The 55,673-nt window shown below is 44.4% G+C and carries 46 protein-coding genes; 27 read left to right on the top strand and 19 right to left on the bottom strand.

The genetic code is table 11. The features are described from left to right. Nucleotides 1-328: 328 nt before the first annotated feature. The 3 genes from QUA97_RS18720 to QUA97_RS18710 all read right to left on the bottom strand — a co-directional run bounded on the left by QUA97_RS18720 (nucleotide 329) and on the right by QUA97_RS18710 (nucleotide 8,173). Nucleotides 329-2,356: an adenylate/guanylate cyclase domain-containing protein gene (locus QUA97_RS18720; RefSeq protein WP_194070383.1), complete on the bottom strand. Its 2,028-nt coding sequence runs from the start codon at nucleotides 2,354-2,356 to the stop codon at nucleotides 329-331. Next, on the bottom strand, nucleotides 2,322-7,031 hold the full coding sequence (locus tag QUA97_RS18715; RefSeq protein ID WP_333195544.1) for a PAS domain S-box protein: 4,710 nt from the start codon (nucleotides 7,029-7,031) through the stop codon (nucleotides 2,322-2,324). The genes QUA97_RS18720 and QUA97_RS18715 overlap by 35 nt, the downstream gene beginning before the upstream one ends. Before the next feature lie 608 nt (nucleotides 7,032-7,639). Further along, nucleotides 7,640-8,173, bottom strand: a complete 534-nt coding sequence (locus QUA97_RS18710) for a hypothetical protein (RefSeq protein WP_333195543.1) — start codon at nucleotides 8,171-8,173, stop codon at nucleotides 7,640-7,642. 142 nt (nucleotides 8,174-8,315) lie between these two features. Between QUA97_RS18710 and QUA97_RS18705 the strand changes: the two genes are divergently transcribed. The 4 genes from QUA97_RS18705 to QUA97_RS18690 all read left to right on the top strand — a co-directional run bounded on the left by QUA97_RS18705 (nucleotide 8,316) and on the right by QUA97_RS18690 (nucleotide 12,075). After that, nucleotides 8,316-9,233 carry a histone deacetylase family protein gene (locus QUA97_RS18705; protein ID WP_194070389.1) on the top strand — a complete coding sequence of 306 codons (918 nt, stop codon included), beginning with the start codon at nucleotides 8,316-8,318 and terminating at the stop codon, nucleotides 9,231-9,233. A 142-nt stretch (nucleotides 9,234-9,375) separates the two neighbouring features. After that, nucleotides 9,376-10,386, top strand: coding sequence for a glycosyltransferase family 2 protein (locus tag QUA97_RS18700; RefSeq protein ID WP_194070380.1), 1,011 nt, complete (start codon nucleotides 9,376-9,378; stop codon nucleotides 10,384-10,386). A 191-nt stretch (nucleotides 10,387-10,577) separates the two neighbouring features. Then, entirely contained in the window at nucleotides 10,578-11,159 is a 582-nt protein-coding gene (locus QUA97_RS18695) for a serine O-acetyltransferase (RefSeq protein ID WP_194070379.1), read from the top strand. A gap of 373 nt (nucleotides 11,160-11,532) precedes the next feature. Beyond that, nucleotides 11,533-12,075, top strand: coding sequence for a serine O-acetyltransferase (locus tag QUA97_RS18690; RefSeq protein WP_333195542.1), 543 nt, complete (start codon nucleotides 11,533-11,535; stop codon nucleotides 12,073-12,075). Nucleotides 12,076-12,211: 136 nt separating this feature from the next. Here the strand turns inward: QUA97_RS18690 and QUA97_RS18685 are convergent, their stop codons facing one another. Genes QUA97_RS18685 through QUA97_RS18670 form a run of 4 tightly spaced genes read right to left on the bottom strand, consistent with a single transcriptional unit; the run spans nucleotide 12,212 to nucleotide 13,738 of the window. After that, nucleotides 12,212-12,505, bottom strand: coding sequence for a glycosyltransferase (locus QUA97_RS18685; RefSeq protein ID WP_194070378.1), 294 nt, complete (start codon nucleotides 12,503-12,505; stop codon nucleotides 12,212-12,214). Nucleotides 12,506-12,554: 49 nt separating this feature from the next. Continuing rightward, nucleotides 12,555-12,923, bottom strand: coding sequence for an RNA-guided endonuclease TnpB family protein (locus tag QUA97_RS18680; RefSeq protein WP_333195541.1), 369 nt, complete (start codon nucleotides 12,921-12,923; stop codon nucleotides 12,555-12,557). After that, nucleotides 12,907-13,419, bottom strand: a complete 513-nt coding sequence (locus QUA97_RS18675; RefSeq protein ID WP_333195540.1) for an RNA-guided endonuclease InsQ/TnpB family protein — start codon at nucleotides 13,417-13,419, stop codon at nucleotides 12,907-12,909. The genes QUA97_RS18680 and QUA97_RS18675 overlap by 17 nt, the downstream gene beginning before the upstream one ends. Then, the gene (locus QUA97_RS18670; RefSeq protein WP_333195539.1) at nucleotides 13,382-13,738 is read right to left on the bottom strand and encodes an RNA-guided endonuclease InsQ/TnpB family protein; all 357 of its coding nucleotides are present in this window, start codon (nucleotides 13,736-13,738) and stop codon (nucleotides 13,382-13,384) included. Before QUA97_RS18670 ends, QUA97_RS18675 begins: the two co-directional genes overlap by 38 nt. Before the next feature lie 501 nt (nucleotides 13,739-14,239). Between QUA97_RS18670 and QUA97_RS18665 the strand changes: the two genes are divergently transcribed. The 3 genes from QUA97_RS18665 to epsE are packed head-to-tail and all read left to right on the top strand — an operon-like array spanning nucleotide 14,240 to nucleotide 17,883. Then, nucleotides 14,240-15,253: a glycosyltransferase family 2 protein gene (locus QUA97_RS18665; RefSeq protein WP_194067770.1), complete on the top strand. Its 1,014-nt coding sequence runs from the start codon at nucleotides 14,240-14,242 to the stop codon at nucleotides 15,251-15,253. 46 nt (nucleotides 15,254-15,299) lie between these two features. Further along, entirely contained in the window at nucleotides 15,300-16,595 is a 1,296-nt protein-coding gene (locus QUA97_RS18660) for a glycosyltransferase family 4 protein (protein WP_333195537.1), read from the top strand. 43 nt (nucleotides 16,596-16,638) lie between these two features. Beyond that, complete coding sequence (gene epsE, locus QUA97_RS18655) at nucleotides 16,639-17,883, top strand: exopolysaccharide biosynthesis GT4 family glycosyltransferase EpsE (RefSeq protein ID WP_333195536.1); 1,245 nt, start codon at nucleotides 16,639-16,641, stop codon at nucleotides 17,881-17,883. Between the two features lie 387 nt (nucleotides 17,884-18,270). On the opposite strand, the gene QUA97_RS18650 is transcribed toward epsE, so the two are convergent. The 5 genes from QUA97_RS18650 to QUA97_RS18630 form a co-directional block, all read right to left on the bottom strand. Continuing rightward, nucleotides 18,271-18,624, bottom strand: a complete 354-nt coding sequence (locus QUA97_RS18650; protein ID WP_096832348.1) for a DUF1257 domain-containing protein — start codon at nucleotides 18,622-18,624, stop codon at nucleotides 18,271-18,273. A 130-nt stretch (nucleotides 18,625-18,754) separates the two neighbouring features. Next, a complete protein-coding gene (gene ycf46 / locus QUA97_RS18645) occupies nucleotides 18,755-20,284 on the bottom strand; it encodes a stress-responsive protein Ycf46 (protein WP_194067774.1) in 1,530 nt (509 codons plus the stop codon). A 128-nt stretch (nucleotides 20,285-20,412) separates the two neighbouring features. Continuing rightward, nucleotides 20,413-20,763 carry a hypothetical protein gene (locus tag QUA97_RS18640; RefSeq protein ID WP_194008388.1) on the bottom strand — a complete coding sequence of 117 codons (351 nt, stop codon included), beginning with the start codon at nucleotides 20,761-20,763 and terminating at the stop codon, nucleotides 20,413-20,415. 336 nt (nucleotides 20,764-21,099) lie between these two features. After that, nucleotides 21,100-22,011 carry a UTP--glucose-1-phosphate uridylyltransferase gene (locus tag QUA97_RS18635; protein WP_333195535.1) on the bottom strand — a complete coding sequence of 304 codons (912 nt, stop codon included), beginning with the start codon at nucleotides 22,009-22,011 and terminating at the stop codon, nucleotides 21,100-21,102. Between the two features lie 56 nt (nucleotides 22,012-22,067). Then, nucleotides 22,068-23,108, bottom strand: a complete 1,041-nt coding sequence (locus QUA97_RS18630) for a mevalonate kinase family protein (protein ID WP_333195534.1) — start codon at nucleotides 23,106-23,108, stop codon at nucleotides 22,068-22,070. A 152-nt stretch (nucleotides 23,109-23,260) separates the two neighbouring features. Between QUA97_RS18630 and QUA97_RS18625 the strand changes: the two genes are divergently transcribed. From QUA97_RS18625 to QUA97_RS18600, 6 genes are all read left to right on the top strand, one after another. Continuing rightward, entirely contained in the window at nucleotides 23,261-23,800 is a 540-nt protein-coding gene (locus tag QUA97_RS18625; protein ID WP_333195533.1) for a Dps family protein, read from the top strand. A 477-nt stretch (nucleotides 23,801-24,277) separates the two neighbouring features. Further along, a complete protein-coding gene (gene dpdE, locus QUA97_RS18620) occupies nucleotides 24,278-27,622 on the top strand; it encodes a protein DpdE (protein WP_333195532.1) in 3,345 nt (1,114 codons plus the stop codon). Further along, on the top strand, nucleotides 27,622-30,168 hold the full coding sequence (dpdF, locus tag QUA97_RS18615) for a protein DpdF (protein ID WP_333195531.1): 2,547 nt from the start codon (nucleotides 27,622-27,624) through the stop codon (nucleotides 30,166-30,168). The genes dpdE and dpdF overlap by 1 nt, the downstream gene beginning before the upstream one ends. Beyond that, nucleotides 30,165-31,049, top strand: coding sequence for a protein DpdG (dpdG, locus tag QUA97_RS18610; protein WP_333195530.1), 885 nt, complete (start codon nucleotides 30,165-30,167; stop codon nucleotides 31,047-31,049). Before dpdF ends, dpdG begins: the two co-directional genes overlap by 4 nt. After that, nucleotides 31,046-34,144 carry a protein DpdH gene (gene dpdH, locus QUA97_RS18605; RefSeq protein WP_333195529.1) on the top strand — a complete coding sequence of 1,033 codons (3,099 nt, stop codon included), beginning with the start codon at nucleotides 31,046-31,048 and terminating at the stop codon, nucleotides 34,142-34,144. The genes dpdG and dpdH overlap by 4 nt, the downstream gene beginning before the upstream one ends. Before the next feature lie 5 nt (nucleotides 34,145-34,149). Beyond that, the gene (locus QUA97_RS18600; protein ID WP_333195528.1) at nucleotides 34,150-34,881 is read left to right on the top strand and encodes a hypothetical protein; all 732 of its coding nucleotides are present in this window, start codon (nucleotides 34,150-34,152) and stop codon (nucleotides 34,879-34,881) included. Nucleotides 34,882-35,048: 167 nt separating this feature from the next. Here the strand turns inward: QUA97_RS18600 and QUA97_RS18595 are convergent, their stop codons facing one another. Next, nucleotides 35,049-36,137 (bottom strand): glycosyltransferase family 2 protein, encoded by a 1,089-nt coding sequence (locus QUA97_RS18595; RefSeq protein WP_333195527.1) that lies wholly within the window; start codon nucleotides 36,135-36,137, stop codon nucleotides 35,049-35,051. A gap of 250 nt (nucleotides 36,138-36,387) precedes the next feature. Between QUA97_RS18595 and QUA97_RS18590 the strand changes: the two genes are divergently transcribed. The 3 genes from QUA97_RS18590 to QUA97_RS18580 all read left to right on the top strand — a co-directional run bounded on the left by QUA97_RS18590 (nucleotide 36,388) and on the right by QUA97_RS18580 (nucleotide 39,474). Then, the gene (locus QUA97_RS18590; protein WP_255515871.1) at nucleotides 36,388-36,519 is read left to right on the top strand and encodes a hypothetical protein; all 132 of its coding nucleotides are present in this window, start codon (nucleotides 36,388-36,390) and stop codon (nucleotides 36,517-36,519) included. 345 nt (nucleotides 36,520-36,864) lie between these two features. After that, entirely contained in the window at nucleotides 36,865-37,935 is a 1,071-nt protein-coding gene (locus QUA97_RS18585) for a glycosyltransferase family 2 protein (RefSeq protein ID WP_194067804.1), read from the top strand. 87 nt (nucleotides 37,936-38,022) lie between these two features. Further along, nucleotides 38,023-39,474: an NAD(P)/FAD-dependent oxidoreductase gene (locus QUA97_RS18580; RefSeq protein WP_333195526.1), complete on the top strand. Its 1,452-nt coding sequence runs from the start codon at nucleotides 38,023-38,025 to the stop codon at nucleotides 39,472-39,474. Nucleotides 39,475-39,816: 342 nt separating this feature from the next. Here the strand turns inward: QUA97_RS18580 and QUA97_RS18575 are convergent, their stop codons facing one another. The 6 genes from QUA97_RS18575 to QUA97_RS18550 form a co-directional block, all read right to left on the bottom strand. Continuing rightward, nucleotides 39,817-40,299 carry a transposase gene (locus QUA97_RS18575; RefSeq protein WP_333195524.1) on the bottom strand — a complete coding sequence of 161 codons (483 nt, stop codon included), beginning with the start codon at nucleotides 40,297-40,299 and terminating at the stop codon, nucleotides 39,817-39,819. Between the two features lie 119 nt (nucleotides 40,300-40,418). Further along, nucleotides 40,419-41,969 (bottom strand): GMC family oxidoreductase, encoded by a 1,551-nt coding sequence (locus QUA97_RS18570; protein WP_333195523.1) that lies wholly within the window; start codon nucleotides 41,967-41,969, stop codon nucleotides 40,419-40,421. Nucleotides 41,970-42,023: 54 nt separating this feature from the next. Then, on the bottom strand, nucleotides 42,024-42,401 hold the full coding sequence (locus QUA97_RS18565) for a hypothetical protein (protein ID WP_333195521.1): 378 nt from the start codon (nucleotides 42,399-42,401) through the stop codon (nucleotides 42,024-42,026). Nucleotides 42,402-42,438: 37 nt separating this feature from the next. After that, nucleotides 42,439-43,317 (bottom strand): RNA polymerase sigma-70 factor, encoded by an 879-nt coding sequence (locus QUA97_RS18560; RefSeq protein WP_194067790.1) that lies wholly within the window; start codon nucleotides 43,315-43,317, stop codon nucleotides 42,439-42,441. Continuing rightward, complete coding sequence (locus QUA97_RS18555) at nucleotides 43,314-43,724, bottom strand: hypothetical protein (protein ID WP_194067791.1); 411 nt, start codon at nucleotides 43,722-43,724, stop codon at nucleotides 43,314-43,316. The genes QUA97_RS18560 and QUA97_RS18555 overlap by 4 nt, the downstream gene beginning before the upstream one ends. A gap of 59 nt (nucleotides 43,725-43,783) precedes the next feature. Continuing rightward, nucleotides 43,784-44,731, bottom strand: a complete 948-nt coding sequence (locus QUA97_RS18550; RefSeq protein WP_333195519.1) for an NAD-dependent epimerase/dehydratase family protein — start codon at nucleotides 44,729-44,731, stop codon at nucleotides 43,784-43,786. A 164-nt stretch (nucleotides 44,732-44,895) separates the two neighbouring features. Between QUA97_RS18550 and QUA97_RS18545 the strand changes: the two genes are divergently transcribed. The 11 genes from QUA97_RS18545 (at nucleotide 44,896) to QUA97_RS18495 (ending at nucleotide 55,243) form a co-directional block, all read left to right on the top strand. Next, nucleotides 44,896-45,150, top strand: a complete 255-nt coding sequence (locus tag QUA97_RS18545) for a hypothetical protein (protein ID WP_194067793.1) — start codon at nucleotides 44,896-44,898, stop codon at nucleotides 45,148-45,150. Continuing rightward, nucleotides 45,143-45,499: a type II toxin-antitoxin system RelE family toxin gene (locus QUA97_RS18540; protein WP_333195517.1), complete on the top strand. Its 357-nt coding sequence runs from the start codon at nucleotides 45,143-45,145 to the stop codon at nucleotides 45,497-45,499. Before QUA97_RS18545 ends, QUA97_RS18540 begins: the two co-directional genes overlap by 8 nt. A gap of 309 nt (nucleotides 45,500-45,808) precedes the next feature. After that, nucleotides 45,809-47,158 carry a branched-chain amino acid ABC transporter substrate-binding protein gene (locus tag QUA97_RS18535; RefSeq protein WP_333195516.1) on the top strand — a complete coding sequence of 450 codons (1,350 nt, stop codon included), beginning with the start codon at nucleotides 45,809-45,811 and terminating at the stop codon, nucleotides 47,156-47,158. 275 nt (nucleotides 47,159-47,433) lie between these two features. After that, nucleotides 47,434-48,510: a branched-chain amino acid ABC transporter permease gene (locus QUA97_RS18530; protein ID WP_333195515.1), complete on the top strand. Its 1,077-nt coding sequence runs from the start codon at nucleotides 47,434-47,436 to the stop codon at nucleotides 48,508-48,510. Nucleotides 48,511-48,698: 188 nt separating this feature from the next. After that, nucleotides 48,699-49,163 carry a GNAT family N-acetyltransferase gene (locus QUA97_RS18525; protein WP_333195514.1) on the top strand — a complete coding sequence of 155 codons (465 nt, stop codon included), beginning with the start codon at nucleotides 48,699-48,701 and terminating at the stop codon, nucleotides 49,161-49,163. 101 nt (nucleotides 49,164-49,264) lie between these two features. Next, nucleotides 49,265-49,600 carry a XisI protein gene (locus tag QUA97_RS18520; RefSeq protein ID WP_333195513.1) on the top strand — a complete coding sequence of 112 codons (336 nt, stop codon included), beginning with the start codon at nucleotides 49,265-49,267 and terminating at the stop codon, nucleotides 49,598-49,600. Nucleotides 49,601-50,314: 714 nt separating this feature from the next. After that, on the top strand, nucleotides 50,315-51,880 hold the full coding sequence (locus QUA97_RS18515) for a branched-chain amino acid ABC transporter permease (protein ID WP_333195512.1): 1,566 nt from the start codon (nucleotides 50,315-50,317) through the stop codon (nucleotides 51,878-51,880). Between the two features lie 19 nt (nucleotides 51,881-51,899). Further along, nucleotides 51,900-52,730, top strand: coding sequence for a class I SAM-dependent methyltransferase (locus QUA97_RS18510; RefSeq protein WP_333195511.1), 831 nt, complete (start codon nucleotides 51,900-51,902; stop codon nucleotides 52,728-52,730). A 58-nt stretch (nucleotides 52,731-52,788) separates the two neighbouring features. Beyond that, entirely contained in the window at nucleotides 52,789-53,568 is a 780-nt protein-coding gene (locus QUA97_RS18505) for an ABC transporter ATP-binding protein (RefSeq protein WP_194067800.1), read from the top strand. Between the two features lie 175 nt (nucleotides 53,569-53,743). Then, on the top strand, nucleotides 53,744-54,451 hold the full coding sequence (locus QUA97_RS18500) for an ABC transporter ATP-binding protein (protein WP_194067801.1): 708 nt from the start codon (nucleotides 53,744-53,746) through the stop codon (nucleotides 54,449-54,451). 171 nt (nucleotides 54,452-54,622) lie between these two features. Next, nucleotides 54,623-55,243, top strand: coding sequence for a hypothetical protein (locus QUA97_RS18495; protein ID WP_333195510.1), 621 nt, complete (start codon nucleotides 54,623-54,625; stop codon nucleotides 55,241-55,243). The last annotated feature ends 430 nt before the right edge of the window (nucleotides 55,244-55,673 follow it).

The raw sequence follows: 55,673 nt of genomic DNA, 5'->3' as shown, positions 1-55,673 counted from the left end.
TTAGTCATTAGTCATTAGTCATTAGTCATTAGTCATTAGTCATTAGTCATTAGTCATTAGTCATTAGTCATTAGTTAATTGTTAGTTGTTAGTTGTTATTGGAAATTGAGAATTGAGAATTGAGAATTGGAATTGATAATGGGAAATTGGGGATTCGCAACCAATAACAACTAACAACTAACCAATAACCAATAACCAATAACAACTAACCAACAATAACTAACCAATAACAACTAACCAATAACAACTAACCAATAACAACTAACCAATGACTAATGACTAATGACTACTGACTACTGACTACTGACTAATGACTAATGACTAATGACTACCTTTTTTCCAACAACCAATAAGTCCTCATATTCCCCTTACCTTTCACCGGAATTACGCCTCGCATCTCCAACAAATACTTATCTTTTAAAAGCTCGTAAGTAACATCAGTAACTTGAATTCTGCCCGCAAAACCCGTACCCTCCATCCTCGACGCCACATTCACCGTATCTCCCCACAAATCATAGGTAAACTTGCTCACACCAATCACTCCCGCCACCACCGGCCCGGAATTGATGCCGATGCGAATTGCCAGTTTTTCTCCTGTCTCGGCCGACAATTTGGCTATTTTTGCCTGCATTCCCAAGGCCATTTGGGCGATCGCCTCCGCGTGGTCATGTCTCGGCGTAGGCAATCCCCCCACTACCATGTAAGCATCACCAATAGTCTTGATTTTCTCCACACCGTACATTTCAGCTAACTGGTCGAAGTGAGAAAAAATCACATTCAATCGCTTTACCAACTCCGTCGGAGACATTCTCGCCGACAGTTCAGTAAAGCCAACAATATCAGCAAATAAAACACTTACATCGGCAAAACTGTCGGCGATCGTGCTTTGCTGGGCCTTCAAACGTTCTGCTATTGGTTTGGGCAGAATATTTAACAACAATTTCTCGCTTTGTTCCTGTTGAATTTTGAGTTCTTCTTGCGCTAATTTTCGCTCTGTAATATCAGAAACAGTACCCTCATAGTACATCATAACGCCTTTTGAATCCCGAACGGCGCGGACATTTTCTGATACCCAAATCTGGCTTCCGTCCTTGCGGCATACCATAGATTCAAACCCCGAAACCGCATTTTCTGCATCCATAGCCGCCACGAATTCCAGGCGGCGTTCAGGGTCAACGTACAGTTGTTTGGCGATATTTTTAATGCTAGACATCAGTTCTGCTGGCGAGTCGTAACCGTACAATTTTGCCAAAGCTGGATTAGCGCTGAGATAGCCTCCAGAAGGAGTGCTTTGAAAAATGCCTTCCATCGCATTTTCTACAATGCTGTGATATCTTTCTTCAGCAATTCGCAGCAATTCTTCGGCTTGTTTGCGCTGAATCAAACCACCTAATTGAGTGCCAACCGCATTGAAAATGTCTATAAAGCGCGCGTTTTTCGGAGAAGGCAAAATTTGAAAAAAAACTAGCACCGCCAATACTTCATCGCCTACCAAAATCGGCACGCCAAAACCTGCTTTAAATCCGAGTTCTCGTGCTACTTCACTTCGTAAAAAATCTGGGTAGCCCTGGGAAATATCTTCTACCCATTCCGGTTCCTTGGATGCCCAAACTCGTCCTGGCAGCCCGATATTCATGGCAAATGTCAGTTGTTCGCTTTGGGTGCGGAAGGGTTCCATGCTGGCGTTACTCGCATACCAGCCCCTGGCAGATTGCAGCGCAGTTCCTTCTGCATTGGGAATCCAAGCTTCTCCTACATCCCATCCGATTGTTTCGCCAAGTTGGTGCAGAATTGCTTCTAAAGCTGAATGAAAGTCCGCAGCTTCGCCGATCGCCTGCGTCGTTTCCAGCAAAAACCGGATTGATTCTTCCGCCCGCTGCCGTTCGGCGATTTCTGCCTGCAATCTGGAATTGCGATCGTGCAATTCCCTAGCTTGCTGTTGCAGTTGCGATTGCAACAAACGCAAAGACAGTTGGCTTTCCACGCGGGCGAAGACTTCTTCTACTTGAAACGGCTTAGTAATATAATCTACTCCTCCTACTTGAAAAGCCTTAACTTTTTCCATCACGTCATCTAGCGCACTAATAAAAATTACCGGAATATCTTTAGTATTTTCATATTTTTTTAAATTTTCACAAACTTCATAGCCGTTCATTTTCGGCATATTAATATCTAGTAAAATCAAATCGGGAGGAGAGATTTGTGCTGCTTGCAGAGCCATTTTTCCGTTAATCGCCTTCCTAACTTGATACCCGTAGGATTCTAGCATAGTTGATAAAAGTCGCAAGTTGTCCGGCATATCGTCAACGATCAGAATGTCTCTAAGAGTCGCTGCTAGTAATGGCTCGTTCATCATAATATAATTGAGTTAAATCGATAATGATATCTATCCGAAAATTATCGACTAAATCTGTTAAAGCATTAGCGAGATTTGCCTCAGTTTCGGGAATTTGAGCGATCAGTCCGAGGATGCGGTTGTCGTCAACGCAAAGTGCTGCTCGGTATAAATCGACCACCCAGTCTGCGGGCATTACACTCAAATCCTCGGTGGTCAAACTTTGAACCTGTCGGGGTGCTGAATCAGAAATAGATGAGTTTTCTTCCTCATAAATATAACGCAGATTCAAGTGATGCGCTATCTTTTCAAATAGTACCTCTTCCCGAAACGGTTTACAGATAAAATCGTCACAACCGGCAGACAAAATTATTTGTCGCTGCTCGTCAAAAGCACTAGCAGTCAGGGCAATAATTATTATTTCTCTACCTTCTGGAGTTTGCTTGATCTGTTTTGTAGCTTCGTAGCCGTCCATAACTGGCATCAGCATATCCATCAAAATTAGGTGCGGCTTCCAAGTAGACTGCAAAGCAACTCCTTCTTTACCGTTAATTGCTTCGCGGACTTCAAATCCGAGCGGTACGAGAAGCTGAAACAGCAGTTGGCGATTTTCCGCTACATCTTCAACTATTAATATCCTATAGGTTTGCTGTCCGGCTTCTAAAGCAATAACTGGTTTAACGGCAGGTTTTTCTTGTTCGTCACTTTCTGTTACGATGTTAACGCGGATATTAAAAGTAAAAATTGTGCCTCTATCCACTTGACTTTCAACAGCAATATTACCTCCCATAATCTTGACGAACTGTTGGCTAATTGGCAATCCTAGCCCGGTTCCCTGCATAGACTTGCGACCTGTTTCGGTTTGCACGAAGGGCTGAAATAATGTAAGAACTTCCGACGGAGAAATGCCGGGTCCCGTGTCGGCAATTTCAAAATGCAATTGAGCTTCTTCTTGTCCGACGGCGTTTTTTTCTACTTGGCTGCTAACGCACAAAGTAACGGTTCCGTGTTGAGTAAATTTAATGGCATTGCCGATCAGGTTAATTAAAACTTGTCGCAATTTCGACTCGTCTGTTTCAATGTACTGCGGCAAATCGCCGATATTTTCAAATATCAGGCGCAACCCTTTTGAATTTGCTTTTAGTTGCAGCATTTCTCGGAGACTGCCGAGAAGGTTGTAGAGGTTGAAGCGGCTTTGATTGATAGTAATTTGACCTGCTTCTATTTTCGACATTGACAAAACATCATTGATCAGTTCCAGTAAATGTTCGCCGCTGCGGTTAATAATTTCTATGTATTCTTTTTGTTCTTGCGTGATGGAACTGTTGCGGGCCATGACTTGGGAAAAACCGAGAATGGCGTTGAGAGGGGTGCGGAGTTCGTGGCTCATGGAAGCGAGAAATTGGCTTTTGGCGCGGTTGGCAACTTCGGCATTTTCTTTGGATTTAAGTAGTTCCATTGACTGCCTTTGAGTGCGGGCGAGCAATTCTGCTTGCTGCAATGCTACTCCTAGCTGAGTGCCCACATGAACTGCAACGTTGATTTCAGATTCGCTCCACTGGCGGGGAGCTGAATTTTGATAGGATGCTAGCAGTCCCCAGAGTTTTTCTCCGCAGAAAATTGGCACGGTAATGTAGGCTCTGGATTGAAATTTTTCTAAGAGTTGGATGTAGCAATTATTGAATCCTTGCTTGTAAATATCTGGGACGCAAAGGTAAGTTTTACCTCGGCTGTAGGCTCCGCCCGCAGTTTCTTGCAAATAAGTATCGCATACTTTTTGTGAGCTGCTCTCGAATTTTTTGACGAGGCATTGTTCGTTTTTTAAAGCACTTTCAGTAATTTTAGAATCAACCTGCTGTGCTTGCATGAAAGAAATCCACTTGCTGTCAACTGATTCTGCTACAAATTCGCCGCTCCAGTCAGGATTAAAACGGTAAAGGGCGACTCGATCGCACTTCATGGTTTGGCGCAATTCTCTGGTTGTAGTTTGAAATATTTCTCGGATATCTAATGTCTGGCGCATTCTTTCAATGATTCGGGCGATCGCTCTTTGTCGCAAAGCACTTTCTTGCAGTTCAGTTTGCGCTTGCTGGCGTTCGGTAATATCTACAGCCATTAAAGCGATGCCGATCGCTGTACCGTTATCGTCAATTAGCGGAGTATTATACCATTCGCAAACAATACTTCTACCATCTTTTGTAATAGTTTTGTGGGTGGTGCAACTGGCACAAGACTCCATATTAATTTTGTTGCTTAAAATTTGAAATATTTGGTGGTAACAGTTGTTTGGAACGAGGCGATCTGGGACATTTTGGCCGAGAACTTCTTCTTGGCTGTAGCCAAAAAGTTTTTCGGTAGCCGGATTCCAAGTGATAACTTCTAAATTCAGGTTTAATTCAATAATTGCGATCGGCGTTTGCTGCAATAAAAATGAGATTCTTTGCTGCGATGCTAGCAGTTTTTCGGCCGCTAATTTGCGGTCTGTGATGTCATTAGCCGTACCGAGAGTTTGTTTGGGTCTACCGTCATTTGTTCTGAGAAATACTGTATCCCAACTGTGCATCCACCGCCATTCGCCGTTTTTGTGTTTCATGCGGTATTGACATTCAATGACATCGCCGTCTTTCGCTTGCTGCACTTTTTGGACGCTTTCACAAAAAGCTGGCAAATCCTCGGGGTTGAGCAGATTTGACATCATTTCTGTACCCATATCTTGTACTTCTTGGGCGGTGTAGCCCAGCATCGCAGCAATTTGGCGGTTGCAGTAAACATTGCGCCGTTCAATTAAATCGTAAACGTACAACAGGTTGGGATTGGAATCGGCGATCGCCTGAATGAAGTGCTGGCTTTCTCGGAGTGCAGATTCTGCTTGTTTGCGATCGCTAATATCTCGCGCTACCACAATCACTGATTCAGCAGAAAGCACAGAAATTTTAGCGTCGAGCCAAACTTCACGCTCTCCGACTGTATAGCTATATTCAATATTGATGCTTTGCTTTGTTTTGAGAACTTGTTTGACGGTATTTAATACCAAATCTGCTGCCGGTTCCGGTAAGATTTCGTGGGCGGTTCTGCCAATCATTTCGGTGGGAGATTTCACCAAATTTACCGCTGCTGTCGGGGCGATTTTGATGCAGCGCCCTTCTGCATTTCTCACTAAAACTATGTCAGTCATGGCGGTAAAAATCGCCCGCAATTCTGCTTCAGATTCTTGCAGAGCTTGTTCGGCGCGGATGCGGGTGCGAATTTCTGCTTGCAACTGTTTATTTTGCCGATCGAGCTGCGCGAGTCGGTTTTTTTCTCGATCGATCAGTTTAGCTTGAGCGATCGCAATCCCTACTTGACCCGCCACAGCTTCTAACAAGTCGATTTCATCTTTTGTCCATTCGCGTTGGCGATCGCACTGGTGCAAACAAATAGCGCCGTTTGCCATCCCTTGGTAGGAAGTGCGAATTGCCAGCATCGATTTCAACCCAGCCACGCGGCAAATCGATTCAGCAGCTTGCAAAAAAGGATCTGAATAAACGTCGTTGGAGGCGATCGCCCGGTCTTGGATCATCATTTGTACGACGTGAGGATTGCCCCAAATTGGAACGATTACGTTCCGCATTGATTCCCACTCAGGTTCGAGATACTCAGCCGCCAGAGGAAGATCGACTTGGGGGCTAGTAACGTAAGTATGAATCAAACAGCGATTGACGCGGAATGCCTGACCGATTTGAGTTGCAGCCGTTTGAAAGATTTTTTCCGGCTGCAAGCTAGATCGAATTTCTTGAGTTATTTTTGCAATCAGCAACTCTCGCTGAACTTGCCGTTCTAAAGCAGATTTAGTTGAGGCCGATTCTATTTCTGCTTGCTTGCGATCGCTGATATCAAAAAGTACCCCATACCAAACAATATCGCCATTGTCACGCATTTCTGGTCGAGAATTCGATTGCAGCCATTTGAGTTTGCCCGACGGCGTAACAATCCGCCATTCACAAGCAAAGGGTTCTAAAGTTCGAGCGCTCTCGCAAATTTTTTGCTCCAGATATTTTCGGTCATCAGGATGATTTTGATTGCAGCATAAATTATAATCTTTTAATATTTCTTTGGTTTCAAATTCGTAAATATCCCGACAAGCGTAACTGATATATTCAAATTGGAAACTTCCATCCGATTTTTGCATAAATTGATAAATAACTCCCGGTATATTCACCGCCAATTTCTGCAACCTTTCTTGGCTTTCCCGAAGTGCTTTTTCTGTTTGATTGCGAAATTCTACCTCTCGTTGTAGTTCGGCATTCTGCTGTTTTAATTGTTTCGATAGCTGTTGTATAGTCAGTTGACTTTCAATCCGTACCAAAAATTCTTCTACTTGAAAAGGTTTAGAAATGTAGTCAACACCGCCCACTTCAAAAGCCTTGACTTTCTGACAAGTTTCATTAAAAACGCTCAGAAAAATCACGGGTATTTCGCGAGTCTTTTCGTTAGCTTTCAGTCTTTCGCATACTTCGTAGCCGTTCATTGTTGGCATAGCAATATCTAGCAAAATCAAGTCTGGAAGAACGGCAAAATTAGCATTTACCACCATTTCCCCCGAAATTGCCCGCTGAACTTTATACCCTTCTTTCGTCAATATATTTGAAATAAATCGGAGGTTGTTGGGTCGATCGTCTACAATTAAAATATGAATTGTTTTTTTGTCGAGCGCCATATTATGTCTTGCCCTTGGGAATTTTAGCGTGTTGACCGGAGAGGAATTATTTAATAAATCAAGTATTCTTGTGAAATAAAAATTATCATATTAATTTTTATATGCCTCAGCAAATAGAGTATTTTTTGAAACCTTGGTTCATCAAATAACGCACTTTGTCTGCGAGAAAGTTTTGGGCAGCTAAGCTTAAATTCGCAACTCAAATCAACCACATTTTGATTGTATTTTAGTGCCACAATAAATCTAAGTTTTCTAGGAACAATTAAATTGCCTAAAAAAATCATGAATTAGCCACGGCCGGCCCAAGAAACTGGGGACGAGAACCCAAGCTTCTGAACATTCAGCTACCACCTTCAAAAGGTTTGAGCAGAGATACACACCTAGACGCACCCCGATGCGAAACAACCCGGTTTTTTACTTTTGCTCCGGGCTGCAACCTGTGTATTGCTGTGAAAAAAACGCGGTTTCGAGACACCCGCGCCTAAGTCTTGAGATATTTGGCAACTAAGAGTATAGCGGTTCTCAAGCGTGGTGAGGTACGCCCATAGCCCTAGACCCATAGTCCTAGGCCCTATCCCGGATAGTACCTCCTATGATAGCTCGAAAGGCTATATCAACTCTTTTCTCAGTCTTTTCTCTGCGAACAATTCCTTAAGTTTAGCAAAATTTTCATTACTGAGGGATATTTTAATTTCAAGTTCTTGCTCAGCCTCCCATAGCAGCAATGTATTATCTTCCCCCAGCGCAAACTCTGGATTGTTTAATTCAAGTGTTTGATATTTCACTTCGGGAAATCCTATGCGAATTACCACTTCTGATTCCAACTGAGGATAGAGATACAATTGCTGTTGCAGGTTGTCTAGTTCTAGTTTCTGAACTGTGGTGTTGCGTTTGACAGGAGAATCGGGTTTGTACCAATAGAGAGTATCTTCGCGAATTTCAGGATTGACTATCACAAATGTTACGTCAAAACGCTGGGCTTGCCAGTGAATTTCGCTCATACCGCCGATTTGCGGAATCAGTCGCTCAACCCAGCTAATTTTTTTGCCGTTGAGGTTTTTCCACCACTGAGCGATACGCTCGAAGTTCTCAGCATTTTCGGGGTTGTTGCTGCCGGACTCCCAGACTGTTTCTAGTTGCATATACAGGTTCTCCAGCGAATTTAAATTTGAGGTTGCAGGCTTTCAATTGGACTTCTCCTCCAAAAGCCTGTAAGCGAACAGGCTCGAATAGGGCGATCGACAAGAATTATTCGATTCGTCTATTCGTTCTACAATCATCGTCATGGACTTACCAATTATCTACCACGAAGATTATGTTGCGCCACTGCCGCCCGGTCACCGCTTCCCGATGGCAAAGTTCGGGCTGCTTTACGAAATGCTGCGGTTGGATGGGGTAGCAGAGCGATCGCAATTTCACGCTCCGGAACTTTTAGGGTCAGAATGGATTGAGCTAGTCCACGATCGCGATTACATTCAAGCTTACTGCAACGGAACGCTGGATGACAAAGCTCAACGCCGAATTGGTCTGCCTTGGAGTCCGGCCCTGGTCAACCGCACTTGTATCGCCTCCTCCGGGACTGTGCTAACTGCTAAGCTTGCTTTAGAATGCGGTTTGGCTTGCAATACTGCGGGCGGAACTCATCACGCATTCCCCAATTACGGCTCTGGTTTTTGTATTTTTAATGATTTGGCGATCGCCTCTAGAGTATTGCAAAAAATCGGTTTAGTTGGCCAAGTTTTAATTGTCGATTTAGACGTGCACCAAGGAGACGGAACCGCTGTAATTTTCCAAAATGACAGCAGTGTTTTTACATTCTCAATGCACTGCGAGGTCAATTTTCCTGGCACCAAACAAAAGAGCGATTTAGATGTAGCTTTGCCTGTCGGTATGGAGGACGACGAATACTTACAAACTTTGGCTAAATACTTACCAGATTTACTCTCCGATGTCAAGCCAGATTTAGTCTTGTACGATGCCGGAGCTGACACTCATCAGGCCGACAAACTGGGAAAATTAGCTTTAACTGATACCGGGTTATTTCGCCGGGAAATGCAAGTTTTATCTACTTGTTTAGCTGGCGGTTATCCCGTTGCCTGCGTCATTGGCGGTGGCTATTCCGATGACGTGAAGGGGTTAGTTTACCGACATTCGCTGCTGCACCGAGCGGCAAGTCAGGTTTACAGGCAATATCGACTGTGATGCAGAGCGGCGGGACTTCGGAAATATGGCACAAAAAACAGTCTTTCTCACCAAAACCAATAAAAATACTATTAGTCATCGCTCCAGCTTGCCAGAGCGGTACAACTTGAGCTAAAAAGTTGTTAAACCCACAAATGCACCTATGTCCAATGCCAGCGAGCCCAATCAACCCTATCCACTGCTGGTTGTCATTGTTAACTACCGAACCTCTAGTTTGACAATAGACTGCTTGCGCTCTCTAGTTACCGAAGTGCGATCGCTCCCCGGTACGCGGGTTGTAGTTGGCGACAATGCTTCAGGCGACAATTCTACCGAAGAAATACCAGCCGCTATAGCCACATTCGGCTGGAGCGAATGGGCTTCCTTCGTTCCCCTAGAGCGCAACGGCGGATTTGCCTACGGGAACAACGCCCTGATCCGTCCCGCCCTTGAATCCACCAATCCCCCCCCTTACATCCTGCTGCTCAACCCAGACACCGTAGTTCGCCCAGGAGCTCTGAAAGCACTGGTTGACTTCATGGACTCCAACCCCGAAGCCGGCATCGCCGGCAGCCGCTTGGAAGACCCCGACGGTACTCCCCAGCAGTCAGCTTTTCGGTTTCACAATCTATTGACCGAACTAGATTTTGGTTGGCGGACGGGCTTGCTGTCCAAGTTATTGGCAAACTGGGCCGTAGCGCCTCCTATTTCCCAAGAAATCTGTCAAACAGATTGGGTGGCTGGAGCTAGCATGATCGTCCGTCGCGAAGTATTTGAAAAGATTGGCTTGATGGATGAAGCTTATTTCATGTACTGCGAAGAAATGGACTTTTGTCTGCAAGCTAACAAAGCTGGCTGGAGTTGCTGGTACGTACCTGAAAGTCGCGTGGTTCACCTAGTAGGTCAAAGCTCAGGTGTCACTGACACCAAAAAGCCCCCTAAGCGACTGCCACAGTATTGGTTTGATTCCCGGCGCAGATACTTTCTCAAAAACTACGGCTTGGTTTACACAGCGTTAACAGATGTATCCTGGGCTTCGGGCTTTGGAGTCTGGAGGCTGCGCCGCGTACTTCAAGGTAAGCCAGATGGCGATCCACCAAAATTACTGACGGATTTTGTCACGAATAGTGTATTTTTTAAAGGAGGTAAGATTGAAGATTCAAAAAACTTTTAAATGGTATTTGTAAATAAATCAAAGCAAAAAAGCCAGGTCGCTCCTGGTCAGTCAAAGATTGCTTGATTCACCCAGCATTCATATTTTAAATAGAAGAATCCGGGTTGAACATCCTGAAAAAAAAGAGCAATATCTGACGATAGACGGCATCTATTGATAACTTAAATTAGACAGAATCTTGAGTACAGCTTATGGTAACGGAATCAAATTTAATCGCAAGTGAAACTCCAGTACAAAACTCGGAACAGGGATTGTGGCAGCAGATTAAAGAAGACTGGATTGCTCACGGTCGCGATTGGACAAAACCGGGATTTCGTGCCGTAGCAGTTCAAAGATTCGGTGTCTGGAGGATGCAGCTAGAACCAAAACTGCTGCGAGCTCCCTTGAGCATTTTGTATCGATCGCTCTACCGAAAAGTCCGGAATACTTACGGGATAGACTTGCCCTACACAGTCAAGCTCGGTCGTCGCGTGGTGATTGAACATCAAGGTGCTATTATCATTCACGGATACTGTACTATCGGTGACGACTGCATCATCCGCCAAGGCGTTACCCTGGGGAATCGCTACTTGGAAAAACCGCTCGAATCGCCTCAATTGGGCGATCGGGTGAACGTCGGCGCCGGTGCAAAAATTCTCGGCAAGGTCAACCTGGGAGACGACGTAAATATCGGTGCAAATGCTGTCGTTTTATCAGATGTTCCTGCTGGTCAAACTGCCGTTGGCATCCCTGCTAAAATTCTCAAATCCCGCCCTGTCGAAAACAATCCTTAAATTAGTACCAGAAAAAGTGACCTGTCTCTTCTGTTACTTAAATAAACTAGAGATCTACCGCCTCTATAGCGATAGATGCTTTTACTACGCAATTGTGGAGTTCTTTGGCCGTTGTGATTGTTGCACAAAGAGTGCGATCGCCACTGCTTGTTTGTAGACATCAACTCGTCAACTAAATAATTATAAGTTGACCGTCTAGCAATCTTGTGTGAATTGTGAATAATTTGTAGGGTTATTGCCCCGCCGTGCCTACCCGAAAAACCTGGCAAGCTACAAAAACAACATTACAACTCAAATAGGATTGCTAGAGAATTTAAAAAAATATTGTTACTCACCAACCAGATAAGATATAATGATAGTTATGTAATCTTAATTGTCATTATATCTTATCTGTTCTTTTGCACAAATAATGGTTCAATCAATAACTACACCTGTCGTTTCTGCCACCGAGCCAGATTGGAGCCGCGAAAAACTTCGCCAGTGGTGGGATCCTAGTCGCCAACTTCTAAAATCTATCCGCAATTATCAAAAATGGCAGAATCAAGGTGGAATTTTAGGGTATTTTTTCTCCCGGTTGAACGTAATCGAACATCGATTTTGGAGCATTGTAGCTGGAACTGACATCCCTTTGAACTGCAAAATAGGAGGGGGACTCGTTATGGTTCATCCTAATGGCATAGTCATTCATCCAGATGCATCTATTGGCCCGAACTGTCTAATTTTTCAACAGGTCACAATTGTTTCTAATGTCAAAATTGGCGGTCACGTCGATATCGGTGCAGGAGCAAAAATTATTCACTCCATAACGATCGGCGACCACGCTTTGATAGGTGCCAATGCTGTAGTTCTTTGCGACGTACCACCGGGCGCAACTGCAGTCGGAATACCCGCAAAAATTATCCCCAAAAAACTCTAAGCCTGAAAATGCACTCCTAGAAATATTCGCAGGAAAAAGGAAGTTGCAGAGCAAGGATTCTTTCAGAGGATTGTCCTATTTCCTAAACCTTCAATTTCTCCTGCACCAAATTTTTCCGTCGGCACGCTACTTTTTTTCAGGTAAAGTCCTCGGCTTGCTGGCGAACACTATCACCCGTCTGCGATCTCAACTCCGGCGAAAAAGCAAGCTTTCGCAAGCTTTCCACAAGAGCATCAGAGTCGTAGGGTGCTGCGACTAGCCCATCTGTGCCGTCCCGGACAATTGCGCCCGCTCCCATAGGTGAAGTGAGCACTGACAACCTGTGAGCTATAGCTTCATAGGTAACCACCCCACTACCTTCTTCGAGACTCGGAAAGGCAAAAATGTCAGCTTCGTCATAGACCGCGCCAACATTGGTGGTGCAATCCATTTGACATCCACCCCGGCGTAAACGCACGGGGATTCCTAAGACTCACGACTTAGGTTTCTGCTTCCGTCCCTGACGGGGATTTCGCACCAGCCTTAACAGATTTACTCTGTTCTGGTCTTACGGTCGCTCCACAGACTGACACGGCAAGCCCTGCCGCCAAAATATTTTTTGCCGCATTAATATCTCGGTCATGGTGAGTGTCGCAATTAGGACAATCCCATTCCCGGATATTCAACGGCATCTTGTCAACGATATGTCCGCAATTGCCACACCGTTTTGAACTCGGAAACCATCGGTCAATCTTAATTAAAGTACGACCGTACCAATCGCACTTGTAATCTAGTTGTCTGACTAATTCCCCCCAACTTGCATCACTTATAGAAGCGGCAAGTTTCCGGTTTTTAACCAGATTCTTCACAGCTAAGTCTTCTACGGCGATGGCGCAAGTTTTCACGCACCAACCCTGTTGTTAACTTGTGAAGATGATCTTTCCTTGCATCAGTAATTTCTTGATGCACTTTCCCTACTTTAAGCCGTGCTTTGTGACGGTTGTTTGACCCTTTTTGCTTGCAACTTAAAGCTTTCTGCGCTCTTCTAAGCTTGCGATACTTTGCCTTGAATACTTTGGGATTGGCAATCTTTTCGCCAGTGCTTAGAGTGAGCAAGCTTGTAACTCCCAGGTCGATGCCGACTTGATTATCTGTTTTGGGTAGTGTTTCAATTTCAACATCTACCAGCAGAGAAACTGACCACCTACCTGATGGTGCAAGCTTTACGCTTAAGGTTGAAGGTGTTGCACCATCAGGTAGTGTCCGACTCCAGCGAATTGGTAACGCTTGTGTGCTTTTTGCTAGGTAGACTTGTCCATCTCTGAACTTAAATGCTGACGAGAGTAAATTCTGCACTACCACCATTGCGTTTCTTTTTGAAGTTAGGATATTTTGCCCGCCCATCAAAAAAGTTGGTATAAGCCCTTTGTAAATGTCTCAAGCATTGCTGTAATGGCACACAGCTAACTTTGTTCAGAAAATCTAGTTCTTCGGTTTTCTTCCATTCAGTTAACATTGAAGAAGTCTCAGCATAGCCTACCCGTTTCTGTTTTGCGTACCAAGCTTCCGTTCTTGTGGCTAAAGCGCGGTTGTAGACCAAACGAACACAACCCAAAGTACGTCGCAACAAACTTTCTTGTTCCGGCGTTGGGTAGAATCGATAGCTGAAGGCTTTTAGTGTCATGCTGACCTTAACTACGCTATTTCACATACTAGCACGTCTTGTGTGAAATGGTATATCTTAACAAAAATTCATGTAAAGCCGTCCTAGAAGGACGGGGTTTCAAACCCAAATTTCTGATGAATTAGATCAGAGCGTCCTAAACATCACACATTCCGGGTGGTCATCACTGCATCCATCAGCTTGAATGTTGCACAGGAGAGCCAGCACCAATAAATCCTATGCTGCTTGACGAAAGTCTTTTAAGTAGTCGTGCAAAATTAATTACATAATATTTCGCATGAAAGCCTGACCTAGCAAGAAGTCTTTATGTAATTAATTTTGTGTAGTTACTTAATCGTTCACTGTTCATTAAGGGAGTGGATAGGTTTTATTTTTCATCCTCATTTTTTCCTTAACGGTGGCTCTAGTTCTTCTGAAAGCCACCGTTCTCATCTTTATTTAGTCTAAAGTCCAGTAAAATATTAAAGGAACTTCTCAGTAGTCGAATTCAAGAGGTAAGACTTGAAACAAATTGGATTAGTAGCGATCGGACGAAATGAAGGGCAGCGCCTCCGCCAGTGCCTAGTGTCGGCCACAGACAAAGTTGTCCGCGTCGTCTACGTCGATTCCGGCTCAACAGACGGCAGCCTAGAGTTAGCCCGATCGCTCGGAGCCCATACAGTAGAACTAGACTTATCTATACCGTTTACTGCAGCCCGCGCCAGAAACGAAGGCTTTGCCCGCTTGCTGGAACTAGCACCAGACATCGAATTTGTCCAATTTGTGGACGGTGACTGCGAAGTAGTTGATGGATGGATCGATCGCGCGCACAGAGAACTCACAGCCAGCCCCGATGTAGCAGCGGTGTGCGGCCGCCGGCGCGAACGATACCCCAAAGCAAGCATCTACAACCAATTGTGCGACATCGAGTGGGATACCCCCATCGGCGAAACCAAAGCCTGCGGTGGCGACTCCATGATGCGTGCCACAGCATTTCAGCAAGTCGAAGGTTTCAATCCCGCACTAATCGCCGGCGAAGAACCCGAACTGTGCTTGCGGCTGCGCCAAAAAGATTGGAAAATCCTTCGCTTAGACGCAGAAATGACCCTGCACGACGCGCAAATGACCAGTTTTGCTCAGTGGTGGAAGCGCGCTCAAAGAGCGGGTCACGCCTACGCCGAGGGAGCCTGGATGCACGGCAGCGAACCAGAGCGCCATTGGGTCAAAGAGACCCAAAGTACCTGGTTCTGGGGATTAGTCTTGCCAGTGTTAGCCTTGACAATGGCATGGCCGACAAAAGGCTGGAGTCTGTTAATATTGAGTGGCTACCCCTTAGCAACCTATCGCACCTATAACTATTATCTAAAGCATCGGGATCTCACAACTCAAGAGGCAGCCATCTACGCTTTCTCATGTGTATTAGCCAAATTTCCCCAGCTACAAGGTCAAATCCAGTTTCACCAGCACCGATTGCTGGGGCAGCAGAGCAAGTTGATCGAATACAAAACAACCAACTCTATTAATTCAGCCAGCTAGAATTACAGCTAACGTCCCAGAAATTTTACCCCTGATTAGCCAACAAATGAGCGATCAAAAATTAAAAGTTTTACTAATTGTAGAACAGTGCAATCCCGACTGGGCATCAGTACCTTTGGTGGGCTACAATTTTTTTAAAAATATCAATAATTTAGCTGATGTAACCCTCGTCACCCATATTAGAAATAAATCAGCTCTCGAAAAACACCCAGAACACGAAAATATTGTCTACCTAGAAGAAGGAAAGTTAACAAAACAATATTATAAAATAGTCGAAAAAATCACCGCAAACGGGCGAGTAAATTGGCCTCTTTATAATACCTTGAGTTACCCAATATATGAAGAATTCAATCAGCAAGTATATCAAAAATTCAAAGGTAAAATCCTCAATGGAGATTATGACATAGTTCATGCAATTACGCCCATGATGCCGCGGTATCCGTTTAAGGTAGTCAGTGTTTGCCAGCAGACTCCTTTTATTCTAGGCCCTGTGAATGGGGGCATTCCCTTTCCCCCAGGTTTTCAAGAAACTGCCAAACAAGAATTTGCTCAATTCAACTTTTTGAGAGCAGTTGGTCGAGCATTAATTCCAGGTTATGTAGACACTTACAAAAAAGCAGATAAGATTTTAGCCGGTTCAACCTATACTTTAAATATGCTAAAAGATTTGTTTGCAATCCCCGATCAAAGAATTGATTTGTTCTATGAAAATGGCATTTCGGAGGAATTTTTAAACCAGACAAATATCCCAATTAAAGATGTTAGCCATATCAATCTGCTTTTTGTGGGTCGATTAGTGCCTTACAAATGTGCCGATATTGTCATTGAGTCTATTGGGAAATTAGACCAGGCAATTAAAAGTAAAATCACCTTAACTATAGTAGGAGACGGCTCAGAAAGAAATAACTTGGAAAACCGAGTAAAGAAGCTTGATCTAGGGGGAATAGTTAGCTTTGCCGGATGGGTAAATCAACAAGAAACTCTGGATTATTATAGGAAAGCAGATATTTTTTGCTTTCCTTCGATCCGAGAGTTCGGGGGCGCAGTGGTAATGGAAGCTATGGCTTGCGGACTCCCCTGCATAGTTGCTAATAACGGCGGTATTGGTGAGTACGTGAATGAAGAAACTGGTTTTAAGATCGAGCCGATTTCTAGAGAGTATCTCACACAGGAGTTGATAAGTAAAATTAAGCTGTTAGTCGAAGACGATCGGCTGCGGGAAAGTATGTCAGCTAAGGCGATGGAAAAAGCCAGAGAATTTGCCTGGGAAAACAAAGCGATAAAAATCGTCGAGATTTACGAAAAAATGCTCGGCGATCAAAGTGTTAGTGCATCGACATAGTAGATAAATATCCTTGAATTAAAGATTATAAAGCAGGTAAGAAATGAAGGCAAAAATCGGATACTTTATTCCACAATTTCCAGGACAAACACACATCTTTTTGTGGCGTGAGCGACAATTTCTTGCAGAACTTGGAATTGAAACAGATTTAGTATCAACTCAACCGCCCCCCAGAGCGATCGCTTCTCACGTATGGGCCCAAGAAGCTCAAAAAAATACTGTTTATCTATTTCCCTTTGCTGCGAAAGATTTTATTAATTCATTCCTAGAGGTTCTCAAAGCAGGTCCCGCTGCATGGTGGCAGTGCCTCGCAGTTATTGCCCAAGCGAGAGATACATCGTTATTTGAAAAAGTTAAACTCTTAGCACTGGTTTTGGTTGCTGGGAAATTAGCAAGGTTAACAAAAACAAAAGGTTGGTCTCACATCCACGTTCATTCCTGTGCCAATTCCGCCAATATAGCTTTATTTAACTCAATTCTTACAGGCTGTACTTACAGTATAACTCTTCACGGGCCTACTCTAGAAGTGTACGGTTCAAATCAGGAACAAAAGTGGAAAAATGCGGCTTTTGCGATCGTCATATCTCAACTGCTTCTCAATGATGTCAAAAATAAATTAGCAAACTTTCTTCCGAAACAATTAGCTGTTGCTCCCATGGGAGTTAATATTGCAGAAATTAAACGCAGCAGCCCTTACAAGCCTTGGCAAGAAGGAAGTCCGTGCAAGATTTTTGCTTGCGGTCGCCTCAACCCGGTGAAAGGTCATAAATACTTGATTGAGACTGTAGAATTGCTGCGAAATCGGGGATTTGACGTGAGGCTGCAAATTGCAGGCGAGGATGAACAAGGGGGCAGCGGATATCACCAAGAGCTACAAAAAATCATTGAAGATAAATCGATGTCCGAAGGCGTGGAGCTAATTGGGGCTGTTTCGGAACAGCGAATTCGCCAAGGTCTAGAAGCAGCTAACGTTTTCGCTTTGGCAAGTTTGAATGAAGGAGTTCCGGTTGCTGTGATGGAAGCAATGGCGATGGAAGTGCCGTCGGTTGTTACTAATGTAGGTGGAACTTCTGAGCTAGTAGATGACGGCGTGGATGCTGTATTAGTTCAATCAGAAAAACCCGAAGAAATGGCAGATGCGATCGCCAATATACTCCAAAATCCAGAACTTGCCTTGAGCCTCAGTCAAGAATCTCGGAAAAAAATCATCGCCAAATTTAGCCACAGCCGCAGTGCAGAAACTTTAGCTCATTGCTTGGAAAAAGTTGGAATAACTAACCTGTCTTAGTTATGCCAAAGAAAAAAATTAATCTCTGATTATATAAATCGAGTTGATTCCCAAACAAGTGATGTGAATTGTAATTGTTGCTCAAAATGCTTCAACTAAGTTCGGCGGTGAGTCATTGCTGCAGCTGCACTATTTCCGAATACTTCGATCGCACCAAATAGAAACATGGTTAGTGACGCCCGCACCCAGGCCGAACTCTAAGCGATGTTTCCCGAAGAGTGCGATCGAATGCTTGAAATTTATCAACAAACCGTAAAAGATAGCGTCCGCTAAGGAGCAGCTTTCCTCTGTCTGTCGAGCTGTAGGGGCAGTGCCAAAAAACTCAAGCGCAAAAAACGGGTTAACCCGTATTTGGTTAACCCGCAAGCTTAGAAACGCGCACGGCGATTAATTTTGCACTACCAGCTTGACGTTGGCGTTTTGCAAACCGCGCTGCTTGACGGCTGCCAAGGTCTTGTTGACTGCGTACTTCTGGTTGATGGAGTTAATTAACTCAGTTTGATTGTGCTTTTTGGCCACGCCCCAGAGGTCGGCAATCAGGTCAAAGGAACCATCGCTATTGCGAGACCAACCCAGGTCGTATTCGCCTTCCAGAGTCGCTACGATGTCGGAGCGAACGCGCTGACCGTTATAACCGCGAACATCAGCTTCTGACTTGACTGAAATGCCCAAGTCGCGCAGGGAAGCTTTCAGGATTTCGGCATCGGTGATTTTGGTACGCAGAGTGCTAAAGTGAGACATTGGATTTCCTCCTAATAAAACTGAGAGAGAAACAACAACGGTCTGGATTTAACGGTGCCGCTGGGCGGCTTTTCAATCGAACTGCTAGCTGTTGCTAGCCTTTGCTCCTGTTTGGACCAGGAGAAAGCTTTTAGAATTCCATTCGCTGATATTCAGCGACGGAAGACGCAGCGGGCCGTGCGCGCTGTCTCGCCCAATCTCGGAGGGCGCTGACCTGTTCGGTCATGGTTTTAGACAGTGGCAATGTGGATTTAATGGCCGCGATGATATCTAACTGCGTAAACTCTCTATCTTGAGCGAAGGCCTCGTACATGGCTGCTACTAGCCCTTGCTCAATTTCTGCGCCTGAAAAGCCCTCGGAAACGTTGGAAAGCTGCTCTAAATCGAAGCGAGAGATGTCCCGACGGCGCTTTGACAGGTGAATGTTGAATATATCTTGGCGTTCTTCTTTGGTAGGCAGGTCAACAAAGAAGAGTTCGTCGAACCGGCCTTTCCTCAAGAATTCCCCCGGCAACCGCTCGATGCGGTTGGCTGTTGCCATTACGAAGACTGGGGAAGTCTTTTCTTGCATCCAAGTGAGGAATGAACCGAAAATTCGGCTGGATGTGCCTCCGTCTGAGTCAGCAGAACCACTGCCTCCGGAAAAGGCTTTGTCTAGTTCGTCGATAAACAGGATGGCTGGAGAGATGGATTCTGCTGTTTTTAGAGCGTTGCGGAGGTTGGCTTCCGATCGACCCACCATCGAGCCGTCGTAGACTCGGCCCATATCTAGCCGCAGCAGGGGCAGTCCCCAAAGGCGCGATGTAGTCTTGGCAATCAGCGATTTTCCGCATCCGGGTACGCCGAGAATTAACATCCCTTTTGGTTGGGGCAGACCGTATTCTCTCGCCCTTTCTGTAAAGGCGTTGGAACGCTGCTTGAGCCACCGTTTCAGCTCTTCTAAACCGCCTACTGCATCCAAGGTTTCATCTTCTTCAACGAACTCTAGAATGCCGTTGCGCCGAATTAATTGCTTTTTCTCCGACAGAACTATGTCTACTTCTTCTTCAGTTAACCGCCCTGTCGAAACGTGGGCTTTGCGATACACTTTTTCAGCTTCGTCCTTAGTCAATCCCAAGGCTGCTTTTAAAAGTTTTTCTCGCGCTTCTGTGGTAATGCGTCGCGATTTCGTTTGCTCCAACTGACCGGACAACACTTGGTTGAGTTCCTTCATGTCGGGAAGCGCGAAATCTAATACCACTACTTCCTTTTCTAGCTCGATCGGAATTTGCTGCAAAGGAGACATCAGTATAATTGTCTTTTGCGTTCCTTTGAAGTTGGCGATCGCATCCCGCAATAACCTTGTTACAGTTGCATCATCTTTAAAAGGATGAAGGTCTTTGAATATATAGATTCCACTGGGGTTGTTGCTTGGTTCCCGCTGCCTGATCACCCACTCAAGGGCTGCCTGTGGCGAGAGGGTGCTTTGCTGAGTGTTCCGAGGTTGACCGTGATCCGTGCGCTCTATCATGCCTTGGGTTACAGTCCAGACGAATACTCGTCGCTGTGGCTTGGCTTGAGCTATTGTTGAAATTGCTTGCTCACACCGCTCTTCCTCGGATGTCACGAGGTAGATCAGAGGATATTGAGCTTGGATTAGGATACTGATCTCTTCTTGCATAGTCCTCGACCCACTAGAGACGGTGCTATCTTTGCTGAATCTCAATGCTGCCTTTAGCCGAATTAGAAAAATTTTAGTGAAAAATTTCAGTAAATTTAAGTTCTAGCTTTTGGGGAAGCAAGGCATTCTTAGCAGGGAACCAATTCTTCCTCTCCCGGTCTGGCTGTGCTGGCACCGACGCCTGACACCTGCTTTACTGGAAGATCTTGCTCAGCCAATACGCTCGGCTGACTTGTTACTGATGCCAGTTCTCCATCTCGCATTACTACAGAACCCGTGCATTCTGGACAAGTGTACACCCGGTGGGTTTGTCCGTAGGAGGCTTCTACTTCGTCAACCACTTCGGGGTTTCCTAGGTAAAAGACAATTGCCCTTTCTGCAATTGATGACATCGGTTCTGTTTCGACTGCGGCTTTGATTTTGAGCTGACGATGCAGTTCCGGTGGAAGATACAGTGTAACTTTTTGCTTTTCTTGCATATCTGTGAATTGACTTACCCGGGTATGTATATTAGATTAGCCGCTTAATTCTTTGCTGTCAACCCTCTATGCTGTTTTAGCGTCATCTTGTAATATTTCGTTACAATTGAGGTGATTTTGGGGCAGCCTACAACGGAATTAATGGGCTTTTAGCTGATGAGGCTGCGATGCAGCGGCAGGTATTTCGATTTGGGATTGGGGGTATTGCGATTTGGGATTGGGGAATGAATGGATGGCTGTCAACCGCAGATTTAAGGCAAATTGACGCGCATAAACACAGATCATTTGTATAGGAGCGAGTTTGGGGAGGTAATGGAAGTCTAATTTTAAGGCCCGTTAGCCGATCGCCCCACCAGATATGGCAAAATCAATCAGCGTCTGCCGGTAAACCTCCGGCAATCCCGTGTCAAAACACCGCCCTTGCACCACATAACCAGCCATTCCCTCGAACTCCCGCAATTTCTCCAAACAGGATGTTAACTGAAATTCGCCTCTTTCTCGAAAATTGGCACTAATATGTTCTGCCAAACAATCAAATATTTGAGGATTGAGGACATACATCCCAAACATCGATAAAAATGAATCATCCCCCATGCCTTCTACGCTTAAATGCTGCCGCGCATACTCGATATCCGGCTTTTCGTAAACTTGCGTCACAGACAAAATAGCATCTTGTTCCCGCCAAACACCAGCCGCACAGCCGTAGTGATGAATTACCTCAGCCTGTGTCACCCTCAAACCAATTACGCTGTGCTGCACTTGCGAGTAAATATCCAATAGCTGGCGCGCGCAAGAGTTTGCAGTGTCCGACAAGTAAATGTGGTCGCCCAACAGCAGCAAAAATGGCTCCCTGTTCGTCCATTCTCTAGCACAAAATACCGCGTGGCCGAATCCTTCCTGAACATCTTGAGTAAGAATTGTAACTTTCTGTCCTACATTTTGTAAATATTTGCTATAATCTTGGTTTTGCACAGACAGTTTTTGGAAAAGTTGGGGAGACGGAGGGGCTTTAAAGAAATCTTCAAAAAAAGCGCGATCGCCCTTTTGCACAACTATACCAACTTCTTCGATTCCGGCGCTCAAAGCTTCTTCCACAATTGCCAAAATTATCGGTTTGGCGCGGCCGTCGCGATCGATAATTGGAAATAACTCTTTCTTCACAGCCTTAGTAGCCGGAAACATCCGAGTGCCAAAACCGGCGGCCGGAATCACCGCTTTGCGGACTCTGTAGTGAGAACTGACTGTCATAGGATTTTAGATTTTAGATTGAAGAATTTCAAGATTCCTTAAATTGGTATTTTTTTTCAACTGATTTTCAGTTTCACACAATTCATCTGAGGAAAATCCCGTGCAATAATCTCCATAACCTCCTGTTGACTTTCTGCATCTTTAACTATAAACTGCGCCGTGCCGTCTCCTTGAGAACCTACTCCCTTCCCGCCCAAAATATAAGGCTGAATTGGTGGATAGTTCAAAAGTTCATGCAAAACAGAAGCAGTTAACTGCCCCGGACAAGCGGGGATTAAATGCTTGTCAAATTCCCTCTGGGCAACTTTCATCAACTCGCCGAGTTTAACCGCATCTCCCTGCTGTAAAGCTGCGGCTGCATCCTGCGTAATTTGTGAACTAATGGCACCAAGATATAGCTGCACGTTTGCTGCTACTTCATTGGCCGGAAAGGGGTAAGCCAGATTGAGACTTGCCAGGATTTCTTGAGTGTTTTTGCTAGCGCCCAAATCTACGAGCACAAAAAACAAATCTTTGGTAACTTTGAGCTCAACAACATCCATCTGAGAACCGTCAAAAATCATCATAATCGGGCGATTTCCATAGGCACAACCCTGATCCATGCGGCCGCAGCGCGAAGGTGTTGCAGTCTCGCCTAAATAAGCCATTTCCATTTCACCGCGCACGTTCATTTTTAAATCGTATAAGCGGTTGAAAGCGCGGGCTACTAATACGCAAATTGCGGCGCTGGAAGACAGGCCTTTCTGAATTGGTAAATCTGTTAAATAATTGTCAATCTCTACTCCTCCCACGCGGTAGTAGGTGAGAAATTGAGCCGCCACACCGGCTGCATAACTGAAAAAAGTTCCTGTTTGTGCTTCAGCAAGTAGACAATTTTTTTCCATCGGGAGTGCAGCTTCTATTTTGGTGCCGTCATTTAAAGCAGCCCGTAAAATCAAGTGTGTGGGATGCGCCTTAACTTCAGCATAAATTCCTTGATTTGTACTGGCTATCAGAGTGCAGCCTTTTGCTATAGCGGGATTGAGGGGGCGATAAGCGGCTGCCCAATCGCTGTGTTCGCCAAACAGACAAAGGCGGCCAGGAACAAAAAGCTGCATGACATCTATCTAAAGGTATCTATATTGCGATTACTTTAACCTGAAATGCAGATATTTGACTAAAAGTGCGATCGTCCTTTGGGTTGATGTCAACGGCTGGCAAAATTTGTTTTAATAAATGTCTAGTTAGAAGAATTGAGGAAATAATTTCAATGCGTAAGTTAAATATAGGTCTATCTGACGAGCAACGTGCAGGCGTTATCGAACTGTTGAATCACGACCTGTCAGACGCTTATCTGCTGTTAATCAAAACTAAAAAGTATCACTGGGATGTAGTTGGCCCGCAGTTTCGCTCGCTCCACCAGTTGTGGGAAGAACACTACCAGGCGTTAACAGTAAATATCGATGCTATGGCGGAACGGGTGAGAACTTTAGGTGGCTATCCAATTGGTACTGCTGAGGGTTTTCTCAAGTATGGTTCGATTAAAGAACATATCGGCGATTTGCCTTTAGCGACTGAAATGGTATCGCGTTTAGTTGACGACCACGAACTGATTATTCGCAATCTCCGCGAACACGTTGAACAGTGTGGCGAAGAGTTTAAAGATGATGGAACGGCTGACTTTTTGACTGGTTTGATGGAACAGCACGAGCAAATGGCTTGGATGTTGCGATCGTTTATTGAAGGGGAATCTATTGCGCCGGACGGTAAGCAGCCACAAGCTAAAACTGCTACAGCTTCTCACGCTTAGATTGGACGCGAGTTACCTACGGTGGTTATAAACCGTGTTTTTACGACAATACTGGTTAATCACCATTAATTTTGGTCAAAAACCCGGTTTCTCGGTCTCGGAATGCGTCCGGGTTAGCAGAAACCGGGTTTTTACGATAATACTGGTTAATCACCATTAATTTTGGTCAAAAACCCGGTTTCTCGGTCTCGGAATGCGTCCGTATTATAAATAAAATTATATTAGACTAGAATTTTTTAGTTAAACAGGGTAAACTCAATCAAAGGGTTTTTTAACCCTGATTTTGATTGACTTCGGCAGTTTGAGCCTAGGATATTGCCTATGGTACAAGTTGGTTTTCTGCGAGTCAGCCTTCAAAATTTACAAACAAAATTTAAAGACACAGGTTAGCCAGCTAGTCGGGAACTTAGTTTCTGCGGCTAGAATTTTGGCTAAGTTTTTTGCAAAGCAACCGATCGCTCTGAGGAGAGGCGAATTATGATCGAGCTTGGTTGTCTGGTGCGATCGCGCAACAATGACCTCGGTATAGGAAAAGTTGTTAAAATATTTAATTCAGATGCCTTAGTTGAGTATTTTTGTTCGGTGGGGAACCGGATAGAACGAACCTTAGCCTTAAGTTTGCTCGTTCGAGTTAGGCTACAACCTCAGACGAGGTGCTATTTCTGGTCTCAAAGCAAACAAACTTGGAGAGTGGGTCGGATTTTTGCCTGGGATGAAGATAGCTGTAGATACGAGATTGACTTACCAGATCGCCAAACAGAATTCGCCGTTGAACGAGATGTTTGCGTGCGTTGCAATATCCCCATTGCCGATCCGATCGCAATTATAGCGCTGAAAGGTCAAGAAACACCTTACTTTCACGATCGACGTTTAGCTTTTGTTAAGTGTCTAACTAAACAACGCGCTGTCAGTCGCGGCATGACAGGGCTGATTTCTGCCAATATTGAGCTTTATCCCCATCAAGTTGAAGTTGTCCGGCGCGTACTAGAAGATCCTATTCAACGTTACCTGTTAGCAGATGAAGTTGGACTGGGAAAAACGATCGAATCTGGTGCTATTCTTCGCCAATATCTTCTCGACTACCCCCAAGGACGGGCTGTGGTATTAGTACCGCAATACCTGCGGGAACAATGGCTTCAAGAATTAAAAAATAAATTTTATATCTCTGACTCGGACAACCGAGTGCAGGTGCTTGCAGTAGAAAATGTCGATCGAATCAGCCCGAATGCCGATTTAGGCTTTTTAATTTTAGATGAAGCGCATCACGTCGCAGCAATGGCTACTTCTTCAGATTCGGTGAAGCGCGGGATTTTCGAGACTTGCAAACACCTTGCTCATCAAAGCGATCGCCTACTCCTATTATCTGCAACCCCAGTTCTCAATCACGAGCAAGATTTCCTGGCGCTGCTGCACTTGCTAGATCCAATAACCTATCAACTTAACGATTTGGAAGGTTTTCGTGCGAGGGTGCAAAACCGCCAACAAATTGGTCGAGTTTTACTCTCATTTAAGGAAGGAGCAAATCCTTTTGTTATTAAAACTAACCTCAACCAACTGCGAAATCTGTTTGCTGAAGATCCGTATCTGCTCAACCTCGCAGATGAGTTGCAAATTTGCTTGCAAACTAAAGAAATACCTGTCGCCGATCGCGATCGAATTGTGCGATCGATTCGCACCCACATCAGCGACACCTATCGCTTGCACCGTCGAATGCTGCGTAACCGTCGCGCTTCCGTAGAAGATGTAATTTTCGATCGCAATATCATACCAAAAGTAGAATATGAATTAGATGAGCGATCGCCCCAAATTCACGAACTCATCGACGAATGGCGCACTATCGCCCCCAAAGAACAACAATATCAACACATTTTTCTGCTGTTATTCCGTGCTACTGGTACTTGGCTGGGAATCTTGCAACAGGTAGTTGAAGTCCGTTTAAATTGTATCTCCCATGCTGGCATCATTCAGGAATTTGGGATGGATAGCGCCAGAATTTTGAGTGAAACTCCCAAATTTTCAGGAGAAGCAGAAATCCTGGAATCTTTGCTGCGAATTATTCAAGAACCTTCAGAAGATGGCGATCGCATCGAATTACTCAAGATAGTTCTAATCTATCATTTATCTGAGTGTTTCAAACTCCAATCTTATCGCAGCAACCTTCATAAATTGCTCGAACAATTGCAACAGCGAATTCGCAGACCTATACCGGGAGATACCTTACCTAAAATTGTCATTTTCACCAGTTTTGTCAAAACAGGTACTGAAATTTTTCGGTACTTATCAGATACTTTTGGTCAAGAAACTGTAGCTAGCCATCAATTAGGGATGGAACGCTCTCAGGTTGAAAAACACCTCGCTCGGTTCAAAAATGACCCAAAATGTTTTATCCTTGTTTGTGATTCCTCTGGTGAAGAAGGCCGCAACTTCCAATTTGTGAATTGGATGATTAATTTCGATCTTCCCTGGTCGCCAAATCGTTTAGAACAAAGGATGGGCAGGATCGATCGCATTGGTCGCCCGATGAAGGTTCAGTTTACAGTATTTGCAGGTGCAGACCTCGATGATAGCCCTCACAGTGCTTGGTATGAATTATTAAAAAGTGGTTTCGGCATTTTCGATCAATCAATTGCCAGTCTTCAGTTTTATGTAGATGAAAAACTGCCGGAACTTGAAGCAGTGATGTTTCAAGCTGGCGCTAGCGGACTTTTAGAAAAGATTGACTCGATCCGGCAAGGAATTGCTGAGGAACAGGTAAAAATTAGCGAACAAAATGCTTTAGATGAAATTGATGCTCAGGATGAAAATGCTTCTGAGTATTTTCAAGCTTTAGATGATTATGACGCTGGTCATCAAAAAATTAAACTAGCAACTGAAGACTGGATTTGTCAAGCACTAAAATTCAAGAAAGTTGACGATTTGAATTTAGCAAAAGTGCAGCATTATCAACATACTCCGCGCACTTTAATTCCCCTGAGCGATCTAAGAACTCACTTTGCTAATTGTGGAGAAATATCTGGTACTTATAACCGGAGAATATCAACTCAACATCCTGGTGTCAATCTCTACCGTATTGGGGAAGGATTTGTGGAAGGGCTAGCATCTTATATTCATTGGGATGACCGAGGTCAAGCCTTTGCGATGTGGCGGTGCGATGAATCTTGGGATGCTGGAGAAGGGATGGAATGGTTCGGTTTTCGCTTTAATTATGTAGTCGAGGCTAATTTGGAAATAGCCCAGCAAGTTTTAACAGATTTGGAGCAGGATAGTAGTAAATTTAAATCTCTGAAGCGACGCACAGATGCGCTATTTCCCCCTATTGTAGAGACCATTTTTCTTGATGCTCGGTACGAACCAATGAGCATTGTTGAAGATGAAGCTCTTTTGAAGATTCTGCAAGGTTCGTACAATGGTAAAAGTTCTCGTCCCTGCCGAGATTACAATTTAGCCAAAAGTCGATTATCGGTGCTTAATGAGTTTGTTGATGAGAGCAAGTGGGCAGATTTATGCAGTCAGGCGCGCGAGACTTCTGAAATACTGTTGCGCGATCGCACTTTTTTCATCTCACTCTGCGAAGAACGCGCCCGAATCGCCGACCAGAAACTAGGAAATAGACTAGAGCAACTGCGACTGCGCCTCAACCGACTGGCTGAAAGCCAACAAACTTCGCATTTTTTATTAGCAAAAGAAGTGAACATAGAAACTGCGTTAAGTCAAGCTATTTTAGAAGGAATTCGGCATCCCGGAATTAAGCTTGATTCTGTAGGATTCATCATTGTTTCTGGGCGACCTCCGGTTGAATCTCAGGAAAGGGGTGATGAGTGATGACTGATTCTTTTCAACAACTCAGAGAAATTATCCAAACAGGTAAGATTCCTGCGGATTTAAGTCAGTTTTCCGAAGCGGGTCACAGCCACTTACTGGAAACTTTGGATGCTGCTGGAACTTCTTACGCGCCGGGAATGGGAGATATTGCGGCTCTGATCCGTCAGGTTCTGCGGCGGGAAGATGAGCGACAGGGCGGGATGCCCCAAACTCTGAAAGTACCTCGAACTTTCCCTTTCCCCGATCGCGAAATGTGGCAACAAAGCGGTATTGATATTTTGGGTGAAGGTGCAGATTACTATCTAATTAGTGCTCATCCTTGGCAGCCAGAGTGGCTAGATTTTTCCGCACAATATCCCCCAGAAAAACCCGTATTTAATCAGGAAGAGCGCCGCAATTACGAGCCAGTAGAGGGAGATCCGTTTCTGGAATTGGTGGAGTTACAGAAGTATCGGAGTGTAGGGCAACGTGAAGCAATTCGGGCTGTTTTGACGGCTCCTGAAAATTCGACACTTGCGATTAATCTGCCTACTGGATCGGGGAAAAGTCTTTGCGCTCAACTACCGGCTTTGTTGCGATCGCAAAATGCTGGTGTAACAGTTGTTGTAGTGCCAACTACAGCACTAGCCCTTGACCAAGAACGAGCTTTGAAACGTTTTGTGAACCATCCGACTGCCTATTATGGCGATGAATCCGGGCAAGGACAACAGAGAAGGCAGGAAATTCGCGATCGCATTCGCAACGGCACCCAGCGAATCGTTTTCACCTCACCTGAAAGCTTGATGAAGTCTCTCGCACCTGCTCTTTACGAAGCCGCCAAATTACAAATGCTACGGTATTTAGTAATAGATGAAGCGCATATCGTCGAGCAGTGGGGCGATGAATTTCGCCCTGCTTTTCAAGAACTCCCCGGCTTGCGAAGAGATTTGTTGCGCTGGACTTCTTTTACAACTTTATTGCTAACTGCAACCTTAACAGAATCCTGTTTAGATACCCTGGAAACTTTATTTGGCAAACCAGGCAATTTTCAAGTAATATCTGCCGTACAGTTGCGGCCTGAACCTTCCTACTGGTTTGCTTGGTGTCAAAGTGAAGAAATCAGAAAACAGCGATTAATGGAAGCAGTTTATCATCTTCCCCGCCCTCTGATTATTTACGCCACAAAACGCGAAGATGTCAGGCGATGGCAACAGGATTTATTATCCGCTGGATTCAAACGGTGTGCAATTATGACGGGAGAATCGAGTTCGCTAGAACGCTCTCAACTGATTGAAAACTTGCGCGAGAGACGAGTTGATATAGTGGTTGCTACTTCTGCTTTCGGATTGGGTGTGGATCAGTCAGATATTCGGGCAGTAATTCATGCCTGCATCCCAGAAACTATCGATCGTTTCTATCAAGAAGTCGGTCGAGGAGGTCGAGACGGCAAAGCAGCAATCTCGCTCACCCTACATACCACTCAAGACTTAGAGATTGCCAAATCGCTTAATGACAAATCTGCCATTACGGTCGATCGGGGATTTCAACGGTGGAAAAGTATGTTTTTGAAAAAAGAAATGTTCCCCGATGGTCGCTTTCGCGTTCCCGTGAATCTTGCTCCATCCTCAAAACCAGAAGATATTGACATGAACAGCGAACAGAATCAGGCTTGGAACATCCGCACTTTAACGCTGATGAGTCGATCTGGTTTAATCGAGATTGATGCCGACGAACCGCCGCAAAGAAGAAATTTTAAATCAGAAACAGCTTATAACGAAGCTTGCAAACTGCACAGAAAATCCCGGTTCATCCGCATCCGGGATGAATCGCACCTCAACCGTCAAACTTGGGAACATAAAGTAGAACCAATTCGCCAACAGCGCCAAAACTGGAGCTATAAAAACCTGCAATTAATGCGCGAGGTTTTGCGGCCGAAACGCTGTATTTCCGAAATCTTTGCTGAAGCTTACACCATACCCGCCCGTGCAGTACCAGAAGCCAGAAAATCGGTGATAGTTTCTCGCGCTTGTGGTGGATGTCCTGTTTGCAGAAAAAACGGGCAAGCACTATTTTCTGGAATTATGCCCGCGCCATTACCTGTATGGCAGGAACCAAATTTTGTTGTAAGTGAAAAACTAAAATCCTTGCTGGGAGAAGATAAGTTAATGCTCGTTTTTTATGATTCTCATGAAGCTCAAAGCTGGAGACTCAAAAGCTCTAAAGTTTTTAACTGGTTAATCGAGCAGGGAATTAATAATCTAGTGCTTCCTGATGAATTTCAGAGTATATTGATTGAAGAAACAAATCGGATAGCCGATGCTTGTATATTTTTGTTTCAAAAATACGAACCTATGCTGATGCCGCGCATTCCCAGCCTGATCTTTCATCCGCCCGGAAAGGCTATCCCTCACAACTATCTGTCACTCAACAGAACTTCTCAAGCTCCGCTAGTCATTATGCTTCCCGTAGATACACCCGATCCGAGCCGCGATGACCGCAAGCTAATTAATATTTTTTCAAGCAGATACTTGATGTTTAACCAGTTTTGCAGGGAGGTTAATTTATGAGCGTCTTAAAAACTGCTTTAGCTACTCCTAGTAGAATGCGAGGAATATTTAGATATTTACTTCAAGCACCCAAACAGCGCGAAAACAAGGAAAAGCTCACTCGCCTGCTTTCTCCCGATCAATTGTCAGAAGGGAGAAACAAAACTGCCGAACATCCGATGTTTAATGCTGCGCTGCGAGAAAGTATCAAGTGCGGTTTATTAATCGAAGAAAATGAGGATATTGCGGTAAATCTTCAGCTTCCCAAAGCATCTATACATCCTCAGACAGGCGATAACTTGTTACCTGATACGCTGGTACAGCTATTTTTTGCTGATAACGAAGATGAAGAAGATTTAGGTCGGTTAATAGCATGGTATTTAGCACAGGATATTTATGATGCTCCCGATACATGGGAAAAAGTAGAAAAGCTTGTCGCAGAGCAGGGAGTTGCTGAGTCTTTAGATTTGAAAATATCCAGCAATACCCTGTCTGGTCAAGTCGAGGATTGGATGTGTTATTTAGGGTTTGCTTGGGGCCATGCTTCAGATTCAAACAAAAAACTTGTTGTGGCTGAGCCAACTGCTTATCTCAGAAGAAATTTAAATGATTTATTTCAAGGAGAAGCAAAAGCTAAACTTTCAATCCGAGAGTTTATCGATCGCCTAGCTAAAAAATGCCCGGTTTTTGAAACTGGAAAATTTCGAGAACAGGTTGAAGAAAAAATTGGTAGTCGCTTACCAAATCACTTATCAACTAGCACGGTTTTTGCTTTATTCTGCCTTCAAGATGATGGTTGTATCAAGCTGATAAGGGAGTCGGATGGTGATTTATTCATCTTTCCAAGTACAGACAAAGAAGCAGGATTTTCTCATATTATTTTGACAGGGGTTGAACCATGACTTTTACAAAATTTGTTTGCTGGGATGTCGATCGCGTTCGCCGCGTGATGGGTGTGGAGGCTACCCAAACTCCAGATAGTATATTTGTGGCAACTCACCATCCAATTGCCATGTACCGCCAGGAACTGATCGATGCACCGTCGCAAGTTCCCTACAGTGAGGAACAATTTTTGAAAGATTTTCTAGCTGAACAAGATTTCGCTTTTGTGCCAGTTTTAGGAAGCTCTGGGACGGGAAAATCTCACCTAATTCGTTGGCTAGCTGCGAATATAGCATCGACAGAGAAGCGCCGAGTTTTGCTGATTCCAAAAATTGGCACGAATCTCAAAGATATTATCAATTTAATATTAAAAGGGATGGCAGGAGCAAGTTTTGATGAATACCGGCAGCGTTTAAATCGAGGGACTAGCACCTTAAATGAAGCGCAAGCGCGGGAACAACTTCTGAATCAGCTTGCGGCTGCGGTTGGCCCGAACGGTCGGGGCGATCGCACTAAACTTTCTGATGTGGAAAAATACCTAGTTGATGCTGTTGATTCTCTACTCTACGATCCATTTTTCCGAAAACACTGGCTAAAGGATGGGGGTATTATCCATCAATTAGTTGTCCACATTCTCGGACAGCGAGATACAGTAGAAATTGTGGAAGAACGGAGGCAGTTTTCGCTAAATGACTTGCCTCTCAATGTCTTAAACTTGCAAAAATCTGGGCAGTCTGCGCGGGAATTTTATAGCTTACTGATCGGCGATGAGGATACTCAAAAGGCAACTGTAGATTGGTTAAACCGGCATTTAGATGAAGCCATAGCTCAGGTTTTGAGCTTGGGGCGGGAAGATTTGCAAAGATTGATGGGGGAAGTTCGGGAAGCTTTAGCAGAACAAGGAATAGAGTTAGTTTTGCTGATTGAAGATTTTGCTAAATTGCAAGGCATCGATCGCGAAGTTTTAGAAGCAGTTTTAGCGCGGCCTCAGCAACCAGGAGGCAAACATTTGTGCGCGATCCGAACGGCGCTAGCTTGTACTACGGGCTATTTTGATGGTTTGAGGTTAGATACAGTAAAACAGCGGATTACTTTTAGCGTTAATCTTGACCTTGGCACAGTTGGGGAACAATCTTTAGTGAATTATGCAGATATCAAACAATTTGTGGGTCGATATCTCAACGCGGTGCGTTTGGAGGATAAAACAATTCAAAATTGGTGGGCTGACTCTCGCAATCGCGAAGATTCGGATCGAGAATCTCTACCTAGTGCTTGCAATGAATGCGAACACAAACTAGCTTGTCATGCGGGTTTTTCAGAAGCAGACGGTTTTGGTTTGTATCCTTTTACTTCGGAAGCCTTAGAGCAAATGCTGGCGAGAGTCAACCCAGGCAATTTTAACCCTCGAATTTTGATTAAAGATGTTCTTAAGTGGACGCTAGAAACTGCTGTTGCTGATATCGAGCGAGGAGATTTTCCTGCTATTTCTGTGCGGGAACACTTTGGGAAGATGCGGCTGAGTGCTTTGCTTCAGGGAGATATTCAAGCTAAAGACCCACAAAATGGCGATCGCCGCCAGACTCTCCTTGATTTGTGGGGGGATAGTAACGAGCTTTGTGATTTGCGCCCTGAAGTTCACTCTGCATTTAATATTCCGGCGCTGGGCGGGGAGGTTCAGCAAATAAAAAAAATATCATCTGTTTCGCGTGTTCAAGAATCTAGGATTTCAGTTAGTAATTATCAAGTTGATTCGATCTATACAACTAAAAATAATCAGACTACAGCCGCACAAATTCCCGACAAGCTGACTAGGCAAAAAGAATTTATTGATAGGTGGAACAATGGAGAAGGTCTCCCACAAGATATCGCTGGGGAATTGCGGCCGTTGATTTACTCAGCTATCGGCGAGCGGATCGAATGGGATACGGAAATGCTGCTTAAGGGGGTTTTTGCTAGTAGTGGGACGACATATTTTAAAAGTAGAAATATTACTTTTGTGAGTCCAAAGGTGACGAGGGAGACGATTTCTGGAGTTAAACTATCTCTTCCTCTGCATCCTGATGATGCAGATGAGTTTCGGGAAACGGCGATCGCCTTTCAAGGTATGTTGCAATACAAGCACTACAAGCATTGGAAGTTCCCGGAGGGCGATCGCTACTTTCGCACCTACGCTAAACAACTGGAAAAATGGAGTCAATATGTAGTTGAGCAAATTCGCCTGTATCCCCGCGAGTCTGGGGAACCCTGGAGCCCTGTACCTGCGGCAGTTGAACTACTGGCGATCGCCACCACAATGGCCGGACATTCTACGGGTGAAGATTCGATCAATGCTTTGTTTCTCAAACTAGAGCCAAAAGATTTAGAACATCGTTCAGCTACTTGGAAAAAGCTATTTGGTACTTTACAAAAACACTCCCTAGCTTTACTAGAAACTGTTACCAGTAGAACGGCTTGCACGAAAGGAAGTTCTAAACAATTTCAGATTATTGATGTTGTACAAATCCTCGATCCATTGAAACAGGTTAGCAAATCTTGGCAGCCTCAATGTGAAATTCCGGCCGATGTTCGGGAGAAGTTTCCCGAAATTGATAAAGCGCGTCAAGCGGTGGATGAACTTCTAGAAAAAGCAATTCAAGAAGAGTGCGATCGCCAACTTGCTGTTTACAATTCTCTTGTATCTGAATTAGGAGAAAACTTCAATAAAAAGGATGTTACCGATTTAGTAAAACCGGCGATCGATAGCTCGCAAGAAGCTGGTGTATTTCGAGGCATAAAGAGTGTCGATGAGCTAAAATCAGTCTTGGAACAGTTTAAACGAGTTGGAATTTCTAGCTATTTAGAAACAATGAAGCGCGTGCAAACTGAGAAAGATAATCCCGATAGTAAACCGGGGAAGCTGCTTAAGTATCTCAGCGAAAATCATCAAAAAGCAATGACAGAATCTTCGGACTTTCTCAATAGTACCAATAATTTTCTTGATGCTTCTCTAAGCGAGGTCAAAAACCGGATTGAGGAGTTAGAAGCGTCAGGCGGTGGAACAGTAGAATCTAGTCATAGAGATATTCAAGATGGATTGGTAAAATTGCGGAATCTAATTAGTGAGATTAAAGGATAAACAATATGGTATTACAAAACTCCCATCAACTGAGTGAGTTGTCTCAAAAGATAATTAATCTTCGGAAGTATGCAGAGAATTTTCAAGCGTTTCAATCTAGACAAAACCAAATCGAGCAAGCTGTCGCTAAAACTATACCTCTTGTGCAATCTTTGAGAGCTTTTCGCCAAAGAGAAATTGTCAATTTTGATTTAACTCAAAAAGCAGACAGTTTGCTAGAATTAATTGCTAATGTTGAAGCAAGATTTCAGGAAGATCCTGAGTGGATTATCGACAATCAAAATTTTAACAACAAAAATAGTTTCAACTCTAAGGTAAATCAATTACAAAATGCTCTGAGAGAGCAATTGAGTCACGCTTGGAGGTTGTACCGAACTGAAAAGATGCCGAACACGAATAAGGAATTCCTGAAGGTGCTGGATAAAGTTTCGGCATTTAAGCCAACTATTCAACGAATTAGATATTTAGAGTTGCAAATTCAGGGGTCTAACTCAATTCCCGAAAGCTTTGAGGATTTTGAGAAAGTCGATCGGCTAATTGAGCAATTGAAGCAATGCTGGGATAGACTGGATGCTGATGAAGTCCCTGAAGCAGTGCTGAATTTTCTCAGAATTGCTGCTAATGAGGGTGCTACTTTGAGTCTTTTAACTCCTGAAGTGAAAGATTGGTTGACTAAACATGATTTGATTGATTCTTTACGAATTCGCTTGATCTCAAATCCGTTAGGATCGGAATAGTAAATTCACTGTTGACTGTTGACTGTTAACATCATGTATGAGTGCAACCGGAATTGATATGACGCGATTATTTTAGCAGTAAAAAAAGGTAATAAATGCACTAGGCAAATAAAGTTGATGCCTGGTAAAATCCGCAATCCGCACTAGACAAATAAAGTTGATGTCTATCATTTTATTAAACTATTAAACCGCATTCTTTCATACACCTGTGACGGCAGCATTCTGTGAACTTTCGTCCGCGTCTCAATCGTCGCAAGTGTCGTATCTTCAGTCGATTCTGATGTTGTTTTTATTTTTAAGCCCGATTCAGCGGGCGGTGAGACTCTAATTTTTAAGAGGCTAGTTATTGACAGCAAGTACAGATTGTGACGCAATAGTGACATAAATAAATCTTCTTTAAAAGCTTGAGCAAGCCAAAATAATGTACTGCGATGATTGCCGCTGCGGTTGCTTTTTACTGCTAAATAAATGTAGAAATTACTGCTAGACCAGCGATAAATGTTGCTAGGAATTTCGGGATGTTGCTGCCGGACATTTGCCATAATTAAAGAATGACTTTTTGCCATTGCTGCATAGTTGCAAGACATACTGCTGGAAATCTGGCGGTAGCCAACTAAATATTCTGGCACTACTTTGAATTGATAATGTTCGGCTATGCGGAGGTGTAGTTCCCAGTCTTCGCAGCCTTGAGCGTTTTCTGCTTTTAATTTGCAGTTGTAACCGCCGATTTTTTTAAAGCAAGCGCGGCGGATTAGGGATGAGCTGGCATTGCCGATAAAATATTTATAAACTAATGCTTGGTAAACTTCTCCGGCGATAGTGGAGTTGTAAAATCCGCCTGTGAGTAAGTCTTGTTCGTTGATGTCAACTGACCAGGAATAGACAACTCCGACAGTGGGTTCTGATTTGGTTAAGCATTCTATTTGTTTTTCTAGGTTTTGCGGATACCAAATATCGTCGGCATCGATGGGTGCAATGTATTCGCCTTGGGATTTTTCTATTGCTAGGTTGCGTGCGGCGGCGACTCCGGTATTTGACTGCTGCAATAAGATTATTCGGCTGTCTTTTTGGGCAAAAGATTTGACGATTTCGGGTGTTGTATCTGTAGAGCCGTCGTCTACTATTAAAATTTCTATGTTTTGATAGGTTTGAGATAAAACAGATTCTAGTGTTTTAACAATAAATTTTTCGGCGTTGTAAGCTGGTATGATGACTGAAACTAATGGCGGATTGAAATTGTGGTAGGATGTGTTCATGTAATATAAAAACTGGTTTGTGTAAAAATTTTGGCTCGCAGGGAGCAAGTTAAGGGTATGTTAGCAAATTACTCCAGGTCGATCGTACACCGTTAAAAAAATTACGATGTATGTTTTAAATATATTGCCAAAATTTATAAAATGTGCATTGCTACAGCGGTGGGGACACAGACTTGGTGTGTGAGTCCCTTGCGGATGAGCTCTGTTAAATAAACTGTATTAGTCAAGTCCTTACCCCGCCCAAAAACTGATGCCGCGCAGCGTACTTTTGTCGTGGATGACCGCAAATTATAGACTTTTGTTCGGGAATCCCGATCGAATGCTGCAAGTAAATCTTCAATGCCCCGATCGACTGACAGCAGACTGCTCTCAGTATGATTGATGTTGTATTTTATACTTTATACTGTTGATAAAATCAAATTCTTGTGTGGTGGAAGGCTGTCAGAGACAATCGCTGGGGGGCTTTTTCTAAAGTTTACAAAAACAATGACATATTTAAAGATTTCGTAAAGCTGCTGTCTGCATCACCTGAGTCTCAGGAAAAAATGACTTAGAATACAGGCATCAACGGGAAAAAATGCGATCGAGAATACCAGTAAAAAATATAGTTGAATATAAATAGAGATCGAGTTATAAACAAAAAAGTAGAGCTGGTTTTACTGTTTGTAAGATAACAGCATTAAAATTAAAGCAAATTTTGGCCCGTGTAATTTAAGTTATTTAGGTGATGATTTCTACCGCTGACCCGACTGTATCCGTGATTATCCCAGTCCACAACGGGGGTTCTTACTTCCGCACCTGTTTGTCAAAACTGGCTCAAGCTGTGCCCAGACCGATCGAGATTATTGTAGTAGCAGATGGCGAAAGCGACGGTTCTTGGCGACTTGCAAAGGAATTCGGGGCAAAATTAATTAGAATTCCTGAATGCGGGGGCCCAGCCCGAGCGAGAAATTTGGGAGCGCAAGCTGCGAAGGGAGATATTCTGTTTTTTGTGGATGCTGATGTGGCTGTTTGTCCTGAAGCGGTGGGTTATGCGATATCGGTGTTCAAAAATAATCCCCACTTGACTGCTTTCATCGGCTCCTACGACGATGCTCCTGGAGATCCAGATTTTCTGTCGCAGTACAGGAACTTGCTGCACCACTACGTGCACCAAACCGGTAACGAAGAAGCTTCGACTTTTTGGGGAGCTTGCGGAGTGATTCGCCGGGAAATTTTTTTGCAGATGGGTGGCTTTAATGAGAATTACCGCCAAGCTTCGATCGAGGATATTGAATTCGGCTACCGTTTGAAACAAGCCGGTCATCAAATTCGGCTGTGCAAAACATTGCAGGTGAAGCACTTAAAGCGCTGGGAGGCGATGGGGATGGTGAAAGCTGACTTTTTTTACCGAGCGCTGCCTTGGACGGAACTGATTTGGCGCGATCGCCAATTAAATAACGACCTCAACTTGCAAGTGTCGAACCGGCTCAGCGTGATTTTAACTTATGCAATGCTGCTTCTGGTTTTGGGAACCTGTTGGTCGCTGAACTGCTTGCTAGCTGTGCCGTTTGTAGCTGTGCCACTGGTAGCAATTAATGCACCGCTTTATCGATTTTTTCAGCAAAAACACGGTCTCATATTTGCTCTAAAAACAATTCCTTGGCACTGGCTTTTCTATTTTTACAGCGGACTGGCATTTGCGATCGGCACGGCTCGCCATTTGTCCCAAAAAAAGCCCTTGACTGCGAAGGTTAGCTTGCCGGTACCGCTGAATCAATCAATGCCAATTACGCTTCAACATCAGATCGATCGATAGTTGATCGGGGTATTCACGGGTGCATCTATCTATTTTAGAAGTTATAAATAATGGTATAGTTCGATAAAAAAGCTGGAGGTAGGCTGAGTGAAACATTATCCGGTTGCGATCGTCGGTGCAGGCCCTGCGGGCTTGACTGCTGCCTACGAGCTCGTCAAACAAGGTATCATCCCTGTTGTACTAGAAAAAGGTGATAAAGTTGGGGGAATAGCTCGCACCGAAACCTACAAAGGCTATCGTTTCGACATTGGCGGCCACCGCTTTTATACTAAAGTTGAAGCCGTGCAGCAGTTGTGGCAAGAGGTACTGGGAAATGAGTTTATTAAAGTGCCGCGATTGTCCAGAATTTTTTATCGAGGTAAATTTTTTAACTATCCGATCAGTGCCTTCAATACTCTGTTTAATTTGGGCATAATTGAGAGTACGCTAATTATTTTGAGCTATGTGAAAGTTAGAATTTGGCCGCTGGCGGAAGAAACAACTTTTGAACAATGGGTGATCAATCGTTTTGGCGAACGCTTGTATAAAACATTTTTTAAGACTTACACTGAAAAAGTTTGGGGCATTCCTTGTTCGGAAATTCAAGCAGATTGGGCGGCGCAGCGGATCAAAGGATTGTCGCTGACGACAGCAATTATTAATGCTTTGTTTGGCAGCAACGATACTAAAACATTAATCAAAGAATTTGATTATCCGGCTTTGGGGCCGGGGATGATGTGGGAAAAGTTCGCGGAAGCTGTGGAAAATAAAGATGGGAAAGTTTATCTCGATACTAAGGCGATTAGCTTTGAGTGCGAAGGTAATAAGATTAAAAGTATTACTGCGGAGCAAAACGGAGAATTAGTTCAATATTCGGCGGATAATTTTATTACGAGTATGCCGATATCGGCGCTGATAGCGAGGCTAAAACCGCAGCCGCCAGAAGAGGTGTTGCACGCGGCGCGATCGCTCAAATATCGAGATTTTTTGATTGTAGCGCTGATTGTCGATCGCAAGGATTTGTTTCCTGACAACTGGATTTACATTCACTCTCCCGAAGTCAAAGTGGGACGAATTCAAAACTTTAAGAATTGGAGCGCCGCTTTAGTTCCCGATGTCAGCAAAAGTTGTTTGGGAATGGAATATTTCTGTAGTGTAGGCGACGAGATTTGGGAAATGTCGGACGCTGAACTTGTGGAATTAGCAACTCGCGAGTTGGTTGGTTTGGGGTTAGCAACAACTGCTGAGGTTGAAGATGGAGTTGTCATACGGCAACTTAAAGCTTATCCAGTTTATGATGGGGAATATCGCGGACATTTGCAGGTACTTGAAGGTTTTGTGAAGGGTATTGAGAATTTGCAGACGATCGGGCGAAACGGTATGCACCGATACAACAATCAAGACCATTCTATGCTGACGGGGTTGCTGGCGGCGAGAAATATTCTGGGGGAAAAGCACGATTTGTGGGATGTGAATACTGAGCGATCGTACTATGAAGATTTTAGTGTCGATCGCTCCAAGGACAAAAAGGATTCAGATTTAATTTCGCAGTCTAGTTGATATTTGTGAACTGTTGCAATGAGGCGATCGCACATTTTTGGTTTTTGGGCGATCGCATCTAGAGAGACTTTTAGGCGATCGTTCACCACATATTCTAAATCTGATTGCAACTCAACCATCCGCGAGCTAACCTCCAATCTTGTAGCTAACCTCTTTTAATTGTAACATCCCAGGTCTGATTGACATTCTGATCCTAATATTTGAAGTAACTTTTACTTCGGAAATAGCTGGCATCATTACCCGACATTTGGGACAAAACCAGCAAATTTTTTGTTTGTGAATGTGCCGCAACAATGGCTCAGACAAGGACATTCCTGCATTCTCTTTTACCTATATAATTAATTAGGGAAAAACTATTTTAGGAGCAGCCCTATGTCCTAAATAAAGATAGGCAGCCGAGCGCAGCACAATTTCGGAATAGAGAATCTTTTGGATGTCTAAACTCGGTGCACGTTTTGCAGTGAATTTGTAAGCCACGATTTCCCCTTCCAAACTGAAGTCACTATCCGTCAAGTAGTGGTCGTAATCGTGCATTCCCTGAAAAATAAACCCGTAAATGGGATTGGGATAAACCGAAGAATCGTAACTTTCAGCAGATACCCAAAGTTGCCCTTGTTTGATATCTGCAAACATTTCTTCTGCGTTTTCGTAACGCATATAATCTGAAAATTGTAGATTTAAAGGCAATTGCTGGAACTCACCCATTAGCCAATCACAGAGTTGGGCGATGCTTTGATCTGAAATTTCGGCTGGCTTACTTTCCAAATAGAGTTTGGCGAGAGTGTCTACTTTTAATGCGGTTATGTTTGCTTTTGTGAGAGTCATATCGCTCCCCTCCTAACCTTGAACTACCTTTATTCTGACAGTTTTTATCAACAACTGCTATGAGCTAGCTCATAATTGAAAAAAAATAGTCAAGGCTATTTAATCGATCGCACTCCCTGTTAATTTTCCATTGCTAAACGTACTTGCTGTGAAACGCAACCTGCGGCTTTAATTAAATCTGCTGCTTTTTCGCCGATCGCAATTATCGGCCCATTCGTATTTCCTGTGGTGATTGTTGGCATGATTGACGCATCTACCACACGCAATCCCTCAACTCCATGTACCCGTAATTCGGAGTCTACAACCGCCATTGAGTCAGTTCCCATTTTGCAGGTGCCGACAGGATGAAACACCGTACCGCACGTTTCCCGGATGTAGGCTTCGAGGGCTTCATCGCTGTTAACACCGGCACCGGGAGCGACTTCATCACCCCGAAACTCATCAAAGGCACTTGTCTGAAACACTTTGCGGAGTAATTTAATTCCTGCAACCACCTTTTGCATATCAGATTCACTTTGGAGATAGTTCATCCGAATCATTGGTGCATCTTTCGGATCGGGCGATCGTAAAGATACACTACCAATACTCTCAGGATGGATCAAACATACTAAACCAGTGAATCCCGAATCAGAACTAGGAGGGAATGTCAACACAACAGGGCTGAAGATCAACTGTAAATCAGGCGCAGCATCCTGATTACCCTCGCTATGCAAAAACAATCCGGCTTCAACGATACTACTGGTGATTGCAGGGTGTAAATCCTGAGTTGCCAGGTGTACCACAGGAATGAGAGGATGATCTTGGAGGTTTTGACCGACACCAGGCAAATCGACTACTACAGAAATACCCAATGATTCCAGGTATTCTTGATTACCAATGCCCGAAAGCATCAGCAGCTTAGGCGAATCGAAGGCGCCAGCACTTAAAATCACTTCCCGGTTAACCCTAACTTGGTGCAGTGTTCCCTCGTGCATATATTCCACTCCAACGGTGCGGGTTCCCTCAAACAACAATCGAGTCACCAACGCTGCTGTCGTCGTTGTTAAATTGGGGCGATCGAGAATTGGCACCAGGAATGCTGCTGCAGCACTGTGCCGCTTACCATCTTTAATGGTCATCTGATAAAGTCCCGCACCTTCTTGCTGTATCCCGTTGAAATCAGGATTGTTTTGATATCCCATTGCTACAGATACTTCTACAAATCTTTGAGATATCGGTGCCGGGGAAATTAGATCCGTAACACTCAACTCGCCATCAACACCGTGGTATTCGGAAGCACCTCGTTGCTGGTTTTCAGATTTCTTGAAATATGGCAATATATCTTGGTAACTCCAACCGGGATTACCCAATTCTTGCCAGCGATCGTAATCATGAGGATTACCTCGGACATAAAGCATGAAATTAATCGAACTACTCCCACCCAAGACTTTCCCGCGAGGGTGAAAGATTTTGCGGTTATTGAGGTAAGGTTCGGGTTCTGTGAAGTATGCCCAGTCTACCTCGGAGCCTAGTAAGTTGAAGCATTCTGCCGGGATTTGAATCTCCGGTTTAGTATCCGGGTTGCCAGCTTCGAGCAACAACACAGTTGTTTCACTGTCTTCTGTCAAACGGTTGGCGACAACGCAGCCTGCCGAACCTGCACCAATCACAATGTAGTCATAGTTCGTCATAACATTCTCCTGCTTCGTTGTATGTAATCGATTAACTTAGTCAGGCTAGAGAATTCAACTTTTCCTACAAGATTGCTGCATCAAGATACGGTTGTTTTTATACACTTCTAAAGTTCCCGACTGCTGACTGTCCAACGTGCCATCCCACACCCAATATTCATAATTACCCTTCCGAAACTTATAGACTCGAACCCCTTCTGTCGCTTTGCTAGTACCTCCGCCCAAACTTAAATTACCCTTGGAACTAATCGAGCGATAGAGCAGTTCACCTGAAGCCTTCTTTTTCCAAAGATTGATGTTGTAACCACCCTGGCATTTCATACTGAGTATGAGGTCAGCAGTAGAATCAGCAGATGCAGGCAAGGAAAAATTAGCTAACACACAGATTGGTAGAGCAAGCAGTAATACGGATTTTTTCAGTAGTGTTTTCATAGATAATTTGGGGGTTGAAACCGCTAGTTTTAGGCTATTACTCCAAAGATATATCCTGGCAAATCCGCTCTAGCTTTTCTGGATTCCGCACACTGTAAATAGACTGGATATAGCCATTGACAATCTCAAACGTCATCACACTGTGAATGTGGCCATCCAGATATTGAATCATGCCTGGTTGTCCGTTAATCTCGGCTAAGCTAGATACAGCATTAAGCATCCATTTGCGACGAATAGCCAATAGCATTCGAGCTACTTTCATTGCGCCCTGTATCGGCTTGATGGCTGCAATCACTTTGCCTCCACCATCTGAACAAAACGTCACATCCTTCGCCAGTAACAGCAACAATTCTTGCAAATCGCCCTTGGTGGAGGCATCTAAAAATTGGGCTGTAATCTGCTCTTGCTGCAGCCTGGAAACTGGGAAACGAGGACGTTGGTCGGCAAGATGCTGCTTCGCCCGCCGCAGGATTTGGCGACAGTTAGTGGAACTCTTGCCAACCATCTGAGCAATTTCGTCATAGTCGTAGTCAAAGACATCGCGGAGTAGAAATACTGCCCGTTCGATCGGAGATAAACGCTCCATTACAGTTAAAAATGCGATCGAGAGCGAGTCTGCTAATTCCATGATATCGGTTGTATTTTCAGATTGTGGCGTTAACATCGGTTCTGGTAGCCAGGTACCGACGTATTGTTCTCGTTGGACACGCGCCGATCGCAAATGATCGATACAGAGGCGCGTGATGATAGTTGCTAGATAAGTCTTTGCCGATCGCACGGTTTCGCTTGCCGTCTGTTGCCAGCGCAGGAAGGTTTCTTGTACCATATCTTCGGCATCTGTGACAGTGCCGAGCATTCGGTAGGCGATCGAGAACAGCAACGGACGATGATGGTTAAAGTCATCCAGAGAACTCATAAAGCCCCCTGCTCTTTTTGCTGAATAGTTCTCAAGGCCCACAAGCCAATTCCAGTTCCTAATCCATCCACAATTAATATCACGATGGCTGTGACTTGGAACAGCAAACCCCAGCCTTCAAATGCAACTTGAGACACATGATCTGGACTAATCGCGATGAAATGATTGTAGAACCCAAACAGGAACGATCCTGCTATTGAACTGAGCAAGAGCCAGATACCAATGCGGTAGAACTGCGTCCAAAGCAAAACGGCTGCAATGATGGGAATCAGAACAATCACAATACCCACAAACAAACTCTGAAGCAGAGAGAGGGGAATTGGGATTTCCAGATGCGCTAAACCATGCAGTCCGTTGGCGATCGCATGGATGACCGCGATCGTTGTTCCATATTGAGCAAGTTTCATCTTCTTTCTCCCTGATTAGAAAGCTTTTTAGACAACTCCTAGTGTTAGCTCGATCGAGATTAAATTCTCAGTTGGCCCTCTTCTACGGCAGTTTTAACAAGCCATTCCAACGATCGAGGCTGAAAATTTAGTTCGCGTTTTGCCTTGGCATTGGAGACACCTCGTATCTGGGTGCCATAGTAGACAGCATCTGCACCGCTGATTCGCAGAGCATCCTCAACTGATACCTGCGGTGGCGGTGGAGCATTGAGCCACTGGGCATAAGCAGAAAGCCACAGGCGCACCTCTAAGGGTCGATCGTCCGCAATTAAGTAAATACCGGGATTTCCCCGATCGACTGCCGCCACCGTCGCGAAGACCGCATCCTCAATGTGAACCCAAGACCATAGCCCATCGCCATTTCCGACGATCGGGAATTGTTGCTGCCGCACCTGTTCGGCAACGTCTCCATCGGTTGCGTACCAAGTGCCGGGCCCGTAGAAGAAGCCGTAACGCAGGATAATTCCTTCTAGATTGGGGTTCCCTAGTAAGGGATGTTCAATCTCATTCAGGGTGCGGGTTCCGTCTGCAACTGCGGGCGAGGCATCTAAGGCTAACGGTGTTTCTTCGTCTGCCAATCCTGTACCGGGAATCGCCCAAAATGCGATCGACTGCCTGATGTAACGACGCACACCAGCCGCTTGCGCTGCCGCTAGGACATTAGCGCCCCCTTTGAGACGGATGCGATCGTTCAGTTGTGCTGCCGCCTGCATTGTCTCAGGGGTGTAGGTTTTAGGCAGAGAGGTGAGTTGTTCGATTACAGCGAACGGTTGAGCGCGAATGACAGCAGCTTTGACAGCATCTGCATCGAAGACATCTGCAATCGCCGGTTCCACACCTTGTTCAGCTAAAATCCGTGCTTTTTCGGGAGTGCGGGTTAACGCCACTACATCATGTCCTGCGCTGTGCAATTGGGCGAGCAGCGGACGACCGATCGCCCCCGTTGCACCTGCAACAAAAATTCTCATCTAGGAACCTCCTGTTGAAGCCTGTGAGGTATTTATAGATAAGACGAAAGAGCATCGTTAGTTGTGACAAGTCGTGCATCGCGGGCGATCGAGCAGGTTATCAATAGGAAACACGCAATAGAATTATTGATAAGATCGGAGGAGCTAGATTTAGAGGTCATCTTATGTCGCCGATTAAACAACGCCTTCTAGAAGCGATCGATCGAACTCCTGAATCGATTTTAGAGCAAACCCTGACATTCCTGGAATTTTTGACCAGTCGGACACAAACCGATCTCGCCCCAGATTTTGACTCAGATTTTGATTCAGACACCGATTCCAACGACCAAATCCTCGTTGACCTGAAAGCCTCCTTCCACCAAGCCAAAGCTGGACAAACTTTCCCCATCGAGGAACTCTGGGACGGCATCAATGTCTGATCTGCCAGTCCAACTCAAATTCACCGCACTCTTCAAATGTCGCCTCAAGGGACTTGCTAAAAAGTATCGTCAAATTCAAACGGATGTTCAGCCCGTGCTCGATCAGATTATCCAAGGAAACTTCATCGGAAACCAGATTGCAGGCACCCAATACACCGTTTACAAAGTCCGGGCTAAAAACAGTGATGCTCAAGTTGGTAAGAGCGGTGGTTATCGTTTGATTTATCAAGTTGAATCACCGACTCAGGTTGTTTTACACCTGATTTACTCGAAATCAGAACAAGCAAACGTCTCCGCTGAGGAAATCCAAACTGCGATCGCAGAATACCAAGCATACCCAGGCGAATAAGCCATTTTTAAAATCTAAATTTTGGATATCGCCGACATTGACGTAGTGACAGGATGCAGATGGCGCAAGTAATATTATGTCAAGTATTAGTGATGATGCTATTTCTATCGTTGCAGTTCAAGCATTGTCAATAAATACTCAAAAATCTTAGCAGGTAATTGAATCAGATATGACCCAATTCCCGAGCTTCTTGTGGCAGCAGTGTATCTTTGAGAGTTGACACAAATTTTTTAAACTTGTGCTAACTCTTGACTTACAGACTGACAGAGTGAAAATATGCAAAGACGCAAGCAACAAACAAACCAACCTATGAACTTTTCCCAGAAATCAGGGGGCAACAGTGCCACACACTCAACAACCAACTCAACCCAGAATCCGGGCGCGGCCCGATTGCGGACAATACTCCTCGCCGCCGGCATAGCCTCCCTGTGCGCTAGCTGCCAAAATCCTCAAGCACCAAACGCCACAACTCCCGGAGCGACTCCAGCAGCCTCTACCGTCGCAGTCAACGCCCCCAAAGACCCAAATACTGTCAAAATTGTCTCCATGCTCCCCATGACAGGCAGCGCCTTGGGTCAATCTCAAACAATGGTCAACGGCATCAAACAAGCACTAGCCGAAACTGACTCCAAAGCTTGCGACGGCAAAATCAAAATCGAATACGAAGTGCTCGATGACGCCACCGCCGCCGCCGGCAAATGGGACCCGGCACAGGTAACGTCCAACTCTAACAAAATAGTCGCTGACGGTTCGGTAGTTGCCGCTATCGGTCACTACAACTCCGGTGCAGCCAAACTTTCCATTCCCGTGCTCAACCAAGCTAACATCGTCATGATCAGTCCGGCAAACACCTATCCGGGACTGACTAAACCAGGAAAAGGCGAACCCAAAGAACCCAACGTTTATTATCCTGCAGGCACTCGCAATTTCACCCGCGTTGTCCCTGCTGATGACCTTCAAGGGGCTGTTGCGGGAAACTGGGCAAAATCTTTAGGAGTGCAAAAAGTCTTCATTCTCGACGACCAAGAACTTTACGGGAAAGGTATCGCTGACGTTTTTGAAGCAACGGCTAAAAAGTTGGGAATTCAAGTCCTAGGCCGGGAGGGAATTGATATTAAAGCTAGCGACTACAAGGCGTTAATGAATAAAATCAAAGCTTTAAATCCAGACATGATTTACTTTGGCGGCACTACTCAGAGCAACGCCGGACAAATAATTAAAGACATGAGAAATGTCGGGATGGCCGCTGATGCAGTTAAGTTCATGGGGCCCGACGGCATTAAAGAGCAAGCTTTAATTGATGCCGGAGGCAAAGATGCCGAGGGTGTTTATGCTACTTTTGGCGGCTTGCCTCCTAAAGAATTGACTGGTGAGGGCGCGAAGTGGTACGAAAGTTACAAGGCAAAATATAATGCTGAACCGGAAGCTTATGCAGCTTACGCCTATGAAGCTGCTAAAGTGGCGATCGGCGCAATTAACAAAGTCTGCAAAAATGACCGCGCTGCGATCCGCGATGCTGTCTTGGCAACTAAGGATTTTAACGGGGTACTCGGCACTTGGAGTTTTGACACCAACGGCGACACGAGTTTGACTACAATGTCAGGAAATGTTGTTAAAGATGGTAAGTGGGAGTTTGTGAGCGCCCTCAAAACGGAATAATTAGTCCTCAGTCATTAGTCCTCAGTCATTAGTCCTCAGTCATTAGTCCTCAGTCATTAGTCCTCAGTCATTAGTGGTTTTAACTGGTTCCCAGGCAGAGCCTGGGAACTGATATCTAGAGGCTCTGCCTCACTTTTATAGCAGGAAAATCGCCTCGATTTTCTATTATAAAAAATGAGGTAGAGCCTCTGAATCCGCGTTTATAATATCTACCTAGAAACAAGTAGAATGAATGTTCCTAATGCCCAATTTTCAATGCCCAATTACGAATAATTATGAAAAACTGGAAAAGTATTCTCTTATATCTAGGTGTAGCTTATATAGTTTTGTTGTTAGGGCCGATCGCCGGATTTGACTTGCCCAAAATTATTGGGGAAATAGCCAGCAGCCCTGAAGTTTTGATTCAACAATTATTAGTTGGTCTTGTCAACGGCGCGCTGATTGCGATTATTGCTTTGGGTTATACGATGGTTTACGGCATTATTGAATTAATCAATTTTGCTCACGGCGATTTGTATATGTTGGGTGCTTTTGCTGCCCTCACCGTGTTCGGGGCTTTTGGCATTGAAGACGGCGCACCTTTAGCTGTTGCTATACCGGTGATGTTAGTTGCTTTAGTTGTATGTTCGGCGTTTTGTGCGGGGCTGAATATTGTTGTGGAAAAGTACGCTTATCGGCCTTTGAGGAATGCTCCGCGTTTGGCTCCTTTAATTTCGGCGATCGGGGTTTCTTTCATTTTCCAAAATATGGGGTTGTTTTGGGGAGGTTTAAAAGCTTTTATTCCGGTGATGGGTTCTAATTCGGCTGCTCCGAAAAGTTTTCCCGATTTGTTGCCCAGAGTTGATATTCTCAAATTTTTGGGAATTGAAACCAGTATTGTGTTTACCACTAAGGATTTAATTGTGTTGGTGGTGGCGGTTGTATTGATGGTTTTGCTTCATGTGTTTGTGCAGTACACTCGTCTGGGAAAGGCGATGCGGGCAACGGCTCAAAGCCGCGATGCTGCTAAGATTATGGGGATTAATGTGGATCAGATTATTGCTCTAACTTTTTTGATTGGTGGGGCTTTGGCTGGTTCTGCTGGACTTTTGGTTGGTTTGTACAATAATACTATTGTTTTTACGATGGGTTTTACGGCGGGTTTGAGGGCTTTTACGGCGGCGGTTTTGGGGGGGATTGGCAATATTGTGGGGGCGATGTTAGGAGGGGTTTTGATTGGGGTGCTTTCGTCTTTGAGCGATCAGTATTTGTCGAGCCGCTGGACTAATGCTTGGGTGTTTGGGGTTTTGGTGGTGATTTTGGCTTTTCGGCCAGGGGGTTTGTTGGGCGAGAATGTTCAGGAGAAGGTTTGAATGTGCAGGGTTGAAATAATGGCAAAAGATACTTTAAATGGTTCCTAGGCTCTGCCTGGGAACCGATATCACTCTTGCTCTGCCTCGCTTGGTAAAATTGGAGGCAGAGCCTCCGGATCTGCATTATCAGGCAGAATGCGGGATTCTGTGAACCCTTATAGAGTATAATTCCCCAGCAAATTAAGGAGATGAGTCAATTGGAAATTCGCGAAGATGACCTAACAGGTAAAAAGATCGCTGACTTACTCCGGGAACATCTCGAAAATATGCATGAGATTACCCCGCCTGGAAGCGTTCATGCTCTTGATTTAGAGGCATTGCGATCGCCCGATATTACTTTCTGGACAGCTTGGGAGGGCGATGAATTACTCGGATGCGGGGCATTGAAAGAACTAGATGCAAGAAGTGGTGAAGTCAAATCAATGCGTACCGCCAATACTCACCGCCGTAGGGGTGTCGCCTCAAAGATTCTTGAACACATCATCAAAGAAGCCGAACGGCGTGCTTACGATCGCCTGAATTTGGAAACAGGGGCTTTTCCTGAGTTCGCCTCGGCACGAGCCTTGTACACACGATATGGGTTCGAGTACCGAGGATCTTTTGCTGACTACATTGATGACCCAAATAGCGTGTTTATGACGAAAAAGCTCTAGGATCTGCTTCTGGAAATTGGTGCAGATATTGTGCAAGTTGTTCTCGTAGATGGAGTAATGAAAATTATCGTTGTCGATAGGATTCAGGAGGTTATTACCAGATGGATAAACTAGATGAATACCGCGAGTTGATTTATAAAACTCTGTCGTACTATGCCAGCCTACCTTACAGATATGCCCAGATTAATAATAAAGTCATTGTCAGCGAAGACCGAAATGATTTTTTATTGATGAGTGAAGGCTGGAAGGGCCAAAAGCGACTTCACTACTGCCTCGTTCACGTTGAAATTCGGAACGGCAAACTCTGGATTCATTATGATGGTATTGAAGACGGGATTACTGATGAATTACTGGAGGGTGGTGTTCCTGAAAACTGCATTGTTTTGGCGTTTCATTCGCCGGAAGTACGCAAACATACGGGATTTGCGATCGCCTAAAAAGTGCGATCGCGATCGAATTAAATATTCCCTGGTTTCACCCAGCTCAAAAATTTAACTGGTTCCTAGGCTCTGCCTGGTAACGATGGGTAGATAATTAAATTCGGGTAGTCCCGCAGAGAATGATGATTCGGGGATGAAACGGTTGACAGACCATCAAAACCCTGATATTGCAAGACTACCGTTTTTTGAGGAGCTTGTACCATATCGCGATCGCCCGTTTGAAGTGTGTTTCGGTAACAGTTCCAGTATATTTGAATTTTCGTCGCTTTTGGTGCAACAATCGAACTCAAAAGACTTTAAACTGTAGCTAGCCTGATGACAGTTTCCACGACAAGCACTCGATCGCATTGATTGAGGCAGAAGTTGGCACTGCCCGCATCAGTCGCATATATAACTGCGATTCCTAGCATTCTTTGATCTAACTACTGACTAATGACTACTGACTAATGACTAATGACTAATGACTAATGACTACTGACTAATGACTAATGACTACTGACTAATGACTAATGACTACTGACTAATGACTAATGACTACTGACTAATGACTACTGACTAATGACTAATGACTACTGACTACTGACTACTGACTAATGACCACTGACTACTGACTACTGACTACTGACTAATGACTACTGACTAATGACTAATGACTAATGACCACTGACTACTGACTAATGACTAATGACCACTGACTAATGACTTCTTTTTATGTCAAATAAAATAATCAAAGCAATTAAATCGACTGGTATTTTAGGGGCGATCGCCTTTTTGACTGTTGTGTTATTCGGCGGTTGGAGCGGCACGGTCATCGGGTGGCTGATGGGCACGGCGGGCGGCTTCATGAGTTGTCAAGATCAGAAAGTTCAAAACCCAAAAATTGGCGCAACAGTTGGCTGTTTTGCGGGTTTGGGTTTGGGCGTTTGGCTGTTGGTTGCTAGCGTACTAGAAGGGGTTTTAGTTAGACCTTTTTCCGGTCAATCTGCTGTGGCTTTACCTACTACTTTGCTGTACGGAATTTGCAGTTTGGCGATCGCAATTTTGACAGCTTCGTTAATGGGTGCTTTGCAAGGTTTACCGCCGCAACGTCAACGGCTGGCGACTCTGGTGACATTAGCTTTTATTCTAATTCTGTTTCCGTTTATCGACCTCGAAGCTCAAACTGGCTGGATTGCTACGGTAGTACAGATTCAAATCTTTATTATGTTGGCGCTGGGTTTGAATATTACTGTGGGTTTTGCGGGGTTGTTGGATTTGGGATATGCGGCGTTTTTTGCGATCGGCGCTTACACGACGGCTTTGCTATCTTCTGGACAAGTAAATATTGCTTGGAATTTTTGGGTGGTTTTGCCGATCGCCGCCGGTGTAGCTGGAATAGCGGGCGTTATCCTGGGTATTCCCACCCTGCGACTCAAGGGCGATTATTTGGCAATTGTTACCCTCGGTTTTGGCGAAATTATCCCCGTGATATTTCGGAATTTAACCGACATTCGGATCGACGAACCAATCTCGAAGATTGTGGCTTCAATTTTGGGCAAGCCGGAATTGGTGCTGTGTCTGGTTGGGTGCGATCGACCTTTTAACCTCACCGGCGGCGAAGCAGGCATCAACCCGATCGGGCGTCCATCTCTCCCCATCATCGGCACATTCAGCACCGGCAACTACTTTCCCTGGTACTACCTAATTTTACTGCTCGTCGTCTTCGCTTACTTCATGATTTCGCGGCTGCGAGATTCCCGCTTGGGACGGGCATGGAATGCCATGCGCGAAGATGAATTAGCGGCTAGTGCGATGGGCATTAACCTGGTCAAAACCAAACTTTCGGCTTTTGCGATGGGAGCCACATTTTCGGGGTTTGCAGGCGCGTTTTACGCCGCCTATATCAGCGCAATTTTTCCCAGCGTCTTCGACTTCTCGGTGTCGGTCATCATCCTGTGTATGGTGATTTTAGGCGGTTTGGGCAACATGACCGGGGTGATTTTAGGCGCTATCATTATCATGTCTGCCGATCGGCTTTATCTACCCCAACTAGCCGAAGTCCTCAAAGGTTTCCTGAATACTTTTGTACTTCCCAGAATTGCAATTCCCCAGTTAGCAGACTTTCTCGCCACCAGTTTAGACCCGATTCAAATGCGTTTATTTCTCTTTGGTTTAACACTCGTTGTGATGATGGTCGTGCGGCCCGAGGGGCTGATTCCCGACAAGCTCCACCAAGCTGAATTGCATTCAGATAGTGAAGCGAGTAATGAATCTTTAGCAGATGCCAGAAGTCAATAGTAAAGCTGAAAAATTAGCCATGAACAATGTAACTGGTACTGCTGTTATCGTTGCCGAATTTAGAGCGGAAGAAAATCAAGAAACTATTCCTCTTTACACTGATAATGTCGTAAAAATATGGCTGAATGAGGCAACAAAAAAAATAGCGGCCAAAATTTCTCAAAACTCTCCCGCTGCTAAAGAAATGATTAAGTTGCGAACTAAGTATTTTGATGACGTTTTGTCAAATCAAATTTTAGGAGGTTGCAAGCAAGTAGTTATTTTAGGTTCTGGTTTAGACACTCGCCCTGCCAGAATCAATGGAGAAAAAGTCACTTATTTTGAAATAGACGAGCGCGACACTCTTGAATTAAAAGAAGAAACTCTCAAAGCCAATAAAATTAGCGCCAATGTTCGCTACATTCCCGGAGATTACATCAAAGATGGTTTAATAGCTTTACTGAAAGAGAGTGAAGTAGATTTCGAGCGCCCGATATATTTTTTGTGGGAAGGCAACACAACCTTGCTTGCCAAAAAAGATGTAATATTGACGTTGGAACAAATTCGTGACAATGTGAAGAGTTTTCGATTGTCCTTTGATTATATGTCAGAGCGGGTGATTTTGAGAACCACGGGCTACCAAGATATCAATGATTACATAGATCGATACGAAAGTATGTATGCACCGTGGATTACTGGTTTTGATAATATCGAAACTTTGGCTGACGAACTCAATCTCAAACTTATTGAGAACTTTTCGACGGCAGATTTGCACGTACAATATCGCCCTCGCCGTTCCCTCGAATCTAATCTTTTTAAGTTCTATTTTGTTTGTACATTAGAGAATATGTCTGACAATCTCCCAAGTTGATTCAGAAGCCTGCGTGAAATCTCACACTTCAATATAAAATATTAGGAATAAAACCAAAATGTCATTATTAGAAGCACAGCAACTTACCATGAAATTCGGCGGTTTGACAGCAGTCAACCAGGTTAGTTTAACCTTAGAAAAAGGCTCGATCGCCAGTTTGATCGGCCCCAACGGTGCGGGTAAAACCACTTTTTTTAATATGCTGACGGGTATCTACAAACCTACTGCCGGTAACTTGCTCCTCCAAAATAAGAATATCACGGGTTTGCCTCCCGATCGCCTGACAAGTTTCGGCATTGCTAGAACTTTTCAAAATATCCGCTTGTTTAACAATATGACTGTGCTGGATAATGTTTTGGTAGGCAGGCACAGCAGAATGAAAACAGGTTTGTTGGGTGCAATCCTCCGCCCGCCGACTGCGATAGTGGAGGAACGGGAAGCTAAAATAAAAGCGCTGACTATGCTGGATTTTGTCGGTTTAGGTGCTTCTAAAGCGCTGGAGTTGGCAAAAAACCTTTCCTACGGCGACCAGCGGAGATTGGAAATTGCCAGGGCCTTGGCTTCCGATCCGAAAGTGTTACTTTTGGACGAACCGACGGCGGGAATGAACCCGAATGAAACGGCCGATCTAACTCGGTTTATTTACTTGATTCGCGATGAGTTAGATTTGAGCATTTTGCTGATTGAACACGATATGAAGGTGGTGATGGGAATTAGCGATCGCGTTAGTGTGATGGAGTACGGTACTAAAATTGCTGAGGGAACTCCGGCAGAAGTTCGCGCCGATCCTCGCGTGATTGAGGCATATTTAGGAAAAGAAGATGATGTTCACGGTTAATACAATTAGTCGGTCAACCGCAAATTTAAGGCAGATAAACACTGATTGGCACAGATAATTTTAAGTTCGCGAGATGCTCTGGTTTACTATAGAAAAGGTTAATTTTAAATAAATGCAATAAAATTTTATACTTAGTCGGGACGATATAACAAAGGATAAGGTAGAAAGAGCAATTATGCTAGAAATTAAAGACATTCACACCTATTACGGAAATATTCACGCTCTCAAAGGGGTATCGCTAACTGTCTCGCAGGGAGAAGTTGTGACATTAATCGGTAGCAACGGGGCGGGGAAAACTACCACTCTCCGCACGATTCAAGGGCTGCTGCGCCCGCGCCAAGGTACTTTACTGTTTGAGGGAAAGCCTTTGGAGTCGCTTTCTACAGAGGCGATCGTCCGTTTGGGAATTTCTCAAAGCCCGGAAGGGCGGCTGATTTTTGGGCGCATGACGGTACAAGAAAACCTGGAAATGGGGGCTTATCTCCGCAACGATACTCTCGGTATCAAGTCTGATATGGAAAAAGTTTTAAATTTATTTCCGCGTCTGCGAGAAAGAATTAGTCAAAAAGGGGGAACTCTCAGCGGGGGGGAACAGCAAATGCTGTCGATCGCCCGTGCTTTGATGTCGCGCCCCCGTTTGTTATTATTGGATGAGCCGAGTATGGGCTTGGCTCCGATGTTGGTGAGTCAAATTTTTGCGATCGTCCGCGATATTAATGCGGGCGGAACTACTATTTTATTGGTAGAACAAAACGCCCGGATGGCTTTAAGTGTAGCTCACCGCGGCTATGTCATTCAAACTGGTGAGGTTGTAGTTGCCGGTACTGCTAGCGATTTGCAGTCAAATGAAACTGTTCGCAAGGCCTATTTAGGGGAAAGTTAAATATGGGAATTGGGCGGAGCGAAGCGGAGGGATTGGGAATTGGGGATTGGGAATTGGGGATTGGGAATTGGTAATCTGCTATTAAGTCGTCTCCGCTTATGTAATGATAATTCTGTGTTATTTTGACAAGATAATAGCAGCATTTTTAAGTTAATTCGGGAGGAAGAAACTATGTCTATGATGACCGAAGCTCTTGAGCGAATCAGTATTTACTGTCATCTCAGCAAGCCAGATAGACGCAGAGAAGAAATTGAAAGAGAACTCTGTTTTTTCCCACTTCAGCTATCTGATGAAGTATATGAATTTTATCAGTGGGCCGGCGCACCTGTAGGTATGACGCATGATTCCGATGGTTCATACAGTAATCCGACATATTCCTGTGCGCTGGAGAGATTTTTAGGAAACGCAAGTGACTTAATTCATTGGCTATCTATTGAGGAGGCAGAAAGATATTATTCTTCATGTGTTAACGATTCAAAGTATCTCCCATTTGTTTCCTATGAGTATGGTTGTCTAGCCATTGCTGGTTCTGAAACACAGGTTGCAAACTCACCTGTGATACGACAAGACGAAGATGGTGACTCTTTATGGTTTCCTAGTTTGACCAACATGATGTTAGCGATCGCCGAGTCTTTGGAAACAGTTGGAAGTATATGGCCAGGAGTAACTGGTTATCATGATGAAGATTATGCAACCAACAAATACCACCAAAGAATTCAACAACAAGAAATGAAAGTGGATGCAATAGCTCAAAAGTACGGTTCCCCTAGAGGGAGAATTCTTACCAACTAATTCTATTGATTCAACAGTCTTAATATCGTTTCCCAGAAATCTTGCAACAATCATTAGTATTGGGCGAGATGCAGCGGAGGGTTTTCACGAATCCTATTTGTCAGGTGCGTCGCTATTAGATTGTGGTTTTTTCTGGGAAATTTAAGGGTGGTGACGCACCTGAAAACTGTTTGCAAGGCGTATTTAGGGAAAAGTTAAATAGCTATTTGGGGAAGGGGTAAAGAGTCATTAGTCATTGGTCATTAGTTAGAAGTAATGGGTAATTGGTAATTGGTAATTAGCAAGGTGCACCGGGCATTGCACCCGCAACATCCGGTGTCAAGTGCTCTTAGGCCCTGTACCCTACGGTTAACTAACCAATGACTAATGACTAATGACTAATGACTAATGACTAATGACTAATGACTAATGACTAATGACTAATGACTAA

This window comes from Microcoleus sp. CZ3-B2 (assembly GCF_036705055.1).
GTDB lineage: Bacteria > Cyanobacteriota > Cyanobacteriia > Cyanobacteriales > Microcoleaceae > Microcoleus.
This window is presented reverse-complemented; position numbering and strand designations above follow the sequence as displayed.

Excerpts from the sequence above, each read along its gene's own strand:
- QUA97_RS18720 (WP_194070383.1), bottom strand. The coding sequence starts at position 2,356 with ATGATGAACGAGCCATTACTAGCAGCGACTCTTAGAGACATTCTGATC.
- QUA97_RS18715 (WP_333195544.1), bottom strand. The coding sequence starts at position 7,031 with ATGGCGCTCGACAAAAAAACAATTCATATTTTAATTGTAGACGATCGA.
- QUA97_RS18710 (WP_333195543.1), bottom strand. The coding sequence starts at position 8,173 with ATGCAACTAGAAACAGTCTGGGAGTCCGGCAGCAACAACCCCGAAAAT.
- QUA97_RS18705 (WP_194070389.1), top strand. The coding sequence starts at position 8,316 with ATGGACTTACCAATTATCTACCACGAAGATTATGTTGCGCCACTGCCG.
- QUA97_RS18700 (WP_194070380.1), top strand. The coding sequence starts at position 9,376 with ATGTCCAATGCCAGCGAGCCCAATCAACCCTATCCACTGCTGGTTGTC.
- QUA97_RS18695 (WP_194070379.1), top strand. The coding sequence starts at position 10,578 with ATGGTAACGGAATCAAATTTAATCGCAAGTGAAACTCCAGTACAAAAC.
- QUA97_RS18685 (WP_194070378.1), bottom strand. The coding sequence starts at position 12,505 with ATGGATTGCACCACCAATGTTGGCGCGGTCTATGACGAAGCTGACATT.
- QUA97_RS18675 (WP_333195540.1), bottom strand. The coding sequence starts at position 13,419 with ATGGTGGTAGTGCAGAATTTACTCTCGTCAGCATTTAAGTTCAGAGAT.
- QUA97_RS18670 (WP_333195539.1), bottom strand. The coding sequence starts at position 13,738 with ATGACACTAAAAGCCTTCAGCTATCGATTCTACCCAACGCCGGAACAA.
- QUA97_RS18660 (WP_333195537.1), top strand. The coding sequence starts at position 15,300 with ATGAGCGATCAAAAATTAAAAGTTTTACTAATTGTAGAACAGTGCAAT.
- epsE (WP_333195536.1), top strand. The coding sequence starts at position 16,639 with ATGAAGGCAAAAATCGGATACTTTATTCCACAATTTCCAGGACAAACA.
- QUA97_RS18650 (WP_096832348.1), bottom strand. The coding sequence starts at position 18,624 with ATGTCTCACTTTAGCACTCTGCGTACCAAAATCACCGATGCCGAAATC.
- ycf46 (WP_194067774.1), bottom strand. The coding sequence starts at position 20,284 with ATGCAAGAAGAGATCAGTATCCTAATCCAAGCTCAATATCCTCTGATC.
- QUA97_RS18640 (WP_194008388.1), bottom strand. The coding sequence starts at position 20,763 with ATGCAAGAAAAGCAAAAAGTTACACTGTATCTTCCACCGGAACTGCAT.
- QUA97_RS18635 (WP_333195535.1), bottom strand. The coding sequence starts at position 22,011 with ATGACAGTCAGTTCTCACTACAGAGTCCGCAAAGCGGTGATTCCGGCC.
- QUA97_RS18630 (WP_333195534.1), bottom strand. The coding sequence starts at position 23,108 with ATGCAGCTTTTTGTTCCTGGCCGCCTTTGTCTGTTTGGCGAACACAGC.
- QUA97_RS18625 (WP_333195533.1), top strand. The coding sequence starts at position 23,261 with ATGCGTAAGTTAAATATAGGTCTATCTGACGAGCAACGTGCAGGCGTT.
- dpdE (WP_333195532.1), top strand. The coding sequence starts at position 24,278 with ATGATCGAGCTTGGTTGTCTGGTGCGATCGCGCAACAATGACCTCGGT.
- dpdF (WP_333195531.1), top strand. The coding sequence starts at position 27,622 with ATGACTGATTCTTTTCAACAACTCAGAGAAATTATCCAAACAGGTAAG.
- dpdG (WP_333195530.1), top strand. The coding sequence starts at position 30,165 with ATGAGCGTCTTAAAAACTGCTTTAGCTACTCCTAGTAGAATGCGAGGA.
- dpdH (WP_333195529.1), top strand. The coding sequence starts at position 31,046 with ATGACTTTTACAAAATTTGTTTGCTGGGATGTCGATCGCGTTCGCCGC.
- QUA97_RS18600 (WP_333195528.1), top strand. The coding sequence starts at position 34,150 with ATGGTATTACAAAACTCCCATCAACTGAGTGAGTTGTCTCAAAAGATA.
- QUA97_RS18595 (WP_333195527.1), bottom strand. The coding sequence starts at position 36,137 with ATGAACACATCCTACCACAATTTCAATCCGCCATTAGTTTCAGTCATC.
- QUA97_RS18590 (WP_255515871.1), top strand. The coding sequence starts at position 36,388 with ATGCCGCGCAGCGTACTTTTGTCGTGGATGACCGCAAATTATAGACTT.
- QUA97_RS18585 (WP_194067804.1), top strand. The coding sequence starts at position 36,865 with ATGATTTCTACCGCTGACCCGACTGTATCCGTGATTATCCCAGTCCAC.
- QUA97_RS18575 (WP_333195524.1), bottom strand. The coding sequence starts at position 40,299 with ATGACTCTCACAAAAGCAAACATAACCGCATTAAAAGTAGACACTCTC.
- QUA97_RS18570 (WP_333195523.1), bottom strand. The coding sequence starts at position 41,969 with ATGACGAACTATGACTACATTGTGATTGGTGCAGGTTCGGCAGGCTGC.
- QUA97_RS18565 (WP_333195521.1), bottom strand. The coding sequence starts at position 42,401 with ATGAAAACACTACTGAAAAAATCCGTATTACTGCTTGCTCTACCAATC.
- QUA97_RS18560 (WP_194067790.1), bottom strand. The coding sequence starts at position 43,317 with ATGAGTTCTCTGGATGACTTTAACCATCATCGTCCGTTGCTGTTCTCG.
- QUA97_RS18555 (WP_194067791.1), bottom strand. The coding sequence starts at position 43,724 with ATGAAACTTGCTCAATATGGAACAACGATCGCGGTCATCCATGCGATC.
- QUA97_RS18550 (WP_333195519.1), bottom strand. The coding sequence starts at position 44,731 with ATGAGAATTTTTGTTGCAGGTGCAACGGGGGCGATCGGTCGTCCGCTG.
- QUA97_RS18545 (WP_194067793.1), top strand. The coding sequence starts at position 44,896 with ATGTCGCCGATTAAACAACGCCTTCTAGAAGCGATCGATCGAACTCCT.
- QUA97_RS18540 (WP_333195517.1), top strand. The coding sequence starts at position 45,143 with ATGTCTGATCTGCCAGTCCAACTCAAATTCACCGCACTCTTCAAATGT.
- QUA97_RS18535 (WP_333195516.1), top strand. The coding sequence starts at position 45,809 with ATGAACTTTTCCCAGAAATCAGGGGGCAACAGTGCCACACACTCAACA.
- QUA97_RS18530 (WP_333195515.1), top strand. The coding sequence starts at position 47,434 with ATGAAAAACTGGAAAAGTATTCTCTTATATCTAGGTGTAGCTTATATA.
- QUA97_RS18525 (WP_333195514.1), top strand. The coding sequence starts at position 48,699 with ATGAGTCAATTGGAAATTCGCGAAGATGACCTAACAGGTAAAAAGATC.
- QUA97_RS18520 (WP_333195513.1), top strand. The coding sequence starts at position 49,265 with ATGGATAAACTAGATGAATACCGCGAGTTGATTTATAAAACTCTGTCG.
- QUA97_RS18515 (WP_333195512.1), top strand. The coding sequence starts at position 50,315 with ATGTCAAATAAAATAATCAAAGCAATTAAATCGACTGGTATTTTAGGG.
- QUA97_RS18510 (WP_333195511.1), top strand. The coding sequence starts at position 51,900 with ATGAACAATGTAACTGGTACTGCTGTTATCGTTGCCGAATTTAGAGCG.
- QUA97_RS18505 (WP_194067800.1), top strand. The coding sequence starts at position 52,789 with ATGTCATTATTAGAAGCACAGCAACTTACCATGAAATTCGGCGGTTTG.
- QUA97_RS18500 (WP_194067801.1), top strand. The coding sequence starts at position 53,744 with ATGCTAGAAATTAAAGACATTCACACCTATTACGGAAATATTCACGCT.
- QUA97_RS18495 (WP_333195510.1), top strand. The coding sequence starts at position 54,623 with ATGTCTATGATGACCGAAGCTCTTGAGCGAATCAGTATTTACTGTCAT.